At 68.0% G+C, this 55115-nt stretch carries 56 protein-coding genes and 1 pseudogene (2 of these 57 cut by a window edge); 34 read left to right on the top strand and 23 right to left on the bottom strand.

The genetic code is table 11. The annotated features are described in order from the left end of the window. Positions 1-254, top strand: the end of a protein-coding gene (locus HZ321_RS12080) for a FadR/GntR family transcriptional regulator (RefSeq protein ID WP_181702590.1). It extends 508 nt beyond the left edge of the window; the window shows 254 of its 762 coding nt (coding positions 509-762); its start codon lies off the left edge, out of view; it ends in the stop codon at positions 252-254. Positions 255-288: 34 nt separating this feature from the next. Here HZ321_RS12080 and HZ321_RS12075 read toward each other — a convergent pair whose 3' ends face one another. Further along, complete coding sequence (locus tag HZ321_RS12075; RefSeq protein ID WP_181702589.1) at positions 289-765, bottom strand: YbaK/EbsC family protein; 477 nt, start codon at positions 763-765, stop codon at positions 289-291. Positions 766-903: 138 nt separating this feature from the next. Here HZ321_RS12075 and HZ321_RS12070 point away from each other — a divergent pair, with 138 nt between their 5' ends. Next, a complete protein-coding gene (locus tag HZ321_RS12070; RefSeq protein WP_181702588.1) occupies positions 904-1626 on the top strand; it encodes a hypothetical protein in 723 nt (240 codons plus the stop codon). 14 nt (positions 1627-1640) lie between these two features. Here the strand turns inward: HZ321_RS12070 and HZ321_RS12065 are convergent, their stop codons facing one another. After that, positions 1641-2540 carry a metallophosphoesterase family protein gene (locus HZ321_RS12065; RefSeq protein ID WP_181702587.1) on the bottom strand — a complete coding sequence of 300 codons (900 nt, stop codon included), beginning with the start codon at positions 2538-2540 and terminating at the stop codon, positions 1641-1643. 70 nt (positions 2541-2610) lie between these two features. After that, complete coding sequence (locus tag HZ321_RS21840) at positions 2611-2733, bottom strand: hypothetical protein (RefSeq protein WP_280514482.1); 123 nt, start codon at positions 2731-2733, stop codon at positions 2611-2613. A gap of 328 nt (positions 2734-3061) precedes the next feature. On the opposite strand from HZ321_RS21840, the gene HZ321_RS12060 reads away from it, so the two are divergent. From HZ321_RS12060 to HZ321_RS12050, 3 genes are all read left to right on the top strand, one after another. Continuing rightward, the gene (locus HZ321_RS12060) at positions 3062-3538 is read left to right on the top strand and encodes an NUDIX domain-containing protein (RefSeq protein WP_181702586.1); all 477 of its coding nucleotides are present in this window, start codon (positions 3062-3064) and stop codon (positions 3536-3538) included. 237 nt (positions 3539-3775) lie between these two features. Next, a complete protein-coding gene (gene cysS / locus HZ321_RS12055; protein ID WP_181702585.1) occupies positions 3776-5140 on the top strand; it encodes a cysteine--tRNA ligase in 1365 nt (454 codons plus the stop codon). Beyond that, positions 5137-5625, top strand: coding sequence for a GFA family protein (locus tag HZ321_RS12050; protein ID WP_181702584.1), 489 nt, complete (start codon positions 5137-5139; stop codon positions 5623-5625). Before cysS ends, HZ321_RS12050 begins: the two co-directional genes overlap by 4 nt. 73 nt (positions 5626-5698) lie before the next feature. On the opposite strand, the gene HZ321_RS12045 is transcribed toward HZ321_RS12050, so the two are convergent. Then, entirely contained in the window at positions 5699-6091 is a 393-nt protein-coding gene (locus tag HZ321_RS12045; protein ID WP_181702583.1) for a GFA family protein, read from the bottom strand. Positions 6092-6286: 195 nt separating this feature from the next. Between HZ321_RS12045 and HZ321_RS12040 the strand changes: the two genes are divergently transcribed. The 4 genes from HZ321_RS12040 to cimA all read left to right on the top strand — a co-directional run bounded on the left by HZ321_RS12040 (position 6287) and on the right by cimA (position 10741). Continuing rightward, positions 6287-6709: a YciI family protein gene (locus tag HZ321_RS12040; RefSeq protein ID WP_181702582.1), complete on the top strand. Its 423-nt coding sequence runs from the start codon at positions 6287-6289 to the stop codon at positions 6707-6709. Between the two features lie 56 nt (positions 6710-6765). Next, positions 6766-8028, top strand: a complete 1263-nt coding sequence (locus HZ321_RS12035; RefSeq protein WP_181702581.1) for an RNA polymerase sigma factor — start codon at positions 6766-6768, stop codon at positions 8026-8028. A 134-nt stretch (positions 8029-8162) separates the two neighbouring features. Next, positions 8163-9113, top strand: a complete 951-nt coding sequence (gene pip, locus HZ321_RS12030; RefSeq protein WP_206682774.1) for a prolyl aminopeptidase — start codon at positions 8163-8165, stop codon at positions 9111-9113. A gap of 26 nt (positions 9114-9139) precedes the next feature. Then, entirely contained in the window at positions 9140-10741 is a 1602-nt protein-coding gene (gene cimA, locus HZ321_RS12025; RefSeq protein WP_181702579.1) for a citramalate synthase, read from the top strand. A gap of 15 nt (positions 10742-10756) precedes the next feature. On the opposite strand, the gene HZ321_RS12020 is transcribed toward cimA, so the two are convergent. Beyond that, positions 10757-10930 carry a hypothetical protein gene (locus HZ321_RS12020; protein WP_181702578.1) on the bottom strand — a complete coding sequence of 58 codons (174 nt, stop codon included), beginning with the start codon at positions 10928-10930 and terminating at the stop codon, positions 10757-10759. A gap of 212 nt (positions 10931-11142) precedes the next feature. Here HZ321_RS12020 and HZ321_RS12015 point away from each other — a divergent pair, with 212 nt between their 5' ends. Beyond that, complete coding sequence (locus HZ321_RS12015) at positions 11143-11895, top strand: phosphatidylserine decarboxylase (RefSeq protein ID WP_181702577.1); 753 nt, start codon at positions 11143-11145, stop codon at positions 11893-11895. 20 nt (positions 11896-11915) lie between these two features. Next, entirely contained in the window at positions 11916-12806 is an 891-nt protein-coding gene (pssA, locus tag HZ321_RS12010; RefSeq protein WP_181702576.1) for a CDP-diacylglycerol--serine O-phosphatidyltransferase, read from the top strand. Here the strand turns inward: pssA and HZ321_RS12005 are convergent. Then, positions 12792-13058: a hypothetical protein gene (locus HZ321_RS12005; protein ID WP_181702575.1), complete on the bottom strand. Its 267-nt coding sequence runs from the start codon at positions 13056-13058 to the stop codon at positions 12792-12794. The genes pssA and HZ321_RS12005 overlap by 15 nt on opposite strands. 390 nt (positions 13059-13448) lie before the next feature. Here HZ321_RS12005 and HZ321_RS12000 point away from each other — a divergent pair, with 390 nt between their 5' ends. Both HZ321_RS12000 and HZ321_RS11995 read left to right on the top strand, forming a co-directional pair. Further along, positions 13449-13745, top strand: a complete 297-nt coding sequence (locus HZ321_RS12000; RefSeq protein ID WP_181702574.1) for a hypothetical protein — start codon at positions 13449-13451, stop codon at positions 13743-13745. Between the two features lie 307 nt (positions 13746-14052). Next, a complete protein-coding gene (locus HZ321_RS11995; protein ID WP_425305395.1) occupies positions 14053-14592 on the top strand; it encodes a GNAT family N-acetyltransferase in 540 nt (179 codons plus the stop codon). 93 nt (positions 14593-14685) lie between these two features. Here the strand turns inward: HZ321_RS11995 and HZ321_RS11990 are convergent, their stop codons facing one another. The 4 genes from HZ321_RS11990 to HZ321_RS11975 are packed head-to-tail and all read right to left on the bottom strand — an operon-like array spanning position 14686 to position 21553. After that, on the bottom strand, positions 14686-16761 hold the full coding sequence (locus tag HZ321_RS11990) for a hypothetical protein (protein ID WP_181702573.1): 2076 nt from the start codon (positions 16759-16761) through the stop codon (positions 14686-14688). Positions 16762-16776: 15 nt separating this feature from the next. Continuing rightward, complete coding sequence (locus tag HZ321_RS11985) at positions 16777-19611, bottom strand: DUF4159 domain-containing protein (protein ID WP_181702572.1); 2835 nt, start codon at positions 19609-19611, stop codon at positions 16777-16779. Then, positions 19608-20537 carry a DUF58 domain-containing protein gene (locus HZ321_RS11980; RefSeq protein ID WP_181702571.1) on the bottom strand — a complete coding sequence of 310 codons (930 nt, stop codon included), beginning with the start codon at positions 20535-20537 and terminating at the stop codon, positions 19608-19610. The genes HZ321_RS11985 and HZ321_RS11980 overlap by 4 nt, the downstream gene beginning before the upstream one ends. Before the next feature lie 5 nt (positions 20538-20542). After that, positions 20543-21553 (bottom strand): AAA family ATPase, encoded by a 1011-nt coding sequence (locus HZ321_RS11975; protein WP_181702570.1) that lies wholly within the window; start codon positions 21551-21553, stop codon positions 20543-20545. A gap of 193 nt (positions 21554-21746) precedes the next feature. Here HZ321_RS11975 and HZ321_RS11970 point away from each other — a divergent pair, with 193 nt between their 5' ends. Genes HZ321_RS11970 through HZ321_RS11960 form a run of 3 tightly spaced genes read left to right on the top strand, consistent with a single transcriptional unit; the run spans position 21747 to position 24162 of the window. Then, complete coding sequence (locus HZ321_RS11970) at positions 21747-22337, top strand: DUF1285 domain-containing protein (protein ID WP_181702569.1); 591 nt, start codon at positions 21747-21749, stop codon at positions 22335-22337. Next, positions 22334-22981 (top strand): CoA pyrophosphatase, encoded by a 648-nt coding sequence (locus HZ321_RS11965; protein WP_181702568.1) that lies wholly within the window; start codon positions 22334-22336, stop codon positions 22979-22981. The genes HZ321_RS11970 and HZ321_RS11965 overlap by 4 nt, the downstream gene beginning before the upstream one ends. Beyond that, entirely contained in the window at positions 22978-24162 is a 1185-nt protein-coding gene (locus HZ321_RS11960; RefSeq protein WP_181702567.1) for a CCA tRNA nucleotidyltransferase, read from the top strand. The genes HZ321_RS11965 and HZ321_RS11960 overlap by 4 nt, the downstream gene beginning before the upstream one ends. A 13-nt stretch (positions 24163-24175) precedes the next feature. Here HZ321_RS11960 and hemF read toward each other — a convergent pair whose 3' ends face one another. Together hemF and HZ321_RS11950 are read right to left on the bottom strand one after the other, a co-directional pair. Then, the gene (gene hemF / locus HZ321_RS11955; RefSeq protein ID WP_181702566.1) at positions 24176-25090 is read right to left on the bottom strand and encodes an oxygen-dependent coproporphyrinogen oxidase; all 915 of its coding nucleotides are present in this window, start codon (positions 25088-25090) and stop codon (positions 24176-24178) included. Between the two features lie 29 nt (positions 25091-25119). Beyond that, a complete protein-coding gene (locus HZ321_RS11950; protein ID WP_181702565.1) occupies positions 25120-25611 on the bottom strand; it encodes a tRNA (cytidine(34)-2'-O)-methyltransferase in 492 nt (163 codons plus the stop codon). Positions 25612-26067: 456 nt separating this feature from the next. Here HZ321_RS11950 and HZ321_RS11945 point away from each other — a divergent pair, with 456 nt between their 5' ends. Further along, complete coding sequence (locus HZ321_RS11945) at positions 26068-27924, top strand: ABC transporter ATP-binding protein (protein WP_181702564.1); 1857 nt, start codon at positions 26068-26070, stop codon at positions 27922-27924. 19 nt (positions 27925-27943) lie between these two features. Here HZ321_RS11945 and HZ321_RS11940 read toward each other — a convergent pair whose 3' ends face one another. Then, positions 27944-28930, bottom strand: a complete 987-nt coding sequence (locus HZ321_RS11940) for an MBL fold metallo-hydrolase (protein ID WP_181702563.1) — start codon at positions 28928-28930, stop codon at positions 27944-27946. 203 nt (positions 28931-29133) lie between these two features. Here HZ321_RS11940 and HZ321_RS11935 point away from each other — a divergent pair, with 203 nt between their 5' ends. The 4 genes from HZ321_RS11935 (at position 29134) to HZ321_RS11920 (ending at position 34218) form a co-directional block, all read left to right on the top strand. Continuing rightward, entirely contained in the window at positions 29134-31050 is a 1917-nt protein-coding gene (locus tag HZ321_RS11935; protein WP_181702562.1) for an ABC transporter ATP-binding protein, read from the top strand. A gap of 384 nt (positions 31051-31434) precedes the next feature. Further along, entirely contained in the window at positions 31435-31998 is a 564-nt protein-coding gene (gene petA / locus HZ321_RS11930; protein WP_280514481.1) for a ubiquinol-cytochrome c reductase iron-sulfur subunit, read from the top strand. A gap of 26 nt (positions 31999-32024) precedes the next feature. Next, complete coding sequence (locus HZ321_RS11925; RefSeq protein ID WP_181702560.1) at positions 32025-33317, top strand: cytochrome b; 1293 nt, start codon at positions 32025-32027, stop codon at positions 33315-33317. A gap of 25 nt (positions 33318-33342) precedes the next feature. After that, positions 33343-34218, top strand: coding sequence for a cytochrome c1 (locus tag HZ321_RS11920; protein ID WP_181702559.1), 876 nt, complete (start codon positions 33343-33345; stop codon positions 34216-34218). A gap of 102 nt (positions 34219-34320) precedes the next feature. Here the strand turns inward: HZ321_RS11920 and HZ321_RS11915 are convergent, their stop codons facing one another. Beyond that, positions 34321-34668: a hypothetical protein gene (locus HZ321_RS11915; protein WP_181702558.1), complete on the bottom strand. Its 348-nt coding sequence runs from the start codon at positions 34666-34668 to the stop codon at positions 34321-34323. 579 nt (positions 34669-35247) lie between these two features. On the opposite strand from HZ321_RS11915, the gene HZ321_RS11910 reads away from it, so the two are divergent. Beyond that, the gene (locus HZ321_RS11910) at positions 35248-35775 is read left to right on the top strand and encodes an adenine phosphoribosyltransferase (RefSeq protein ID WP_181702557.1); all 528 of its coding nucleotides are present in this window, start codon (positions 35248-35250) and stop codon (positions 35773-35775) included. A 22-nt stretch (positions 35776-35797) separates the two neighbouring features. Here HZ321_RS11910 and HZ321_RS11905 read toward each other — a convergent pair whose 3' ends face one another. The 7 genes from HZ321_RS11905 to HZ321_RS11875 all read right to left on the bottom strand — a co-directional run bounded on the left by HZ321_RS11905 (position 35798) and on the right by HZ321_RS11875 (position 41167). After that, entirely contained in the window at positions 35798-36268 is a 471-nt protein-coding gene (locus HZ321_RS11905) for a hypothetical protein (protein ID WP_181702556.1), read from the bottom strand. Positions 36269-36352: 84 nt separating this feature from the next. Beyond that, positions 36353-37405, bottom strand: a complete 1053-nt coding sequence (gene epmA / locus HZ321_RS11900) for an EF-P lysine aminoacylase EpmA (RefSeq protein ID WP_181702555.1) — start codon at positions 37403-37405, stop codon at positions 36353-36355. Positions 37406-37769: 364 nt separating this feature from the next. Then, on the bottom strand, positions 37770-38231 hold the full coding sequence (locus HZ321_RS11895; RefSeq protein WP_181702554.1) for a c-type cytochrome: 462 nt from the start codon (positions 38229-38231) through the stop codon (positions 37770-37772). A gap of 80 nt (positions 38232-38311) precedes the next feature. Beyond that, a complete protein-coding gene (locus tag HZ321_RS11890; RefSeq protein ID WP_342343842.1) occupies positions 38312-38860 on the bottom strand; it encodes a methylamine dehydrogenase light chain in 549 nt (182 codons plus the stop codon). A gap of 21 nt (positions 38861-38881) precedes the next feature. After that, positions 38882-39484: a methylamine dehydrogenase accessory protein MauD gene (gene mauD / locus HZ321_RS11885; protein WP_181702553.1), complete on the bottom strand. Its 603-nt coding sequence runs from the start codon at positions 39482-39484 to the stop codon at positions 38882-38884. 19 nt (positions 39485-39503) lie between these two features. Continuing rightward, complete coding sequence (locus tag HZ321_RS11880; protein ID WP_181702552.1) at positions 39504-40037, bottom strand: MauE/DoxX family redox-associated membrane protein; 534 nt, start codon at positions 40035-40037, stop codon at positions 39504-39506. Next, the gene (locus HZ321_RS11875; protein WP_181702551.1) at positions 40034-41167 is read right to left on the bottom strand and encodes an amine dehydrogenase large subunit; all 1134 of its coding nucleotides are present in this window, start codon (positions 41165-41167) and stop codon (positions 40034-40036) included. The genes HZ321_RS11880 and HZ321_RS11875 overlap by 4 nt, the downstream gene beginning before the upstream one ends. Positions 41168-41492: 325 nt before the next feature. Between HZ321_RS11875 and HZ321_RS11870 the strand changes: the two genes are divergently transcribed. Further along, positions 41493-42287 carry a helix-turn-helix domain-containing protein gene (locus HZ321_RS11870; RefSeq protein WP_181702550.1) on the top strand — a complete coding sequence of 265 codons (795 nt, stop codon included), beginning with the start codon at positions 41493-41495 and terminating at the stop codon, positions 42285-42287. A 333-nt stretch (positions 42288-42620) separates the two neighbouring features. Then, entirely contained in the window at positions 42621-43190 is a 570-nt protein-coding gene (efp, locus tag HZ321_RS11865) for an elongation factor P (protein WP_181702549.1), read from the top strand. Between the two features lie 65 nt (positions 43191-43255). Here efp and HZ321_RS11860 read toward each other — a convergent pair whose 3' ends face one another. Both HZ321_RS11860 and HZ321_RS11855 read right to left on the bottom strand, forming a co-directional pair. Beyond that, a complete protein-coding gene (locus HZ321_RS11860) occupies positions 43256-43696 on the bottom strand; it encodes a MaoC family dehydratase (RefSeq protein WP_181702548.1) in 441 nt (146 codons plus the stop codon). 4 nt (positions 43697-43700) lie between these two features. Further along, positions 43701-44168, bottom strand: coding sequence for a MaoC family dehydratase (locus HZ321_RS11855; RefSeq protein ID WP_206682773.1), 468 nt, complete (start codon positions 44166-44168; stop codon positions 43701-43703). A gap of 534 nt (positions 44169-44702) precedes the next feature. Between HZ321_RS11855 and mraZ the strand changes: the two genes are divergently transcribed. The 10 genes and pseudogenes from mraZ to murG form a co-directional block, all read left to right on the top strand. After that, complete coding sequence (mraZ, locus tag HZ321_RS11850) at positions 44703-45167, top strand: division/cell wall cluster transcriptional repressor MraZ (protein WP_181702547.1); 465 nt, start codon at positions 44703-44705, stop codon at positions 45165-45167. Continuing rightward, complete coding sequence (gene rsmH / locus HZ321_RS11845; protein WP_181702546.1) at positions 45164-46165, top strand: 16S rRNA (cytosine(1402)-N(4))-methyltransferase RsmH; 1002 nt, start codon at positions 45164-45166, stop codon at positions 46163-46165. Before mraZ ends, rsmH begins: the two co-directional genes overlap by 4 nt. Before the next feature lie 3 nt (positions 46166-46168). Continuing rightward, on the top strand, positions 46169-46564 hold the full coding sequence (ftsL, locus tag HZ321_RS11840; RefSeq protein WP_181702545.1) for a cell division protein FtsL: 396 nt from the start codon (positions 46169-46171) through the stop codon (positions 46562-46564). A 14-nt stretch (positions 46565-46578) separates the two neighbouring features. Next, positions 46579-48318 carry a peptidoglycan D,D-transpeptidase FtsI family protein gene (locus tag HZ321_RS11835; RefSeq protein ID WP_181702544.1) on the top strand — a complete coding sequence of 580 codons (1740 nt, stop codon included), beginning with the start codon at positions 46579-46581 and terminating at the stop codon, positions 48316-48318. A 154-nt stretch (positions 48319-48472) separates the two neighbouring features. Continuing rightward, positions 48473-49918, top strand: a pseudogene (locus HZ321_RS22025) (UDP-N-acetylmuramoyl-L-alanyl-D-glutamate--2,6-diaminopimelate ligase); the annotation flags it as partial. Beyond that, positions 49898-51349 (top strand): UDP-N-acetylmuramoylalanyl-D-glutamyl-2,6-diaminopimelate--D-alanyl-D-alanine ligase, encoded by a 1452-nt coding sequence (locus HZ321_RS22020; RefSeq protein WP_425305394.1) that lies wholly within the window; start codon positions 49898-49900, stop codon positions 51347-51349. The pseudogene HZ321_RS22025 and the gene HZ321_RS22020, both read left to right, overlap by 21 nt. 44 nt (positions 51350-51393) lie before the next feature. Beyond that, entirely contained in the window at positions 51394-52476 is a 1083-nt protein-coding gene (mraY, locus tag HZ321_RS11825) for a phospho-N-acetylmuramoyl-pentapeptide-transferase (RefSeq protein WP_181702542.1), read from the top strand. 11 nt (positions 52477-52487) lie between these two features. After that, positions 52488-53900 (top strand): UDP-N-acetylmuramoyl-L-alanine--D-glutamate ligase, encoded by a 1413-nt coding sequence (gene murD / locus HZ321_RS11820; RefSeq protein WP_181702541.1) that lies wholly within the window; start codon positions 52488-52490, stop codon positions 53898-53900. Next, a complete protein-coding gene (gene ftsW / locus HZ321_RS11815) occupies positions 53900-55057 on the top strand; it encodes a putative lipid II flippase FtsW (RefSeq protein ID WP_181702540.1) in 1158 nt (385 codons plus the stop codon). The genes murD and ftsW overlap by 1 nt, the downstream gene beginning before the upstream one ends. Positions 55058-55066: 9 nt before the next feature. Next, positions 55067-55115, top strand: partial view of an undecaprenyldiphospho-muramoylpentapeptide beta-N-acetylglucosaminyltransferase gene (murG, locus tag HZ321_RS11810; protein ID WP_181702539.1) — the start only. 1070 nt of this gene lie beyond the right edge of the window; the window shows 49 of its 1119 coding nt (coding positions 1-49); its start codon is at positions 55067-55069; the stop codon falls past the right edge of the window.

The following is a 55115-nucleotide window of genomic DNA, read 5'->3' as shown; positions in this document are numbered from 1 at the left end:
CGCTGCTCCGCTCGTTCGGGACGCTGATCGAGTCCGTCCTCAAGGTCACGCTGAAGATCGAGGCGCAGCGGATCGAATCCGTGCCCGGCGTGCTGATGCCGACGAGCCGGATGGAGATGGTGGCGCGGCACACGCCGATCTTCGAGGCCGTCCGCGACAGGGAGCCGGATGCGGCCCGCGCCGCGGTGACGGCCGCCGTGGTGTCGGCCCGCAACGACCTCGCCGAGGTGGTCGCGCGGCAGGACAAGCGCTGACCTCATCCAGCCCTCAGGCCTCGGCCCACCGGTTTCAGCGCACCGGGCCGGTCCGCGCGTTGAGCGCGGTCGCCAGTTGCATCGGCGCCACCTCGAACACCGCATGCGGCGTGCCGGCGGCGGCCCAGACCGTCGGGTGGGCGAGCAGGTCCTCGTCCATGTAGACCTCCATGCGGCTGGCGTGGCCGAAGGGCGGGATGCCGCCGATCGCAAAGCCGGTCAGCGCTCGCACCTCGCCGGCATCGGGGCGGATCAGGCCTTCGCCGAGCCGGGAGGTCATCGCCGGCTCATCGACGCGGTTGCGGCCGGATACCAGCAGCAGCCAGGGACTTCCTGTGGTCGCGCCGCGGTAGACCAGCGACTTGACGATCCGGTCCACGGTGGTGCCGCAGGCGCGGGCGGCATCCTCGGCCGTGCGGGTGCTCTCCGCCATCGTGCGGATCTCGATGGCGAGGCCGAGGTCAGAGGCGGCGGCCTGGACCCGGCGAGCACTTTCCGCGAGATAACCCATCTTCCGTCTCCCCCTCGCCCCATGGTTTCGGTTAATCTATCGTAAATTCATGTGCGGGTGTTGGCCGCGCTGGTCGTCCGACCGGAAATCGGCGCCGTTTTCCGGCGTCTGGCCGCACCCATTGTCGAGGGCGTCGATATGACCGAGTCGCGTAACGATCAGACGAATCCCAAGGTGCGCCGCCTGTCCGACGCCGTCCGCCGTGTGCGGATCGCCGAATCGGAGCGGATGGACGCGGTGAGCGACCTGCAGGACGCCGAGCGCGCCCGGCTCGCGGCTCTCGCCGAAGCTCTGGAACCGGTGTTCAAGGACATTCCGCTCGACGACGATTTCTTCATCTGCGAGATCGGCGGGGGCATGCAGCCGCGGCTGTGGGTCGACCCGACCAGCCACGTGGTGATCGGGCGCGACCGGCGGACCTACCGCTTCCTGAAGGACACCCGGCTCGGCCGGGTCGTGATCCGCGAGACGCCCGACCCGGAGGCGATGGCCGACGCGGTGACGGAGTATGTCGCGGAAAAGACGGTGGAGCGCGAGCAGATCCAGGAGGGCGAGCTGCTGGTGGCCCGGCTGCGGACGGTGATCGCCGGCAGCGGCGGCAGCCAGCCCGCCGCCGAAACGGCAACGGCGTCGCCTGCCACGGCGCCGGCGCCGGCCCAGGCGCTCGCGCCGGTCGGGGCGGCCGCTTCGCAGCGCGGCTACGGCGGCACCGTCCCCAACTTCCCGCCGACGGAGGATGATCACCCCCAGGGCCGGAGCCGCGGGTCGACCTTGTTCTGGATGTTGGTGGCCTTCATCCTTGGCATGCCGGCGGGGGCTTTCGCCATCCTCGCATACGCCTGGTTCCACGCCGCGCCATAAAGGGGCGAACCGCCTCAGGCTGGGAGCGTCCAGACGATCTCCTCGGTTTCTTCGAACGAGCCGCCCGGATGGAGCGCCTGACGCGCGCGCATCATCAGCTGCCAACCGCGGTTCGTGCGGTCGATCTCGAAGACGTTGAACCCCGCGCCGGGCAGGTGGCCGCCCGGCTCCTGGCTGGCGGACGGCACGCCGATCACAGGCACGGCGCCGTGCGGGCCGTCCAGTTCCAGGCGCGTGGCGAGATGCGTATGTCCGTGCAGCACGAGTTCGGCGCCCTCGGCGCGCACGGCGGCGCGCACGCGGCTGCCGCCGATCAGGCGCTTGTGCCAGTCGGTCGAGCCGCGGATCGGGGGATGGTGGATCAGCACCACGCGGAACAGGCCCTCGTGGCGGAGCGCGCGGAGCTTGTCGGCGAGCAACGTCGCCTGGCGCACCGAGACGTGGCCGGTCGCCATGAAGGGCGCGGAGGCGCGCGCGGTGGAGACACCGATGATCGCCAGGTCGCCGCGACGGCGCACGAAGGGCCAGCTCGGCGCCCCGGGATCGTGGTCGCCCTGCATGTAGGCGCGCCAGGCTTCGGTTGCCTTGGCGACGGCGCCCGGCACATAGGCGTCGTGGTTGCCGGGCACCACGCTGACGTCGGCGCCGGGCCCGATCGTCTCAAGGAAGCGGCGGGCGGGTTCCAGCTCGGCGGGCAGGGCGATGTTGACGAGGTCGCCCGTTACGGCGACATGGTCCGGTTCCTCGGCGCGCACCGCCTCGACGAGGCGCGACAGCAAGTCGCCCCGCATCGCGATGGCGCGATTGCGGTGCCAATTGATGTAGCCAAGGATGCGCTTCGACGCGAGGTCGGAGACGGAGGCTTGCGGCAGCGGGCCGAGATGCGGATCGGAGAGGTGGACGAGGCGGACCATGTGGTTTTGAGGCCTAGCCCCAAGCGGTCACGCCGACAACCCCTTCTTCACCCGATCCGCCAAAGCCTGATCAGCGGGACGCGCGCGAAAGCGCCAGCAGCGTCGCGGTGATGCGGGGGTTCGTCACGTCCACGGCGGGCATCCAGGTGAAACGGGGGCCGCGAGCGCCGAGACGGCGGAACAGGGAAAACATGATTGCCTTCTTTGGTCGGTTGGTCTGACGCGATACGACAGGCATCGCGCAACGTCCTTATACACGCGTGTAACAAGCTGAGCCATGAGCGCCCGCGCCGTCCTGCCATGCGCCTAACGCATGCGCATGTTGATGAAAGATTCAGCAGTTGGTGGGCCGGCTTGGTGGGCAGCAGCCGCGTCTGCGCTCAACGGGCCTCCGGGCGCGACCCGAACGACACGGCCAGCCTTCGTCGTGAACCGGCTGTGCGGGCACGGCTTCTCAATCCCCCGTTGATCGGCGATCCTCGTCACCCGCGTCCGTTTCTCCGTCCGTCGAGCGCCTTTCCATGAATGCCATCCTTGCGCGCGCCAAACCGCATCTGCGCCGTGTGCAATCGCTCGTCCTGCGCGTCACCAAGGGGGTGACGTTCGGCGTGCGCGGCTTCGTCACGGACGGGGAGGGCGGCATTCTCCTGGTGCGGCATTCCTACGTGCCGGGGTGGCACATCCCCGGCGGGGCGGTCGATCCCGGCGAGACCGCGATAGAGGCCGTGGCGCGCGAGCTTTCCGAAGAGGCGGCTATCGCGCCGGAGGGCGAGATGCACCTGCTCGGCCTCTACTTCAACCGCGGCATGGCCAACCGCGACCACGTCGCGGTCTATCATGTGCCTCTGTGGCGGCGGCTCGGGACTTTCCAGCCCAACCGTGAGATCCTGGAGAGCCGTTTCTTTGCGATGACGGACCTGCCGTCCGGCACCGCCGAGGGCACGCTGCGCAGGATCGCCGAGTTTCGCGGAGAAAGTGCGCCGGGGCCCTACTGGTAGAGGAAGGGACGGCCTTCCCCTTGACGAATTTCCAACTCTGCCGCACTACACTTTTCCCATGACGAAGGGACCGCACACCGCCCTGGCCGGCTTCGGCAGCTGCACTTCCTGTGGCTGAACGTGTTCGCCTGGCCGCGGCCGTCCCCGTCCTTCTCCCGCACCCGAGACACGGATGAACACGGACCGCCGGCCGCTTGCTGGTGGGTGTCGCGCGATTGCGGAACAAGGGGATAGACCGTGGGCCTGAAGCTCTACAACACGTTGACCAAGGCGAAGGAAGACTTCGCCCCGCTCGATCCGGCCCGCGTCCGGATGTACGTCTGCGGCCCCACCGTCTACGACTACGCGCACATCGGCAACGCCCGCCCGGTGATCGTCTTCGACGTGCTCTATCGCCTGCTCCGGCACCTCTACGGAGCGGATCGCGTCACCTATGTCCGCAACATCACCGACGTGGACGACAAGATCAACGCGCGGGCGGTTCGGGACTATCCCGGCGTGCCGCCGGTGGAGGCGATCCGCGAACTCACCGAAAGCACCTACGCGCAGTTCCAGAAGGACGTTGCCGACCTTGGCAACTTGGCGCCGACTGTGACGCCGCGCGCCACCGAACACATCGCGGAGATGATCGCCATCATCGAGCGGCTGATCGCCGGCGGCTTCGCCTACGCCGCGGAAGGCCACGTGCTCTTCCACGTGCCGGCCGATGCCGACTACGGCAAGCTCGCTCGCCGCTCGCTCGACGACATGATCGCCGGTGCGCGCGTCGACGTGGCGCCCTACAAGCGCGACGCGATGGACTTCGTGCTCTGGAAGCCCTCCACGCCCGACGAGCCGGGCTGGGAGAGCCCGTGGGGGCGGGGTCGTCCGGGCTGGCATATCGAGTGCTCGGCCATGGCCTGGAAGCACCTCGGCGAAACCTTCGACATCCACGGCGGCGGCATCGACCTCGTGTTCCCGCACCACGAGAACGAGATCGCGCAATCCTGCAGCGCGTTCCACACGCCGATCATGGCCAAGGTCTGGATGCACAACGGCTTCCTGCAGGTGGAAGGCGAGAAGATGTCGAAGAGCCTCGGCAACTTCGTGACGATCCGCGAGCTGCTGAACGACTGGCCGGGGGAGGTGCTCCGCTTCACCATGCTGAGGACGCACTACCGCCAGCCGATCGACTGGACGGTGCGAGGGATGGAGGAGAGCTGGCGCACGCTCGACGACTTCTTCGCCATTGCGGCCGACGCAGAACCGTCGGGGCTCGGGGCGGGCGTGTTGGAGGCCCTTGAGGACGATCTCAATACGCCGCGGGCAATCGCCGAGCTGCATGGCCTGCGCCAGGATCCGGCCGCGCTGTCGGCCTCGCTGCAGCTGCTGGGCTTCCTCGGCGAGAGCGCTCAGTCCTGGGCGTCCCGCCGTCCGGCGGCCGACGTGGACGCGGCCGCCGTGGATGCCCTCATCACCGCCCGCCTCGCCGCCCGCAAGGCCAAGGACTTCGCTGCGTCGGACCGGATCCGGGACGAACTCGCCGCGATGGGCGTTCTTCTCAAGGACGGCAAGGACCCGGCCACCGGCGAGCCGATCACCACCTGGGAGGTGAAGCGATGAACGCAAGCGATGCCCGCCTGTCCGGCGGCTGCCAGTGCGGGGCGGTGCGGTTTTCCTGCGCGGCGCCGACGCGCATCTCGATCTGCCACTGCCGCATGTGTCAGAAGGCCACCGGCGGGGTCTATGGCGCCTTCGCCAGCGTCGACACGACGGCGCTGTCCTGGACGCGCGGGGCGCGGAAGATCTTCCACTCCTCCAACGTCGCCCAACGTGGCTTCTGCGCCGACTGCGGCACGCCGCTCACCTGGGAGGGCGACGGCGAAGTCGCCATCTCCATCGCGGCCTTTGACCGTCCCGCCGACCTGAAGCCGCAGGTCCAACTGGAGTTTCACGAGCGCATCCCCTGGGTGCACGACCTCGGCGCGCTGCCCGCCCGCAACAACGCCGACTACCCGGCCGTCGACGCCTTCATGGCCTCCGTCGTCTCGCTGCAGCACCCGGACCACGATACGGACGCCTGGCCGCCGGAGGAACGGGCGGGGTAGGGCGTCCATCTGCACGTTGCCGCGTCCCGATGATCGGAACGGCTCGTGAGGCGGTGACGCTCGCTACTCCGTCCTAATCCTCGAAACGGCCCGCGGATTCGCGGTCCCGCTCGTAGTGGTGCCTCAGCGGGAACGGCGGCAGCCAGGATTCGCGGCGGATGGTCCAGCTTTCGTAGGTCGGCGTCAGCTGGTCCGGTGCGTCCAGCGCGCCGAGGCTCACCTCCACCTCGTCGCCGGTGCGGGCGAAGACCGACGAGCCGCAGACGGGACAGAAGTGCCGCCCCTTGTAATCGCGCGTCTCGCCCTCGATGGTCACTGCGTCGGCGGGAAAGATGGCGGTGGCCTGGAACAGCGCGCCGTGGTGCTTGCGGCAGTCCAGGCAGTGGCAGAGGCCGACCCGGTAGGGCGACCCCGTCGCCGCGATCCGCACCCCGCCGCACAGGCACCCGCCGGTGAGCCGATGCATGGTCCACCTCCTCCTCGAAGTTCGGCGACACTGGCGCCGGACCGACCAATCCAACCGCCCGGACGGCGAGAAGGTGCCGGCCGGTGGAGCGTTTTTTTCGCATGCTCGTTCCATTGCTGTCGATCCTGCGCTTCCCCGTTCGTCGTCAGGGCAGGGATGGCGGTATGGTCGTCCTGCCAGAGAGGAGACGAGACGATGCGTGTGATGGTTCTGGTGAAGGCGACGGCGGACAGCGAACAGGGCGTCATGCCGTCGGCCGAACTCATGGAAGCGATGGGCAAGTTCAACGAGGAGCTCGTCAACGCCGGCGTCATGCTGGCCGGCGACGGGCTGCACCCCTCGTCGAAGGGCAAGCGGGTGGCGTTCGACGGGACGAGCCGGACGGTGATCGACGGGCCCTTTGCGGAAACGCGGGAGCTAGTCGCCGGCTACTGGTTGTGGGAGGTCCGCGACATGGCCGAGGCAGTGGAGTGGGCCAAGCGCTGCCCGAACCCGATGCCCGGGCCGAGCGAGCTGGAGATCCGGCCGCTCTACGAGATGGCCGATTTCGCCGAGGTGATGTCGCCGGAGGCCGCGGAGATCTTCCAGCGTACCGAGGACAAGATGGCCGGCCGCTGAGCGGATCGGCTGCTGCCGCAAACTGGCACCATCTGGGGAGATGCTCCGACCTCATCATGGATGCGAGCGAGACCCACAGGGCTGTCGAGGCGATTTTCCGGATCGAACGGACCAGGCTGATCGCGGGCCTTGTCCGGCTTGTCCGGGACGTCGGCCGCGCCGAGGAGCTGGCGCAGGACACGCTTGTCGCGGCGCTTTCCGAGTGGCCACGCTCGGGGGTGCCGCGCAATCCCGGCGCATGGCTGATGGCGGTCGCCAAGCGGCGTGCGATCGACGGGATCCGTCGGAGCCGGATGCTGGATCGCAAGCACGCCGAGATCCTCAAGGCCCTCGAAGCGGAGGGCGAGGCGACGGTGGGGCCCGGCGACATCGAGGCGGCCATGGACGACGTGGGCGACGAGATCCTCAGCCTGATCTTCACGGCCTGCCATCCCGTGCTGGCCACGGAGGGGCGGGTCGCGTTGACGTTGCGGCTGATCGGCGGGTTGACGACCGAGGAGATCGCCCGCGCGTTCCTGGCCACTCCCCCGGCGATCGCGCAGCGGATCGTCCGGGCCAAGCGCACACTCGGGGCGGCGGGGTTGACCTTCGAGGTGCCAAGCGGGCCGGAACGGCGGCAGCGGCTCGCCTCGGTGCTGGAGGTCATCTACCTGATCTTCAACGAAGGCTACGCGGCGACCGCCGGCGAGGCCCTGATCCGGCCGGCGCTCTGCACCGAGGCGCGGCGGCTCGGGCGCATTCTCGCAGGCGTCGCGCCGGACGAGCCGGAGGTGTTCGGCCTGATCGCGCTGATGGAGATCCAGGCGTCGCGGCTGCCGGCGCGGACGGGGCCGGACGGTGCGTCGATCCCGCTCGACGAGCAGAACCGCGCCCGCTGGAACCGGCTGCTGATCCGGCGTGGCCTGGCCGCGCTGGAGCGCGCCGAGGCCTTGGGCGGCGCGGACGGACCCTATGCGCTGCAGGCGGCTCTGGCGGCCTGCCACGCCCGCGCCCCGCGGCCGGAGGATACCGACTGGCCGCGGATCGCCGGGCTCTACGACCGGCTCCGTCGGGTGATGCCGTCGCCGATCGTCGACCTCAATCGTGCGGTCGCCCATTGTATGGCGTTCGGGCCGGAAGCGGGGTTGCGGCTGGTGGACGAGATCGCCGACGCGGCAGCCCTCAGAAGCTATGCGCTGCTGCCGGCGGCCAAGGGCGACTTCCTCTTCCGCGCCGGGCGTTTCGCCGAGGCGCGGATCCACTTCGAGCGGGCGGCCAGCCTGACCCGCAACGGGCCGGAGCGGGCCTTCCTGCTCAAGCGGGCGGCCGGCTGCCGGTGAGCCGCGCGGGCCGGGCAAACGGCGGTGGTTCACGGATGGCGGACGCCGCGGATATCGTTTATGGAACGATCGACTTTCACGAGCGCCGTCCGCGACAGGGAACCGGCGCCCGCCCCCTGAAGGGATCGTGCATCTTGACCGAACGCCGCGGCTTCTACCCGCCCATCGAGCCCTATGCCACCGGCATGCTCGACGTGGGTGACGGACACACGATCTATTGGGAGCGCGTCGGCACGCCCGGCGCCAAGCCGGCGGTGTTCCTGCACGGCGGCCCAGGCGGCGGCTGCTCGCCGACGCAGCGGCGGGTGTTCGATCCGAAGCGCTACGACGTCCTCCTGTTCGACCAGCGCGGCTGCGGCCGGTCGCGCCCGCATGCGGAGCTGGAAGCCAACACCACCTGGCACCTCGTGGCCGACATGGAGAAGCTCCGGGCAATGATGGGCGTGGACACCTGGCTGGTGTTCGGCGGGTCGTGGGGCTCGACGCTGGCGCTCGCCTACGCGGAGACTCATCCGGAGCGGGTGTCGGAGCTTATTCTGCGCGGCATCTTCACGCTGCGCCGTTCGGAGCTCGACTGGTACTACCAGGTCGGCGCCTCGCTGCTCTTCCCCGACAAGTGGGACCGCTTCATCAGCCTGATTCCTGAGGACGAGCGGGGCGACCTCGTCGCCGCCTACCGCCGCCGGCTCACCTCGCCCGACCGCGCGGTCCGCGTGGAGGCCGCCAAGGCGTGGTCGATCTGGGAGGGCGAAACGATCACGCTGAAGCCCGACCGCGGGCTCTCCGCCGCCTTTTCCGACGGCGACTTCGCGCTCGCCTTCGCGCGCATCGAGAACCACTACTTCGTCCACGCCGGCTGGATGGAAGAGGGGCAACTGATCCGCGACGCCCACAAGCTGAAAGGCATTCCGGGCGTCATCGTCCAGGGCCGCTACGACATCGCCACCCCGGTGAAGACCGCCTGGGACCTGCATAAGGCCTGGCCGGAGGCGGCGTTCCACATCGTCGACGACGCCGGCCACGCCTTCAGCGAGCCGGGCATTCTGGACCAGCTGATCCGCGCCACCGACGCCTTCGCCCAGTAAGCGCCCAACCCAGACCCGAGCCTGCCATGTCCACCCCGGACCGCCTCTATCTCTACGACACCACCCTGCGCGACGGCGCCCAGACGCCGGGCATCGACTTTTCCGTGGAGGACAAGATCGCGGTGGCGCGGATGCTGGACGACCTGGGGATCGACTACCTGGAGGGTGGATACCCCGGCGCGAACCCGACCGACGACGCCTTCTTCGGGGAGAAGCGCACCCGCCGCGCGGTGTTCACCGCCTTCGGCATGACCAAGCGGCCGGGCGTCTCGGCCTCCAACGACCCAGGGCTCGCCGCGCTGATCGCCGCCAAGGCCGACGCGGTCACCTTCGTCGCCAAGACGTGGGACTACCACGTGGAGGTCGCGCTGAAGACCACGCCGGAGGAGAACCTCTCCTCCATCCGCCAGTCGGTCGCCGCCGCTCGCGAAGCCGGGCGCGAGGTGATGGTCGACTGCGAGCACTTCTTCGACGGCTACAAGGCCAATCCGGCCTATGCACTCTCCTGCGCGGAGGCGGCCTTTGCCGCCGGCGCGCGCTGGATCGTGCTTTGCGACACCAACGGCGGCACGCTGCCGAACGAGGTGGAGGCGATCGTCGGGGCGGTATCGGCCGTGGTTCCGGGCTCCAACCTCGGCATCCACGCGCACGACGACACGGGGCAGGCGGTCGCCAACTCGCTCGCCGCTGTGCGGGCGGGGGCGCGACAGATCCAGGGCACGCTCAACGGCATCGGCGAGCGCTGCGGCAACGCCAACCTCACCACGCTGATTCCGACCCTGAAACTGAAGCCGGAGTTCGCGGGGCTTTCCACGGGGATCTCCGACGAGGCGCTGCGCACGCTGACCAGCGTCAGCCGCGCCTTCGACGAACTCCTCAACCGCGCGCCGTCGCGGCACGCGCCCTATGTGGGTTCGTCGGCCTTCGCCACAAAGGCGGGGATCCACGCCTCGGCGATCATGAAGGATCCGCGCACCTACGAGCACGTCCCGCCGGAGAGCGTCGGCAACCACCGTCGCGTGCTCGTGTCCGACCAGGCTGGCCGCTCGAACCTCGTCGCCGAACTGGAGCGGCTGGGCGTCCCCTTCGACAAGGCCGACCGGCGGCTCGACAGCCTGCTTTCGGACGTCAAGGATCGGGAGGCCAAGGGCTACGCCTACGAGGCGGCGGACGCCTCGTTCGAGCTGCTCGCCCGCCGGCACCTCGGCACGGTCCCCACCTACTTCGAGGTGAAGAGCTACCGGACCATCGTGGAGCGCCGCTACAACGCGCGCGGCGAGGTCATCACCGTGTCCGAAGCGGTGGTGAAGCTGAAGATCGACGGCGAGGTGCTGATGTCGGTGGCCGAAGGCAACGGCCCGGTCAACGCGCTGGACCAGGCGCTGCGCAAGGATCTCGGCAAGTACCAGTCGGAGATCGGCAGCCTGGAGCTCACCGACTACAAGGTGCGCATCCTCAACGGCGGCACCGGCGCGGTCACGCGCGTGCTGATCGAGAGCATGGATCGCGCCACCAACCGGCGCTGGTCGACGATCGGCGTCAGCGAAAACATCGTCGACGCGTCGTTCCAGGCGTTGGTGGATTCGATCACCTACAAGCTGCTGAGGAATGGCCACGCGGGCGAGTGACCGCCCGCCCTGTCCTCAGGCGAGCTTGTCGACCACCCGGCCCATGCCTTCCGGCTTGGGGCGCGCATCCTCGCGCGGCTTGGCTTCGACGGCCTCGGCCTTCTCCTGGCGCGCCTTCTGGTCGGCGATGTTGGGCTCTTTGGGGCGAACGTCATTCACGCTCGGGGCGGTCTGCGCGGATACTTGCATTCCAGTCCTCCATCGGCCGGTGCGCGTTCTCGTGCGATCCGACCACCTGTCTTCCGGAAATCACGATAGCGCCGCAGAAGCCTCGCAGATCATGAAGATCGCTGGCGAATCCGCCGGTCCGGGCGGCTTTCGCAAGGCAGCGTTGAGGCTCGGTCACGAACTTCGGATAAATTGGAGACGATCGCCTCGGTGCTTCCCCCCATTCGCGATCCATGCGAAAGGGGAGGGATCCTCTTCGCCCTCAGGACGTTGAACGGGAGCCCATGTCCATCGTCGCCTCGATCAGGAACGCCATCCCGCCGATCCACCCGGAAGGTCACAAGTTCATCGCGATCTTCGCGGTGGCCACCTTCGTGATCGGCTGGTTCATCGATCCGCTGTTCTGGATCGGTCTTGCTCTGACGATCTGGTGTGCCCTCTTCTTCCGCGATCCGGTTCGCGTCACGCCCGTTCTGCCGGGGCTGGTGATCAGTCCGGCCGATGGGCGGGTATCCTCCATCGGCATGGCCGTACCCCCGCCGGACCTCGGCATCGGGTCCGAGCCGCGGTTGCGGATCTGCGTGTTCATGAACGTGTTCGACGTCCACGTGAACCGCGCGCCCGTCACCGGCCGGGTGTCGCGGATGGCCTACCGCGCCGGCAAGTTCCTCAACGCCGAACTAGACAAGGCGAGCGAGGACAACGAGCGCAACGGCCTGGTGTTCGAACTCGCCGACGGCCGTACGGTCGGCGTAGTCCAGATCGCCGGGCTGATCGCGCGCCGCATCGTCCCGTTCGTGCGGGAGGGCGAAACGCTGGTGGTCGGTGACCGCTTCGGCCTGATCCGCTTCGGCAGCCGTGTGGACGTCTATTTGCCCGCCGGCAGCGTCGCCCGGGTGGGCGTCGGCAGCCGCAGCGTCGCGGGCGAAACGGTTATTGCGGATCTTTCCGGCGAGGGCGCCGTTCCCGTCGTACGCATCGCCTGACGACCGGAGCCGACGGACCCATGCCAACCTTGTTTCCCTCGATCGACCCTGACGACCGCACCCCGGGCCGCAAGACACGGCGGATCAAGGCGATCCCAGTCCGTGTGATCATCCCCAACATGATCACCTTGCTGGCGCTCTGCTCCGGTCTCACCGCCATCCGCATGACGATCGAAGGGCGGTGGGAGGTCGCGGTCTATGCGGTTCTCGTCGCCGCCGTGCTCGACGGTCTGGACGGCCGCATCGCGCGCTTCCTGAAGTCCACCTCCAAGTTCGGCGCCGAGCTCGACAGCCTCAGTGACTTCGTCAGTTTCGGCGTCGCCCCTGCGATCCTGCTGTTCGGCTGGATCCTGCATGGCGTGAAGTCGTTCGGCTGGCTCGCCGCGCTGGTGTTCGCCATCGCCGCCGCGCTCCGGCTCGCCCGCTTCAACGTGGCATCGACGGAGGAGAAGCCGGACTGGCAGGCGAACTTCTTCACCGGGGTCCCGGCCCCCGCCGGCGCGCTCGCCGTGCTGTTGCCGATCTACCTGGACTTTTCCGGTATCGACGTGCCGCCCGTCACCGCGCCGGTGGTGATCGGCTATGTCATCCTGGTGGCGCTCTTGATGGTCAGCCGCATTCCGACCTTCTCCGGCAAGAAGCTCGGCAAGGTGCGGCGCGACCTGGTTCTGCCGCTGCTGGTCGGCCTCGTCGTCGTGGTCGGGCTGATCGTCAGCTTCCCCTTCGAGATGCTGTCGGCGATCACCATCGCCTACCTTGCAGCCATCCCGTTCGGATGGCGGCACTGGAACAGGCTCGCGCGGGCGCATGGCGCACGCGACGAGGAGGTTGGTTTCGACGGAGAAGATCTGATCCCGTCGGACAGTCCGGACGGGGATGCGGATCAGCGGGACCGTTCAGAACTGCGGTGAGTTCATCTCGCCGGCGACGCGGGCCCGGTCGGCCAGCGGAACGTCGGGGAAGGCGGAACGCAGCATCCGGAGGGCTTCGTTGCCCGACGTCGGACGGCCGCTGCGGAGATGATCGCGCATCTGCGTCATCAACGAGAGGTCCGAGGCGAAATCGTGTCGGGCCGCGGGATTGTCGATCAGGCGTGGATCTGCCCGCAGGGACTCGGTGGACAGCGGGCGGTCGGTCGTCGGCTTACGGAACGGCTTCACCATCCTCACCTCCTCTTCCCGCGATGGATCCCGGCGAATCCATCGTCACGCCATCATGGTTAACAAGTCATAAACGCGATTGGTTTCCAAGCCGCGTCAAGGCCCACTTAGGGTTTATTCCTGATGGCATAGTACAACGCTGAACTTTCAATTGTGTTCACGTCGGCCGCACGACAAGTTCGCGGCCTCCTTCCCCCGCCGCCGTCATGGTGCGCTTGCGCGGACCATGTCGGGGAGGGAAGGGGCCCCGTTGCCACCCGGAACAATGGCTGGACACAGGGCGCGGCTTGGCCTGTCGAGACAAGAACCGGATCCGCCGTTCCTTCGTAGGAACAATTGAATCGGATCGGACGTTGCAGCAACAGTGGCCCCGCCCGACCCTGGAAGGCACCGATGCGCCAGCCCTTGCTTCGTCTCCTCGCTCTCAACGGTCTGGCCGGCGCGACGGCCGGCGTCGTGGTCGTGACCGGTCTGCTCGGCTTCGACGTGGGCGGGATCGGGCGTCTGGTCGCTGCCAGCGACAATCCTGCCCTGCCGATCGGCATGATGACCTTCGGCTTCATCATCACGCTCGCCAGTGTCGCCATGGGAACCGCCATCATGCGGATCGGCTCCGACGACGACGACCAGCCGGCAGGCGGCAGAGGCGTGCCAATCCCCATCCCGGTCCGCGTGGACCCACGGCGCTGAGGGTTTGGCTGCGCACATGTCCGCCCCGGACGCGGGCGGTTCTGCGTATTTCCGTTCCAGCTTCTTCCATGCCGCCTCCCTTGTCGGTGCTGCTGTCCCGTGATAAACGCACTGGCCTCCTGAGGGGATAACTTTTCATGTCGGTCAGAGCGGACCTGCGACGACGAATTCGGCCGAGCGGCTTCGACCCGCTCCGTGCCCTCGCGTCCGCTCGCCTGCGCTGACCCATCGGCAGCCGGCAGGTTCCGAGGCGGAGACGCGGGCTTTATCCACGCTTCTCTTCGCTGAACAGGCCGCCATGACTGCGATGATGTCCGTCGACACTCTTCACGCCCCCGCTTCGCCGCTCCTCTTGGACGGCGTCCACTTCCGCTCCGAAAATCCCGCCGACACCGACCGGATCGAGGCGATCCACGAGGTCACGTTCGGTCCGGGGCGATTCGCCCGCACCGCCTTCCGCCTTCGGGAGGGAACGCCGCACGATCCCCTGCTCAGCCTGGTCGCCGAGGCCGGGGGGGAGCTGGTCGGCTCGGTTCGGCTGACGCCGATCCTGATCGGGGAAACGCCGGCGCTGCTGCTCGGGCCGCTGGCCGTGCGGCCGGAGCTCAAGAACCTGGGGGTCGGCAAGGCGCTGATGCGCCGGTCGATGGAGGCTGCGCGGCAGCACGGCCACCGGCTTGTCCTCCTGGTCGGCGACCTGCCGTACTATTGGCCGTTTGGCTTCAGGGTGGCTAAGGCTGGTGCGATCGAGATGCCCGGTCCGGTGGATCCGACCCGGCTGCTCGTCGCCGAGCTGATCGCGGGGGCGTCGGACGGGGTGGGCGGCGCTGCACGCGCGGCTCGCTGACCAGCGGGGTTCGGCGGCTACGTAGCCCCGGTTCCGCTCGAAAAACGCGACTACATCAACACGAAAAAGCGCACGACGAAGCGGGGGAGGGGATCAGTGCCCCTCTCGCCACCAGGTTGCACCCAGCGCGGCCAGGAACAGGGCGAGTCCAAGGAAGCCGGCGAGCAGCCGGGTGCGCTCGATTCCGGTCACCTCGTAGGCGTCGGAGACGTCGAGACCGAGCCAGCCCGGCCCGCCAAAGCTGCTCCCGCCGCGTCCTGGAACGATGCGCGGGATGGTCACGGCCTCGTCCGCCGCCTCCTTCAGGCGCTGCACCGTTCCTCCCGTCGCGTCGGCGATCGGTTGCAGGACCTCGGTGGTGGAAAGCAGCGAGCGGTACTCCTTCGGATCGGTCGGTCCGACATGCGCCAGCGCGGTCAGCGTGCCGTCGGTCGCCCGGTAAAGGCCGAGCGGGGCGTCGTCGATGCGGCTGCGGAACAGGCCGTTCTCGGCGCGATCGAGCGTCAACTGGCGGCTTTCTCCCGTTGGGAGCGTCACGGTGACGGGCTCGACGGCTTCCTCGAGGGTCTGGCGCTCGACGATCAGGTCGCCGTTCTCGGCCTGCATGCGGAGCGCCTCCTCCTCCAGGTCGGGCTCCTTCATCAGCCAATGCGCCAACCGGCGGAGCAGCGGAACGTGCGGGCCGCCGCCTTCGAAATTGCGGGCCCACAACCAGACCTGATCGCTGAGTAGCATCGCGACGCGGCCCTCGCCCTCCCGCGACAGCACCAGGAGGGGCTTCTCGTCCGGCCCGTTCATCACCGTTTCGCCGCGCTCGGCGACGGCGTCGATCAGGCGGAACCAGCGGGACCAGGCCGGAGGGGAGGCCTCGGCGCCGGGCAGATCGCGGGTCACCGGATGACGCTCGCCCAGGTTGCTGACAGCAGCCTTGAAGGGCACTTCCAGCGTCTCGCCGGTCGGCCGGGCCGGCAAGGTCGGCGCCAGCGGGGTATCGTATACGCTATCCCCGTCGTCAGGATCGGGACCAGCGGCGATCAGAACAGCGCCGCCATCTGCAACATAGCGGGCGATATTGTCGAAGTAGATCAGCGGAAGGACGCCGCGGCGCTGGTATCGATCGAAAATGATGAGGTCGAATTCATCGATCTTGGTGGCGAACAACTCGCGGGTAGGGAATGCGATCAGCGACAGTTCATTGATCGGTGTGCCGTCCTGCTTTTCCGGCGGGCGGAGAATGGTGAAGTGGACGAGGTCCACCGAGGCGTCCGACTTCAACAGGTTGCGCCAGGTCCGCTCTCCGGCATGGGGTTCGCCGGAGACGAGTAGCACCCGGAGGTTCTCGCGGATTCCCTCGATGACGGCGACGGTCCGGTTGTTCACCGGGGAGAGTTCGCCGTCGATGACCGGGGTCTCGATCTCGAAGATGTTCTGTCCGCCGTGGGCGATCTGGACGTCGATCGAGACTTCCTGGCCGGGGAGCACATCCAGGCGGACCATCTCTTCGCCGTCGCGCTTGACCACAACCTCGACCGTCACGCCCTGGGGCGCCTTGCCCTGGTCGTCCACCTTGAAGCGGACCACCTGGGTGCTGTCGACAAGGCCGAACTTCGGCGCCGAGACGACCTGAACGCGGCGGTCCATCTCGTCCTCGTGGCCGGTGATCAGGGCGTGAACCGGGGCGGAAAAGCCGAGTTTGCCCTTGTCGGCGGGCACGTCGTGCACTTCGCCGTCGGTCACCGCGATGACGCCCGCGATGCGGTCGGGCGGGACGTCGGAGAGGGCGCGGGACACGTCGGCAAACAACTGGGTGCCATCTCCGGTTGTCTCGCGGGCACTTTCCACGACGCGGACGTCGATGTTCGGGAGTTTGGAGAGGCGCTCGGTCAGTCCCGCCACGGCGGCGCTGGTGTCGTCGGTTCGGGTTTCGACACTCTGGGACGCGGAGCGGTCGGCGACCACCGCGACAACGCTCTCCAGCGGCGCGCGCTGTTCGCGGACCAGCGAGGGATCGGCGAGCGCGCCGAGAAGCGCCAGGAACACCAGGCCGCGCAGGATCGTGCCGCGGATCCGCCGGGTCGCGCCGAAACCCACCAGGGCCAGGGCGACGACCGCCGCGGCGACGATCAGCCACCAGGGGACGAACGGGTCGAAGGCGAGGGACCAGGCCAAACGGCGACGCTCCGGTTACTGCCCCAGACGCTCCAGAAGCGCAGGAACATGGACCTGATCGGCCTTGTAGTTGCCGGTCAGGCTGTACATGACGATGTTGACGCCGGCCCGGAGGGCGAACTCGCGCTGGCGCGGCTCGCCGGGGACGACGGGATAGAGGAACTGGCCGGCGTCGTCGGCCGCCCAGGCGCCGGCGAAGTCGTTGCCGGTGATCAGGATCGGGGACACGCCGTCGCCGGTGCGGACCGGGCGAACGTCGCCGCCGCCTTCGGCCGCGGCCTCCTCCTCGGCGGAGGTGCTCGCCTCCACCCAGAGCGGGCTGCCGACGTAGCGGCCGGGGAAATCAGCCATCAGGTAGAAGGCCTTGGTCAGCACGTGATCGGCCGGGACCGGCTCCAGGGCGGGCACGTCGAGGGTCGCCAGCATCTCGCGTAGGCGCTCGGATGCTGGGGTCGAGCCGCCGTCGAAGTTGGAGAACTGGTCGCGGGTGTCGAAGAGCACCGTTCCGCCGGACTTCATGAAGGCGTCGATGCGGTCCATCGCGGCGCGGCTCGGCGCGGCGACGGCGGGATCGACCGGCCAGTAGATCAACGGGAAGAAGGCGAGTTCGTCCTTCTCGGGGTCGAGTCCGACGGGCTCGCCACCCTCCAGCGCCGTACGGGCGGCGAGGAAGCGGGTGAGCGCCCAGAGGCCGGCGCGACTGGCTTCGTCGATCTCGGCGTTGCCGGTTGTGATGTAGGCCAGGCGCGGAACGCTCACCTCGTCGATGATCTTCTGGTCCTCGGCGGAGAGCTGAGTCTGGGCACGGGCGTCGCCCGGTGCGAGCGACAGGACGGCTGCGAGGAAGATGGCGGTGGTGGTGCCGGCGGCGCGCCAACCAGTGAAGAGCCGGATCCCGCCGACAAGAGCGAGCACGGCGATGGCGTCGACAATCAGCAGCAGGAAAGCCATCGAGAACAGCCAGGGTTCGAGCGCGACGCCGCGGTCGGTGGACAGCGGCACGCGGGTCGCCTCAGGGCCGAGGGCGGCGAGGTCGAGGCGGGCGAAGGGGGTGTCGGGTCGCATCAGGTTCACCGCGCGGAACGCATCCTCGGTTCCGTAGAGGCCGGGCGGGGTGTCCCGGCTGGCGGTCACGTTGGCGACCCCGGCGGCGGGGATGCCGCGGACGTCGTTCGGGGGGCTCGTCAGGCGGCCCTGGCCGTCGAGGATCAACAACGGTGCGAGCAGCGCCTGGGTGGCGACCGCACGGTCGGCCGTCGCCGTGCCGGTGGCCTGGCCGAGCGCCACGACGCGCCTCAGCATCTCGACGAACGCGCCTGAGATCGGAAGGTTCGACCAGGTGGTGTCGGCGGTGACGTGGAAGAGGACCAGCCAGCCGGCGCCGACCTTCTTGGCGGTGACCAGCGGCGTGCCGTCGGCAAGGGTCGCCCAGGTGCTGGCGTCGAGGTCGGGCGAGGGCTCGGCGAGCACCTGACGCTCGACCGACACGTCGCCCGGCACTGCGACGTCGGAGAAGGGGCCGGCGTCGGAGAAGTCGGCGAGCGACTGAGGCTCCTCCCAGGAGAGCGCGCCGCCGAGGGTGCGGCCACCGCGGCGAAGCGGCACCGGCACAAGGTCGTCCTCGCCGGCGGCGAGCCGCGGTCCGGCGAAGCGGATCAGCACGCCGCCACCCTCGATGAAGCTGGAGACCGTCTCGGCGGTTTCGCCGGTGAGGGTGCCGACGTCGGCCATCACGATCGCGGCGATGCCGTCGTTCACGTAGCCCTCGACGGCGGCGTCGATGCCGGAGGAGCGGGGCTCGCGGATATCGGCGAAGGGCGACAGCGCCCGGGTGAGATAGTAGGTCGGCGACAGGAGCGGCTGGGCGCGGTCGGCGTTGGCGCCGGAGATAAGGCCGACGGTGCGGCGGCGCCAGCGGTCGTCGAGCAACTGCACCGCACCGGCTGTCCGCGCACCGACGACCTCGATGCGGGCGATCTCGTTGCGGAGTTCCAGCGGCAGCTTGAAGCTGGCGCTCGCTTCCGTCGCGTCGGCTTCGAAGGCGTAGGGCTGTTCGTCAAGCAATGTGCCTCGGCGGTCGACGGCGCGGATCGTTCCCGTGGCAGTGGTAGCGGCGTCGATCCGGCGTATCGTAGCCTTGATCGCCTCGCCGTCATGGGCGACGGCGGTGACCACGGGCGGCGGCACGGAGCCCGCCCCGGCGACGGTCACGGCGGCGCCCGGGGCCAGGTCGCGCAGCGTTGCGGCAAAGGCGGCGCCCGTGCCGTCGTCGACCGGTTCGGCGATCCAGACGACGTCGCCGGGCGCCGCGGCTTCGGCGGCGCGGGCAAGCGGCTGGGTCAGGAGGCCATGGTCTGGAGACCAGGCGCGCGGTTCCAGGGCGGCGAGACGGTCGCCCGCTTCCTCCGGCCGGACCGCGGTGATGTCGCGGCTGATGCCCTCGGCCGTGCCGACCACGACGACTGGCCGTCCGGCGGCCGAGGCGTTGTCGATGACGGACTGGGCGGTGGACCGGCGGGCCTCCCAATCGGGAGCGGCGGAGTAGCCGTTGTCGATCAGAAGCCAGACGGGGCCTGTGCCGGTGAGACGGTCGGCCACCGGGCGGAAGGTCGGGCCGGCCAGCGCGAAAATGACGAGGGCCGCCAGGAGAAGGCGGATCAGCGTGAGCCACCAAGGGGTTCGCGCAGGGGTCTCCTCCTCCACGCGAACCTGCGACAGGAGCCGCAGCGGCGGGAAGGTGACGAGGCTCGGGCGCGGTGGGGTGACCCGCAGCACCCACCAGAGGATGGGAAGCGCCACAAGACCGACGAGCACCCAGGGCGCAGCGAAGGCGAAGGGAAGGCCCATCATGCCGCGCCTCCCGCCACGCCGGTGTGGACGGCGCCGGCTGACAAGCGAGCGTGCAACGCGAGCAACACGTCGGCCGGCGGTCGGTCGGTGTGGTGGATCAGGAAGCTCCAGCCGGGGCGCCGGGTCGCGTCGCGCAGCGCCTCACGGTGGCGGCCGAGCGCTTCCAGATAGCCCTTCTTCCAGGCTTCCGCCCGACCTGCGGTGATGCGACCTCCGGTTTCGGGATCGATGAATTCGGTGCGGCCGGTGAAGGGGAAGGTCTCCTCGATGGGGTCGAGCACCTGGACGAGGTGGACGCGCGCGCCGGATCCGGAGAGGTGGGACAGCTCCAGGGCGATCTCGTCGGCCGGGTCGAGAAAATCGCCGAACACGACCACCTCATGAAAGCGGCGGACAGCGCCGACGGACGGGCGAGCTGTGTCGTCTTCCAGATGCGAAAGCGTCATGGCAAGGCGTTCGGCCGCGCTGCGGCTGGCGATCGGCCGGCCGTGACCGAGCAGGCCGATTCGCTCGCCGGAGCGGGCCAGCAGTTCGGCCAGCGCGACCATCAGCACGATGGCGCGGTCGCGTTTGAATGTGGAGGCCAGATCGGACTTGAAGCGCATCGACGCGGAGAGGTCCGACCAGAGCCACACCGTATGGGCGTTCTCCAGTTCCTGCTCGCGGACGTAGAGGTGGCCTTCCTCGCGGGCGGAGCGTCGCCAGTCGATCCGGCGGGCGGGTTCGCCGAACTGGAAAGGGCGAAACTGCCAGAAGTCCTCGCCGAAGCCGGCGCGACGCCGTCCGTGCCAACCCGTCGCGACGGTGTTGGCGACCTGGCGGGCCTCCACCATCAGATCCGGCAGCGATGCGGCGAGCGAACGGGCGCTCGCCGTCATGGCCGGCGTCAGCACAGGGGCAGTCGCGGTCTGGTCGACGCCCGCCATGCGCGTCATCCGATCCGGCCGGTGAGGTCGGCGATGACGTCGCGGACGCCGACGCCGTCGGCACGGGCGGCGAAGGTCAGCGCCATGCGGTGCTGAAGGACCGGTTCGGCCAGCGCCTTCACGTCGTCGATGGACGGCGCGAGCCGGCCCTGCGCCAGCGCGCGGGCACGCACGGTCAGCATCAGCGCCTGGCTGGCACGGGGGCCGGGACCCCAGGCGATGGCGTTAGAGTGGCGGCCGATGCCGCTGTCCGGCCGGGCGGAGCGGACGAGGTCGAGGATGGCTTCGACCACGGATTCGCCGACAGGCACACGGCGGACCAGCTTCTGGAGGGCGATGATCTCGGCCGGCTCGAGCACGCGCTCGGCCCGCGCCTCCTCGGCGCCGGTGGTTTCCAGGAGGATGCGGCGCTCGGACTGGCGGTCCGGGTAGAGCACGTCGATCTGCAGCAGGAAGCGGTCGAGCTGGGCTTCGGGCAGCGGGTAGGTGCCTTCCTGCTCCAGGGGGTTCTGCGTGGCGAGCACGTGGAAGGGTTCGGGCAGATCGTGGCGCTGGCCGGCAACCGTGACGTGGCGCTCCTGCATGGCCTGGAGTAGCGCCGACTGGGTGCGCGGCGAGGCGCGGTTGATCTCGTCGGCCATCAGCAGCTGGGCGAACACCGGACCGCGGACGAAGCGGAAGGCGCGAGAACCGTCAGCGGCCTGCTCGAGCACCTCGGAGCCGAGGATGTCGGACGGCATCAGGTCGGGCGTGAACTGGATGCGGCGCTCGCTGAGGCCGAGCACGGTGCCCATGGTCTCGACCAGCTTGGTCTTGGCGAGGCCGGGAACGCCGACGAGGAGGCCATGACCGCCGGCGAGCACGGTGATGAGCGCCCGCTCCACCACGCTCTCCTGGCCGAAGATGACCCGGGCGATGGCGTCGCGCGCGGCGACGATCCGGGCGACAGCGGCCTCGGCGTCGGCGACGATCTGGTCCGGGTCGGCAGCGGTTCCCGCGATCCGTGGTGCACTCATGGTCCGGTAGTCTCCTGTCGCAGGCCGTCGGTCGAGTTTGACATCTCTTAAAGGCCGACGCATCCCATGCCATATGGAAACATGGACACGGGATCGGTTTCGTCCACGGGAAAGACTTCAGAAGGCGAAAAAGTGACGAATGCCAGAACCATCGGTCACGTCGTCGTGAAGGCGGGTTGCGGGAAGCGGAAGCATGGGCGCGGCTGAAAACCAACCTTTCGGCGGCGACATGGCAGGGTTGGCCGCGCTGATCGGCCGGGCCGCGCCGGATGGTCGCAAGCCGCCGGTTGAGCGGTGGAACCCGCCGTTCTGCGGCGACATCGACATGGCGATCGACCGGGCCGGGCAGTGGCACTACATGGGCACGCCGATCGGGCGGGAGGCACTCGTGCGGCTGTTCGCGAGCGTTCTGAAGCGCGATGCGGATGCCTATTTCCTGGTGACGCCGGTGGAGAAGGTGGGCATCCGCGTCGCCGACGTGCCGTTCCTGGCGGTGGAGATGCACGCGGCCGGGGATGGCGACGGGCGGACGCTGACGCTTCGCACCAACGTCGGTGACGTGGTGGAGGCCGGGCCGGAGCATCGGCTGCGGTTCGTCATCGAGGAGGGCTCGGGCGGGCTGGTGCCCTACGTCCATGTCCGGGCGGGGCTGGAGGCGCGGTTCACGCGGGCGCTGGCGCAGGAGGCGGCGGAGCTGGTCGAGGAAGGCCCGGACGGCCGCCTGGGCATCCGGGCTGGCGGGGTGTTCCACCCGCTTCCGAAGGGAGCGATGGGCGAGGCATGAGCGACGTGGCGACACCGGTGTTCTCAACGGCCGACCTCGATGCCCGGCGGGAGCGGCTGCACCCGCTGGACACGACGCGCCTGGTGCCGAGGCTGCATGCCGGCGACCATGTGACGGACCCGTCGCTGACGGAGTTCCTGAAGGACATGACGCTGCGCGACGCGGCGGTGCTGATCGGCATCGTGGGCGGGGCGGAGGGCGCTTCGATGATCCTGACGCTGCGGACCGCCCACCTGAAGGCGCATGCCGGCCAGATCGCGCTGCCGGGCGGCAAAATCGATCCGGAGGACGCCGATCCGGTGGCGGCGGCGCTGCGCGAGGCGGAGGAGGAGATCGGGCTCGACCGGCGTCTGGTGCGGCCGTTGGGCCTGCTCGACCCCTACATCTCCAACACCGGCTACCGGATCTTCCCGGTGGTGGCCGTGGTGGAGGAGGACGCCCCGCTGACGCCCAATCCGGAGGAGGTGGCGGACGTCTTCCAGGTGCCGCTGGCGTTCCTGATGACGCCGGAGAACCATCTGCTGGAGACGCGCCCGTTCCGCGGCGTGGAACGGCGCTATTATGCGATGCCCTACCAGGAGCGGCGGATCTGGGGCGTGACGGCCGGGATCCTGAGGCTCTTCTATGAACAGGTGTACCGTTGAGCGATCTGCCCGCCTCCCTCGCCGGCGCCGCTTTTCTCGCCGACCCGGCGCTCGCGGCGGTGGTGCGGGCGATCGAGGCCGGCGGGCACCGGGTGCGGGCGGTGGGCGGAGCGGTGCGGAATACCCTGCTTGGCGAACCGGTCGCCGACGTCGACCTCTGCACCGACGCCCGGCCAGAGCGGGTGGTCGAGCTCGCGGCAGCGGCGGGGCTGAAGCCGGTGCCGACGGGCATCGAGCACGGCACGGTGACGGTGATCGCTCGGTCGAAGCCGTTCGAGGTGACGACGCTGCGCTCCGACGTGGAGACCGACGGGCGGCGGGCGGTGGTCGCCTACACCGACGACTGGGCGGAGGACGCCCGCCGCCGGGACTTCACCATGAACGCGGTCGCCTGCGACCTCGACGGGACGCTGCACGATCCGGTCGGCGGGCTGCCCGACATCGCGGCGCGGCGGGTGCGCTTCATCGGCGTGCCGGACGAGCGGATCCGCGAGGACTACCTCAGGATCCTCAGGTTCTTCAGGTTCTTCGCGACCTACGGCCACGGGCGGCCGGACCCGGAGGGGCTGGAGGCCTGCATGCGGTTGCAGGCCGGGCTCGACCGGCTGTCGCGCGAGCGGATCGGCCAGGAGATGCGCAAGCTGGTCATTGCCAAGGGAGCACCCGACACGACGGCCGTGATGGCGAATGCCGGCATCCTGGAGCATGCGCTCGGCGGCCAGGGATGGCCGGATCGCCTGAAGCGGGCGTTCGACCTGGCGAAGGCCAGCGGCGTGGAGCTGGTACCACCGCTGGCGCTCGCCGTGCTCGGTGCAGAGATGGCGGATGACGCCGTGCGATTGGCGGAGCGGATGCGGCTCTCAAACGCGGAACGCGACCTGATCGCCGACGTCGTGAATTGGGGCGCGCGACTTTGGGCGGATCCGGTTACGCAAGCGGTGAAGGAGGCGGTCTACCGGGCGGGGAATACGGTCGTCGTCGGCGCGCTTATCCATTCGGCGGCCCGTTCCGGTGCCGCCCTGCCGGCCACGTTCGGTATTGCAAAGGACTGGGCTGCTCCCCGGTTCCCGATCACGGGCGCGGATCTGGTGGCGCAGGGCATGGAGCCCGGACCGGAACTCGGGAAACGGCTTAGGTCATTGGAGGAGGCGTGGATCCGCGGGGGCTTTGAAGCGGGCTGAGTGGGCGCGAGCCTCACGGCCACTTGGCCACCGGGGGCATGGAGGAGAGGATGCTTTCGATATTGCCGCCGGTCTTCAGGCCGAAGATGGTGCCGCGGTCGTAGAGGAGGTTGAACTCGACATAGCGGCCGCGGCGGACGAGCTGTTCCTCGCGGTCGGCGTCGGTCCAGGGCGTTTCCATGTTGGCGCGGACGAGCCGGGGGTAGACGTCGAGGAAGGCGAGGCCGACGTCGCGGGTGAAGGCGAAGTCGGCGTCCCAGCTTCCGGAATGCAGGTAGTCGTAGAAGATGCCGCCGATGCCGCGCATCTCGTTGCGGTGCTTCAGGAAGAAGTACTCGTCGCACCAGGCCTTGTAGCGGCCGTAGTCGACATGGGCGTGGGAGTCGCAGGCAGACTGCATCGCCGTGTGGAAGGCGATGGTGTCGGGGTCCTCCTGCGTGCGTCGGCGGTCGAGTACCGGCGTCAGGTCGGCGCCGCCGCCGAACCACTGGCGGGTGGTCACCACCATGCGGGTGTTCATGTGGACGGCGGGCACGTTGGGATTTTGCAGGTGGGCGATCAGGGATATGCCGCCGGCCCAGAAGCGGGGATCTTCGGAGGCGCCCGGGATCTGATTGCGGAACTCCGGCGCGAACTCGCCGTGGACGGTGGAGACGTGGACGCCGACCTTCTCGAAGACGCGGCCGTGCATCAGGGACATCTCGCCGCCGCCGCCGTGGGCGCCGGTGTGGTCGGTGCGGCTCCAGGCCTTGCGCTGGAAGCGCCCGGCCGGACGATCGGAGAGGGGGCCGGACAGGTCGTCCTCGACTGCTTCGAAGGCGGCGCAGATCCGGTTGCGCAACTCTGTGAACCACGCAGCCGCAGCGACTTTCTTGTCTTCAATCCCCTCCGGGATGGTGGCGTTCGCGAGGCTCTCCCTGGGGTCCATCGGGTCGTTCTCCTTGGGTTGCGGCCGGTTTACGACGGTTCGCCAGCGCTGTCACCGGCCCGTGCCGGGAAGGCGCCGGTCTGCCGCAGGGCCTCGCCCAGGATCATCGCGCCGGCCAGCGCGACGTTGACGGATCGCAAACCCGGCCGCATCGGGATGGTGATGCGCGCGTCGGCGCGCTCGTGGACCGCGTCAGGGACGCCCGCGGATTCGCGGCCGAGGAGGATCACGTCGGCCGAGCCGAAGGCGTGCTCCGCATAGGGCAGGGCGCCCTTCGTGGTGGCCAGCACGATGTGGCGGCGCTCCGCTTCCGCCCACGTCAGGAAGGCGGTCCAACCGATGTGGCGGACCAGTGTCGCCTGCTCAAGGTAGTCCATGCCGGCACGGCGGAGCGCGCGGTCGGACAGGTCGAAACCGGGCGGACCGATGACGTGGACCGGGACTCCGAGGCAGGCGCCAAGGCGCAGCAGCGTGCCCGTGTTCTGGGCGATATCGGGTTGGTAGAGGGCGAGTGCGATCATGCCGCCGCGTTCTAGGACGGGTCCGCCACCGCGGAAAGCGAAAACGGGAAACCGCCCGGCGATTGAGGGAGCGCCGGGCGGTTCCCGCCGCCGAGGGGTGTGGGTCTAGGGAGAACCGGGCCTCGGGGGTAGCGCGACGCGAAAAGTCCCTGCGGAGACGCGCGAGGCCTTACACGCGGTGACGCACACCAAGCTATGGTGGGGGAAAAGCGGGCGCGTCACCAACTTTGGGGACGCGGACCGATTTGTTTCGGTGCACGGAAAAAACAGTCCGGGGTCCAGGTCCGTCACGAGAAAGTCGCACACGGGGAGTTCAGGTGCTCCCGTCGATCCGCTGCGCTAGGCTTCAATCATCTCGTACGGCGAGTCGGCAGAGGTGGCCGTTGATTGCGGCCGCGGTCCGACATGGCGTTTTCGCCGACGCCGCATGGCATCCCAACAGGATCGTTTTGTCCCATGTTCCGCTTCTTTGAAGGCCTGATCGACCCGTTCCGCGACCATACGGCCGGCCAGCCGCCGGTCGGCCTTCTGGCGTTCTACTGGCACCATCTGCGGCAGGTCTGGAAGCCGTTCGCGGTGCTCCTGGCGGTCGGGCTGGTGGTGGCGCTGATCGAGGTGTCGATCTTCCGCTACATCGGCGCGATCGTCGACATTCTGGGCGCGACGACGCCGGAACGGCTGTGGGCGGACCACGGGGCCACATTCCTCTGGATGGGCTTCGTAATCGTGATCGCGCGGCCGATTTTCACGGCGCTGCACGACCTGCTCGTTCATCAGGCGATCGCGCCGGGTTTCACCAACCTGATCCGCTGGCAGAACCACCGATACGTGCTCAGGCAGTCGATCGGGTTCTTCAACAACGACTTCGCCGGCCGCGTCGCCAACAAGATCGTGCAGACCGGTCCGGCGTTGCGCGAGTCGCTGGTGCAGGGGGCGGACGCGGTCTGGTTCGTGATGCTCTACACGGGATCGGCGCTCTACCTGTTCGCCGAGGCGGACCTCCGGCTCGCCGCGCCGCTGGTGGTCTGGATCGGCGCCTACCTTCTGGTGCTTCGCTGGTTCATCCCCCGCGTGAAGCAGAAGTCGGAGTCGATCTCCGAGGCACGCTCGCTGCTGACCGGGCGCATCGTCGACAGCTACACGAACATCCATACCGTGAAGCTGTTCGCCCATACCGACCGCGAGGACGACTTCGCGCGGCAGGCGCTGGTCGACCACACCAAGGAGTTCTTCGACCAGCAGCGGCTGATCACGCGGATGACGATGACGATCTCGGCGCTGAACAGCGTGCTGGTGTTCATCACCGGCGCGACGGCGATCTGGCTGTGGTCGCTCGGCTCGATCTCGACGGGCTCCATCGCGCTGGTAGGCGGTCTCGTGGTGCGCATCATCAACATGTCCGGCTGGATCATGTGGGAGGTGACCGGCATCTTCGAGAACATCGGCACCGTGCAGGACGGCATCACGACGATCGCGACGCCGCACACCGTGGTCGACAAGCCGGTGGCCAAGCCGCTCGCGGTCGGCGGCGGACGGGTGCGGTTCGATGACGTGCACTTCCACTACGGCAAGACGCGCGGGGCGCTCGACGGGGTAACGATCGACATCGCCCCGGGGGAGAAGATCGGGCTGGTCGGACCGTCGGGGGCGGGCAAGTCGACGCTGGTCAACGTGTTCCTGCGGCTCTACGACCTGGAGGGCGGGCGGATCCTGATCGACGGGCAGGACATCGCCGCGGTGACGCAGGACAGTCTCCGCGCGGCGATCGGGGTGGTGACGCAGGACACCTCGCTGCTGCACCGCTCGATCCGCGACAACATCAAGTACGGCCGGCCGGACGCGACCGACGAGGAGATGGTCCGGGCGGCCACGCTCGCCAAGGCGCACGAGTTCATCCCCGGGCTTTCCGACAATCGTGGCCGGTCGGGCTACGACGCGCACGTGGGCGAGCGGGGCGTGAAGCTCTCCGGCGGGCAGCGGCAGCGGATCGCGATTGCACGGGTGCTTCTGAAGAACGCGCCGATCCTGGTGCTGGACGAGGCGACGAGCGCGCTCGACAGCGAGATCGAGGCGGCGATCCAGGAGAGCCTGGAAACGCTGATGGAAGGCAAAACGGTGATCGCCATCGCGCACCGGCTGTCGACCATCGCGCGGATGGACCGGCTGATCGTGATGGACAAGGGCCGGATCGTGGAGACAGGCACGCACGCCGAGCTGGTCGCCCGCGGCGGCCTCTACGCCAGCCTCTGGGCGCGGCAGACCGGCGGCTTCATCACAGACGACCTGGAAGAGGAGAGCGCGGCGGCGGAGTGAGCCGCCGCCGCGCCTTCCGTCAGAGGTCGAACTGGTAGCTCGCCGGGACGTAGCGGAAGCCCTCGCCCATCGGCTCCACGAAGCCGACCGCGGGGAAGGGCATGTGGTAGCCGACGAAGGGGACCTTGTCGGCGGCGAGCATGCCGAACACCGACTTGCGGGTGGCCGCCGCGGCGGCCTTGTCGGCATCGAAGCGGACTTCCCAGTCGGGTTTCTGCAGCGATGCGACGTAGTGGTTGGCGGTGTCGGCGGTCAGCACGAGGCGGCGCCCGTCGCTTTCCAGATTGAAGATCATGTGTCCCGGGGTATGTCCGTGGGCAGCCATTGCCGTGATGCCGGAGACCACGCTGGCGCCGTCGTCGATGAAAGTCATCTTCTCGGCGAGGGGCACCACCTTGGCCTCCACCGCTTTCGCAGATTCGGCAGCCGGGGTGGACGGGGCCGTCTTTGTCCAGAAATCGTATTCCTTGGATCCGGTGACATAACGCGCGTTGGCGAAGGCGGGCTTGTCGCCTTCCATCAGGCCGCCGATGTGGTCGCCGTGGAGGTGGGTCAGGACGACGATGTCGATCTGGTCGGGTGCATAGCCGGCCGCGGCGAGCCGGTCGGCGAGGCGTCCCATGGCCGGGCGGGCGCCGGCTCCGAGGCCGGTGTCGAACAGCACGACCTCGCGCCCGGTGTTGACCAGCACGGGCGTGAAGCTGTTCACCATCTGGTTGGGCGGCAGGAAGTTCGCGGTCATCAGGGCTGCGACGTCCTCCGGCGACTGGTTCGCGCCAAAGGTGGGGTGGGGGCCGTCGCCGGGACGCAGGCCGTCCAGCAGGGTGACGACCTCGAAGCTGCCGAGCTTGAAGCGGTAGAAGGACGGCTTCTCCGGACCGACCTGGGGAGCCGCGGCCCGGGCCGGCGGGGCGAAGGACACGGCGCCGGCGGCACCGAGGGCCAGGGCGGAAACGCCTCCGACGATGAGATCGCGCCGATCGATGCGGTTCGATGGGGTCTGCATTGGTGTTGTCTCCTCCAGGACGACGCGAACGATCGCGCCATTTGCATGCAAGGCGACCTTACGGAGAGTGGTGGCCGCCGGCTCATCAACCTCCGCTCACGTTTTCGGGAGACGGCGACGCAAATGGCTGGCAAGACGGGACAATCGCACCCGATTTGCCGTTCTCCCCTTGCCGAAATCGCTGCCATCCCCACACTCGCGCCATGAGCTCACGTCCCGCCAGCCTGATCGACCGCCTGTTCCGCTGGTTCGAAGATCGCATCGACCCTCTGAAGCCGACGGCCGGCGAGCACCCGCTGACCCCGCCAACGAGCGTGTGGCGCGTAGTCCGCTCGTTCTTCGCCGAGACCGGGTGGGCGGTGGTTCTGATGATCGCGCTGACGTCGGCGACGACCGCGGTGGAGATCGCCATCCCGTGGATGATCGGGCGCCTGGTGGACCTCGTCTCGCAGGCGCCGAATCCGGCGTTCCTGCAAGCTCATGCCTGGGATATCGCGCTGTTCGCGCTCCTCCTGGTGGTGATCCGCCCGAGCGTGACGGTGATCGCCTCGCTGGTGCGCAACCAGACCCTGCTGCGGAACGTCGGCGTGCTGGTGCGCTGGCGGACGCACGAATACGTGTCGCGGGCCGACATCTCGTTCTTCCAGAACGATTTCGTCGGGCGGATCGCGACCAAGGTGGGGCAGACCGGGCAGGCGATCCGCAGCCTGGTGCGGCAGCTGGCGGACCAGCTGCTCTACGCGATCCTGTTCCTGATCGGCACCATCGTGTTCCTGCTGCTTCACCATCCGCTGTTCGCGCTGCCGGTGGTGATTTGGATCGGCGCGTTCGTGGGGATTCTCTGGGTCTACCTGCCGCGAAGCCGCGCGGCGGCGCGGCGGGTGTCGGAGACGTCGTCCATCTTCACCGGGCGGATCGTCGACGGCTACTCCAACTACATGACCGTCCGGCTGTTCACCGGGATCGGGCGGGAGGACAGCCATGTGCGCGAGGCACTCGCCTCGGGCGTGGAGGCGAGCACCGTCCAGCAGCGGTACCTGACATCGCTGGCGGTGATCCTGTCGTTCATGAACGGACTGCTGGTCGCTTCAGGGGCGGCGATCGGCGTTCATCTCTGGCAGGCGGGGCTCGCCAGCGGCGGCGACATCGCGGCCGTGCTGGCGCTGCTGGTCCAGATCCATGGGCTGTCGCGCGCAGCGGTGTTCAACCTCGGCGACGTCTACGATTCGATCGGGACGCTGGAGGATTCCGTCCGGTCGCTCGCCCGGCCGAAGGTGGTGATCGATCAGCCGGACGCGGCGCCGCTGCGGGTGTCGCGCGGGGCCGTGGCGTTCCGGGATCTCCACTTCGACTACGGTCGGTTGCTGGAGGACGGCAGCCGCAGGCCGGCTGTCGACGGGGTGACGATCGACATCGCCCCGGGGGAGAAGATCGGCTTGGTCGGGCCGTCGGGGGCGGGCAAGTCGACGCTGGTCAACGTGTTCCTGAGGCTCTACGACCTGGAGGGCGGGCGGATCCTGATCGACGGGCAGGACATCGCCGCGGTGACGCAGGACAGCCTTCGGGCCGCCATCGGGGTGGTGACGCAGGACACCTCGCTGCTGCACCGCTCGATCCGGGACAACATCAAGTACGGCCGGCCGGACGCGACCGACGAGGAGATGGTCCGGGCGGCCACGCTCGCCAAGGCGCACGAGTTCATCCCCGGGCTTTCCGACAATCGTGGCCGGTCGGGCTACGACGCGCACGTGGGCGAGCGGGGCGTGAAGCTCTCCGGCGGGCAGCGGCAGCGGATCGCGATTGCACGGGTGCTTCTGAAGAACGCGCCGATCCTGGTGCTGGACGAGGCGACGAGCGCGCTCGACAGCGAGATCGAGGCGGCGATCCAGGAGAGCCTGGAAACGCTGATGGAAGGCAAGACGGTGATTGCCATCGCGCACCGGCTGTCGACCATCGCGCGGATGGACCGGCTGATCGTGATGGACAAAGGCCGGATCGTGGAGACAGGCACGCACGCCGAGCTGGTCGCCCGCGGTGGTCTCTACGCCAGCCTCTGGGCGCGGCAGACCGGCGGCTTCATCACCGACGACCTGGAAGAGGAGAGCGCGGCGGCGGAGTAGGCGGCACGGGGCGGCGCCGACCCGCTCTGTTCACGAAAAGTGCACTGTGGGCCCTGTCGATGAGCCGATAGGGATGCTTCATGGTGCGTTGCGACAAAACGTCGTCGGACATCTCGTCAGGCCCCGGTCTCGCCCCAACTGGACATTCCATGGCGTTGGTGCAAAAACATCGCCGACCGACGGACCTGGGCGGCGCCCCCAAAGCGATTCCGACCTTCTTCGTCGACTGAACTGGACCCTTCACGGCCCCGCCTCGTCCGCTTCTCCTTCCAAAGCCGGGATAGCGCGAGAGGGGTGGTTTGTTGCATGGGAACAGCGACAATTCAGTCCACCGGCAGCACCGCGGGGGGTGCGGCGCGGGGAGACGTTGGAAAGGAACCTGCCTTGGCTTCGACCCACACTTCGGACGAACCCACCCGCCGCGACTTCCTGATGCTGACCACCGGCGCGATGGGTGCCGTGGGCGCGGCAGCGGCGCTGTGGCCGTTCATCGACCAGATGAACCCGGATGCCTCCACGCGCGCGCTCGCCTCGGTCGAGGTGGACGTCGGCGCGATCGAACCGGGGCAGGCGATCACCGTGCCGTGGCGCGGCAAGCCGGTGTTCATCCGCAACCGCACGCCGGAGGAGATCGAAGCCGCCAAGCAGGTGCCGGTCGCCGAGCTTCGCGATCCGGTCGCGCGCAACGACAACGGCGCCGCCGACGCGGTGGCCAGCGACGAGAACCGCGCCGCGCCCGGCAAGGAGAACTTCCTGATCCTCGTCGGCGTCTGCACGCACCTCGGCTGCATTCCGCTCGGCCAGCAGGGCGACTTCGGCGGCTGGTTCTGCCCGTGCCACGGCTCGCACTACGACACGTCCGGCCGCATCCGCAAGGGGCCGGCCCCGGAGAACCTCCTGGTTCCCGTCTACACCTTCGTTTCCGATACCCGGCTGCGCATCGGCTGATCCCGACGCTTCGCGAGGAGATACTCATGTCCGGTCATTCGACCTACGAGCCCCGCACGGGCGTGGAGAAGTGGATCGACACGCGGATGCCGATCGTGCGCCTGCTGCACGATACGGGCGTGTCCTACCCGACGCCGCGCAACCTGAACTACTTCTGGACGTTCGGCGGCATTCTCACGTTCATGCTGGTGGTGCAGATCCTCACCGGCGTGGTGCTGGCGATGCACTATGCAGCCGATTCAAAACTGGCGTTCGAGTCCGTCGAAGCGATCATGCGCGACGTGAACTGGGGCTGGCTGCTGCGCTACCTGCACGCCAACGGCGCGTCGATGTTCTTCATCGCCGTCTACATCCACATCTTCCGCGGCCTCTACTACGGCTCCTACAAGGCCCCGCGGGAGCTGTTGTGGATCCTCGGCGTGATCATCCTGCTCCTGATGATGGCGACCGCCTTCATGGGCTACGTGCTGCCGTGGGGACAGATGTCCTTCTGGGGCGCGACGGTCATCACCAACTTCTTCACCGCCATCCCGGTGATCGGCCAGCCGATCCAGACACTCTTGATCGGCGGCTTCGCGGTCGATGACGCCACGCTCAACCGCTTCTTCTCGCTGCATTATCTCCTGCCGTTCATGATCTTCGGCGTGGTGATCCTGCACATCTGGGCCTTGCACGTCACCGGGCAGAACAACCCCACGGGCGTCGATGTGAAGAGCACCAAGGACACGGTTCCCTTCACGCCCTTCGCGACGATGAAGGACGGCCTGGCGCTGGTCTGGTTCCTGGTGTTCTACCTCTGGTTCGTGTTCTACCAGCCGAACTTCCTCGGCCACCCCGACAACTACCAGGTCGCCAACCCGCTGGTGACCCCGGCGCACATCGTTCCGGAATGGTACTTCCTGCCGTTCTACGCGATCCTGCGGGCGATCACCTTCGACATCGGGCCGATCAACTCCAAGCTCGGCGGCGTCATCGCCATGTTCGGGTCGATCGCCATTCTGGTGTTCCTGCCCTGGCTCGACACCTCGAAGGTCCGCTCGGCCCGCTACCGGCCGCTCTACAAGATCTTCTTCTGGGTCTTCGCGGTGGTGTGCGTGTTCCTGGGCTGGCTTGGCTCGCGTCCGGCGGAAGGCACCTATGTAGCGATGGCGCAGGCCGCTACGGCCTACTACTTCGCACACTTCCTGATCGTCCTGCCGCTGCTCGGCTTCCTGGAGACGCCCAAGCCGCTGCCGGTTTCGATCCTGGACGATGTCCTCGCCAAGAACGGCGGGCACGGCCATCCGGCCGGTGCCACCGCCGCCCCGGACAAGCACTGATCCGCCCGACGGAAGGAACCCGATCATGACACATCAGATGTTCCGTTGGGCTGCCGCCGCCGTGGTCGGCCTCGGTATCGGTCTCGGCAGCTTTGCCGCGGCTGCCGCCGAGGAGGAGCACGCCGGCGCCCCGACGCACTTCCCGATCCACAAGCCCGCCTATGTGAACTGGAGCTTCGCGGGCATCTTCGGCACCTACGATCGCGCCCAGCTCCAGCGCGGCTACAAGGTGTACAAGGAGGTCTGCGCCTCCTGTCACTCGATGAACCTCGTCAAGTTCCGCAACCTCGCCGAAGAGGGCGGACCGGGCTTTACCGAGGAACAGGCGAAGGCACTGGCGGCCGAGTACACGATCATCGACGGGTTCGACGACTCCGGCGAGCCGGTGGAGCGCCCGCGCGAGCCGAAGGACCCGTTCCCTGCGCCGTTCCCGAACGACAACGCCGCCCGCGCGGCCAACGGCGGCGCGCTCCCGCCGGACTTCTCGCTGATCGCCAAGGCGCGCGCGGTGGAGCGCGGCTTCCCGTGGTTCGTCCTCGACGTGTTCTGGCCCTATCAGGAGCAGGGGCCGGACTACATCCACGCGCTGCTGACCGGATACCAGGAACCGCCGGAAGGAACCGTGGTGCCGGAGGGGCAGTACTACAACCCCTACTTCATCGCGGGCCAGTCGCTGGCGATGGCGCCGCCGCTGTCGGATGATGTCGTGGAATACACCGACGGAACGCCGCAGACGGTGGATCAGTATGCCAAGGACGTCTCGGCCTTCCTGATGTGGGCCGCCGAGCCGCACCTGGAGGCACGCAAGAAGCTCGGCTTCCATGCGCTGATCTATCTGGTGGTGTTCGGGGCGCTGCTGGGCCTTGCCAAGCGGAAGGTCTGGTCGAACGAGCCCCATTGAGGCCTGTCGACGTCACATGCAAACTAGAAAGGGCCCCGAACCGGGGCCCTTTTTCATGTTCCGATCTGCCGGAAGGATCTTCCGCACCAGAGGCCGGACGGTTCACCAGCTGCTGCTGTCGCCGCCGCCGCCACCACCGCCGGACGATCCACCGCCCGACCCGCTGCTCTCACGATCGGCCCAGATCAGCTTGGACCGACTGGCGGCGACGGTCGCCGGTTTGGCGGGCGGCGCACGACGCGTTGCGACCGCGGGGGGCGGCGCGACTTCCTCGACCGCGACCGGGAGGCTGTCGTCCGGAACGATGTAGGCCATCTTGGGAGGATCGATCCTGAGGGTGCGCAGGCCGTTCGGAGTGGCTGTGCGGACCGCGACGACCCCGCCGAAAGCGCTTGTCGATGCACTGGCGCAGTTGCCGAAGCAGACGGCTTCCCGGTCCGATACGGGCACGGTGACCTGCTTTCCTGCGCGTACAAACGTAATGCTCTGCGCGCCCAGAATCTTTTCTGCTCCCCCGGGTACGACGCACCCTGACTGTATAATAGTGGCAATGGTCGCAAGTGCCGTCAGTAGGCGAATTTTTGCCATAGCCCCTCTCCGATGCCGGAATTTCAAGTCCCTCCAATGTTTTCAGTGAATGCCTAAGTTGTGTCAACCTGAGTTTTACACGACGCATACCGGGGTAACGTGAAGTGTAGGCGGCTGTTCTGGCGCTGGGGATTGAACCGGATCTTGTCAGGCGACTGCCTGGCGGAGAGGGAAGCCTTCGTCGAGCCCGACCTACCGGATTTCGGGAGAGCAACATCCGGGGGGAAGCAATCCAACGGGCGTTGCGGACCGCGCGCGCCGCCCTTGCCTCTGCCACTCCACTCCCGTTCAAGGCGCGTCGGCAAAGGGCTCCCCGCTTTTTCCAGGTCGCCTTCGCGCGGGTTCTGCGCTACGCCGATAACAACCTGGCGATCGTTGCGCAGCCCACCGAGCCGGGCTGCGAACGGCGATCGCGCCGGACCTCGCGGAGTTCCAGATCCCATGAACCTTGCCGATACGATCCGATCGATCCCCGATTATCCGAAGCCGGGAATCGTGTTTCGGGACATCACGACGCTCCTCGGCAACGCGCGGGCGTTCCGGCGGGCGGTGGACGAACTGGTTCAGCCGTGGGCCGGCGGAAAAATCGATAAGGTGGCGGGCATCGAGGCGCGCGGGTTCATCCTGGGCGGGGCGGTCGCACACCAGCTGTCGGCCGGCTTCGTACCGATCCGCAAGAAGGGCAAGCTGCCGCACGAGACCGTCTCGATCGTCTACAGCCTGGAATACGGCGTGGACGAGATGGAGATGCACAGGGACGCCATCCTACCCGGCGAACGCGTCATCCTTGTGGATGACCTCATCGCGACCGGCGGCACGGCGGTCGCCGCCGTGACGCTGATCCGGAGCCTCGGTGCGGTGGTTGAAGCCGCATGCTTCATCGTGGACCTGCCCGACCTTGGCGGGGCGGACAGGCTGAGGGGCATGGAGGTGCCTGTGCGAACCCTGATCGAGTTCGAGGGGCACTGAAGAGAGCCGCCTCGAAACGGGGTCAGCCGTCGGATAGGCTGTTGGCGACGCGCGCGGTGAGGGGATCGTAGATCGGCTTGTCGGCGGCGGGGTAGATGATCTCCAGCGTGTGCGCAACCGAACCGTCGGGGGCCATCAACAGCTTGACGTAATAGACCTCGTCACCCTTGAAGCCCGACAGCACGAACCAGCTACGGCCTTTCTTGCGATAGGTTATGCGGGTGCCGTCCACGTCGTCGAGCGCGGTGCTGTAGAGTTCGTCGATCCCCAAACCGTCGGCGTTGTGTCCCGCGAAGACGCGGATGGAGGCGCGGCCGTCAGCGCTGACAAAGCTCTGTCCGTCGCCGTTGTCGGACTGCTCGCGGGGCTGGAAGACGTCCTCTGGAATATCGATCCGTGTGCCGAAGCGGTCGTTGACGTAGGTCCGCCACTCCGCCGCCGACGCGGGCAGGGCGACCGAGATCAGGGCGAGGGCGAGGATGATCCTGCGCATGGCGGCATGTCTCCTGCGTTGGCCGATTCCAACACGAACCCGGATCGCGCGCCAGGGATCCCGACGCGGCGATCACATCGGCGATCACACGACGGGGGCCCAGACGACGTCCTCGATCGAACGGGCTCCACTGGCCAGCAGCACCAGCCGCTCGAAGCCGAGGGCGATGCCGCTGGCGGCCGGCATCTGGGCGAGCGCGGTGAGGAAGTCTTCGTCGATCGGGTAGCGCTCGCCGTAGATCGCCTGCTTGATCGCCATCTCCTCCTCGAAGCGGCGGCGCTGCTCGACGGGATCGGTGAGTTCGCCGAAGGCGTTGGCGAGTTCGACGCCGCAGGCGTAGAGCTCGAAACGCTCGGCGACCCGCGGGTCGCGTGCGACCGGACGCGAAAGCGCGGCCTCGCAGACCGGGTATTCGCAGAGGATTGTGGCGCGCGCCGTGCCGAGGTTCGGCTCGACTGACTGGACGAGGATGCGGGAGTAGATGTCGGTCCAGCTGTCGTCGGCCACCACGCGGTAGCCGGCGGCGGAGGCCTGCGCGGCTAGGGCATCGCGGTCCGGGGCGGCGGGGTCGTCGGTCAGGGTGTCGAGCAGGCGGACGCCGGCGTGGCGCTCGAAGGCGGCGGCGACGGAAAGCCGCTCCGGCTCGGCCACGGGATCGCAGGTCTTTCCGCGCCAGCGGAAGGCGTCGATGCCGGTGGTGGCTGCGGCGAGACGGAGGAGGGCGGCACAGTCCTCCATCAGCCGCTCGTAGGGTTCTTCAGCGCGATACCACTCCAGCAACGTGAATTCGGGCTGGTGCAGCGGGCCGCCCTCGCGGTTGCGGAAGACCCGGGCGAAGTCGAAGATGCGGGTCTCACCGGCCGCCAGCAGCTTCTTGGCGGTGAATTCCGGGGAGGTGTGGAGATAGCGCCGGCGGACGTTGCCGTCGGGCCCGACCAGGTCGGTGGCGAAGGCATGCAGGTGAGCCTCGTTGCCCGGCGAGACCTGGAGCGCGGGACACTCGACCTCCGTGAACCCTTCCGCCTCGAACCAGGAGCGCAGCGCGGTCTTGATGCGGCCGCGGGCCGTCAGGAACGGGCGGCGCGCCAGATGGCGTTCGCGCGACCACCAGGGCGACGCGGGAGACTGGATGGCCATGGATGGTCTTCTCTGCCGCACGGACTTGTCAGGATGGGCGCCAAACAGGGTCGGTCTGCCGGGCCACAGTTCCTTCGTGGAAATGTAGCACGTCATCTCCGCAGCATCCCGCCAGGGACGACCGCTCCCATGCGCGCCTGCGAACCCGTTACACTACCGGACCAGGTTATCGCCAGCGAGATCCGCGCGGCGAGCGTCGGCTCAGCCTAAGGTGCCGGCCAGGCTTCACGGCTGCCGGCATGGACGACGGTTCCGCTGCGGGACTCCTTCAAGGCGCCGATCTTCGGAACCGTCGTGCCATCAAGGTCATCGAAGCGACTTGCCGATCGGTTCGGACTCGGTCGTCGCGTCCGACCCTTGCTTGTCAGGGCCAGGGATAGTCTGCGACCGTGATGCCCCGTTCCTTGAGGCGCGCCGCCACGTCCCTGCGGAGCGCGACCACGTCGGTCACCGGCCGGCTCTGGCGCGAGGCCACTTCGGCTTCGTCGAAGGGCTCGGCATCCGGTGGGAGGGACGAGCCGGCGAAGGTCTTCATCACATAATTGAGGACGGCGGCCGTCTGGGCAGGGGTGAGATTGGCGTTCCTGACGCCGGGCACCTTGACGACATAGGTTCGCCCCTCGTCATCGCCGGCGAACGCCCCGATGCTGTCGCGAAGGGCCGGGATCCCGCCCTTCTCCGATCCTGCTCCGTCCAGGCCATGGCAGCCGGAGCATCGGAGCACGTAGTTGGTGCGGGCCGAGAACCCGGTCTTTGTCCAGTCGGGCTGGCCGGCCGAAGCCGGCAGCCCTCCGCAGAGGATCGCGGCGATGGTCACTCCCGCCATACCCCGTCCGGACCGCATGCGCCCCGCGATCGCGTATCGAAGGCCACGGACCATGTTCTCCTCCCGCGCTTCGCGTGCCGTCACTCCGCGAGGCCGACCAGAACCGCAACGGTGCAGTGATAGCCCACGGAGGTGTTGGCCATGCACCAGTTGATGTCGTTGAAGACAGCCATCCGATAGCCCGGACGCTCACCTTCGTTGAAGTTGCAGAAGCTGGCGTTGCTGCAGATCGACTTGCCGCAGCAGTCGTTGTAGCTGACCAGGTAGTCGCGACCGTCGTCCGGATTGCGGCAGGTGCCGACCCATGTGACGGACGAGCCCTGACTGCCGGGCGGGCAGGCGTTGATGGCGCCGCCGCACTGGGTGCAGAGCGTGCCGTCCAGGGCGCAGTAACGCCAGTAGTCGCAGGCGAGCGGGTCGGACCCGGTCGCAACGCCTCCACCGCCGGAGTTGGCGAAGCTCTTGTCGAAAGGCAGCATCGGCAGGAAGACGCCGCCGAGGATCATGGTCCCGGCCTTGGCCAGGAAACTGCGCCGGCCACTGGTCTGGGCGACCCGGCGGGCGCCGGTCTCGGTCATGCGGTCAAGCCGGGCGAGAAGGGCATCGAGAAAGCCGATCACAGCGGTCACTCCTCTCACGGGGTGGTCTTGTCAGTGCGAAACGGCCGGTGCGCCGTCGAGAAAGTCCTGGATGGAGGCAACCCCCATCTCCTTGGCGTTGAAGAGGCTCTCCAACTGCTCCCTGTTGTTCACAAGGCCCTTCGCCCGGATGGTGCCGGCGGAGTCGAGCAGCACGGCGTAGGGCAGGCGGGAGACCCGGTAGGCGATACCCAGTTCGGTGGAGAGCACGTAGGGATAGGCGCTCAGTCGGGCCGTCTCGATGAAGCGCTCGTGCTTGTCCCGTTCGCCATCGGAAGCAAGAACGATGTCGAGCCAGGCCTTCTCGGCCTGTCGGACCGACGCGATGACCGGCAGAAGCTTCTTGCAGACCGGGCATGTCGGCGACAGGAAGAACACCAGTGTGGACCGTTCGGGCCGGGGTCCGATCAGGACTTCAGGCCCACCGGTCAGGCTGGGAAGCCGATAGACCGGGGACGCGTCGCCCACCTTCGGGCCGGTGTCGTTGACGAGCGCGCCCATCGGAGACACGCGTTCGAACAGAACGCCGACCTGTCTTGCGAGTGCGAACAACGCCACGATCAGGCCGATCACGACCACCCAAAGCACGGCGACAACGAAAACCAGAGCGTTCATCTGGAAACCTCATGAAAACTCAGGCGCGCGAGGCGGCGTGCGCCGCGTTGCCGAGGATCTGTTCGACCAGGATGTATCCGACGAAGACCGCGAACCCGGCGGCCAGCACGGCGATGGTTTCGCCGAGCGAGAGAGCCGAGGAATGGCCAAGGGTTCCCAGCGCGGCGATCGCGGCCAGGATGGCGTTGCGCAAAACGAGCGCCCAGCTCACAGGCTGGACAGCGCCACCGCATCCGCACTCCACCCAACGACGCCCTGAACGCACCGCGCTCGCGATCGCAGCTCCGTAGCCGAGCAGGAGCAGGGCGGCGAGCGCCGCCCCGATGCTCCAGGTCGGCGGATAGAGCAGCAGCGCGACCACGCCTGCCTCGGCGACCAGGACCATCGTGGATGCCGGTGTCACGAACCGCTCCGGTATTACGCCGTAGTCGGCCAGGAAGCCCGTGAACGCCGTGAAGTCCGTGAGCTTGTGGACCAAGGCGCGAGCGAAAAGCAGGGCCGCAAACACCACCGCCGTTCCGGCCGAAAGGGACACAAGGTCGCCGCCGTTCATGGCGTCGCCGCCAGCAGGAAGGGATAGCCGGTCAGCCCGGCCTCGCCGGTTTGGGTAAGGGACAGCCCGCTGGAAACATCGATGTCGAAGCGGACCACCTTCATCTCCAGCGAGATGCCGAACAAAGCCGGTTTCGCGCCGCTGGACACGGTGAAGGACCAGAATCCGGCAAACGGTGTGCGGCCAACCACCTTCTTGGTTGCCACGTCGACCGCCCAGAGCTCTTCGGCAGGGTTCTTGTGGCTTCCTTCGTAGGACTTGGAGTGCATCAGCACGAACAGCAGTTTCAGGTCCGGACTGTAGGCGACCATCTGGTAGCCACCGGGAGCCCAACCGCCCTCGACGCCGTCCACCATGCTGAACACGCCACTCGACTTCGGAACGCCGTCGGCGTCGGAGACGAGCGAGACATCGCCTTTGAAGGAGATGAAGGCGTAGTCGCCGCCGACCCGCATTCCGGTGGTGAACAACGCGTCCACGTCCGGATCGAAAATGGCCGGCGTGGTGGCCACCTCGACGAACTTGCCGTCCTTCGGGGCGTAGCTCATCAGGCTGCCGTCGCCGCACATCGTCATGAAGCCCGCACCAGTCGCCGCGGGGTAGATGCCCCAGCAGCCGGGCGTCGGAAGTTCCTCAAGCACGGTGCCGGCGGAGAGATCGACGATCGTGATCGAGGAGGCGGGGGTCGCGTTCTGAACGAAGACGTATTTTCCGTCGGCGCTGTGCTGCAGGAGATTGACGTAGGACAGTGCCATCGCGGCCTTGGGCGGCAGGATGACCTCGCTCTTCGGGGTCAATGTCGCGACGTCGTAGATCTGGAGTACATGCTCCATGGCGCCGTAGGCATACCGCTTCATGAACGTGGATTGGGCGAAAGCCGTCTTCCCGGTGGGTTCGACAAGCATCTGGCCGAACGCACCGGACGTCATCGTGCCCTTCATGGACAGGGTATCCGCACCGAACACGACGATGGTGCCGGGCCCGTCCAAGCTCTCCTGGTACACGAACAGGTTCGGACCAGGGTCGATCGCCTGCTTGACGATGAATTCCTCTTCAGGAAGCGGGTCCTGCGCCCAGGCAGGAGTGGCGAAAGCCGCGAATAGCGCAATGCCAACGATGGGTCTGATCATCTCCGGGATGCCTCCCCTCTCAAGGTCCGTCGATTGACATTATCGGACGGCCGATCGGGCGAACTATCCAGTTTGGTATGTTTCTCTGCTCAAATGTTAGGCTTGATCGCGATGTGGGCAGAGTCCTAACCTTTTGCTCTACGTCCACGGGAAATGAGGGAGGCCGTCCATGAATGCGAAGTCGTTCGGCCTCAAATCGGTGGACTACGGCGACGCCTGTCTGCAGGAACGCGGACTGGTCGGTTGGGATCAGCACTACTGCCAGCTGACGCCGGGACCCTACCGCGGTCGGACGGTGTCTTTCGAACTTCCTGGCGTGGCGATCATGCGGGAGGAGATCAGTGTCGCGGTCCATGAGCGGACTTCGCCACCGGCGGGACAGGTCGTGTTCGTCCAGTCGGTCGCCGAGAGCTGCAAGTGGTCGCTCAACGCAGCGCCGGTCGCGCCGTCGTCGTTGTCCATCATCCGCAACTCGGAGGAACAAACCGTCGGGTTCACGACTGCCAGCGACATCCTGATCGTTTCCATCGACGAGAAGCTCCTGGACGACGGTGACGCACCCCGCATGACGAGCACGACCGCGCAAAAGAGCGACACGTTCGCCTTTTGCGCATCATGGATCCTGTCCGTTCTCGCTCAGGTCGGTTCCATGGACGGCGTGGCCGTCACCGAACTTGCCATGGTACTCCCGGGAATGATCACGGACCGGCTGCAGTATGTGCAGGGGCAGCTCCGTCAAGGGTCGTGTCTCGCGGATGCCCCTCGCAACGGGGATCTGGAGCTTTTCAGAAAGGCACGGGATATCGCGGATGCCGAGCAGGTCGGCGACCTGACGATCGCGACCCTTGCGGCGCGTCTCGGCGTGCCGGCCAGCATCCTGAGGGACGCCTTCGTCCGTGTGGTGGGCGTGGGGCCGGCAAACTGGTTGCGCAGTCGGCGCCTGGGCGGGGCCCGACGCGACCTGCTCGACGCGGCTCGGACGGGCGCAACGGTGACCGACATCGCGACGAAGTGGGGGTTCTGGCATCTTGGCCGGTTCGCTTCGAACTACGCCGAATACTTTGGCGAGTACCCATCCCGGACAGTTCGGACCGCGCAGGACGCGGTCCGACCGGACTGACGCGTCGGTCAGATCCGGTTAGCCGCACGCGCCGTTCCGAGCGGTGGAGCCTCAGCCGAGGAGCCTGCGTCCCTGGGCCAGTGATCAGGCGCGGTGGAACGCGAGGGCGGTCGAACGCCGCTTTCCGACCGTGGCGAGCACGCCGGAGCCTCCGTCGGACGGGTCTCGTTCACAACACCTCTTCCTTTTCCGCCGCGAAAATGTCAGGAGAGACGCCATCCAGCGCCGGTCCTCCCGGTCCGCATGTCTTTCGCGAATGACGAGCCCTTCGCTTCCGATGCATGCCGCCCGGGGGCAAAGCCTCCTATTCACGTCCGGGACACCGATACACTCATGGTCAAGGTCATCGCCAGCCAGATCCGCAAGGGCAACGTCGTCGAACTCGACGACAAGCTGCACGTCGTGCTCTCCGCGGAGAACTTCCATCCGGGCAAGGGTACGCCGACGACCCAGATCGACATGCGCCGGATCGCCGATGGCGTGAAGGTCTCGGTGCGCTACAAGACCACCGAGCAGGTGGAGCGCGCCTTCCTGGACGAGCGGCCCTACACCTTCCTCTACGAGGACGAGGAGGGCTTCGCGTTCATGAACATGGAGAGCTACGAGCAGATCTCCGTGTCCAAGGACGTGGTGGGCGACCGCGCGCCGTTCCTGGCCGAGAATATGGAATGCCACATCGCGGTCTACAACGACCTGCCGGTTTCGATCGAACTGCCGGCCCGCGTGGTGCTGGAGATCGTGGAAACCGAGCCGGTGGTGAAGGGCCAGACGGCGGCGTCGTCCTACAAGCCGGCGATGCTGTCGAACGGCGTGAAGACGATGGTGCCGCCCTTCGTGACGGCCGGCACCCGTGTGGTGGTGATGACCGAAGACGCGTCCTACGTGGAACGCGCCAAGGACTGAGCTCCGTCCGTAGCCGATCCTATCCAGGCCTCCGCGCGTGCGGGGGCCTTTTTCTTTGCATGCCGTCAGCCCGCCACGGGGACGAGCACCGGGCCGATCATCCGATAGACCACGTCGCCGGCCTGGTTGGTGCCGATGGCCTCGTTGTGGATGATCGCCCAGCCCGGCCGGCTCGCCAGCAGGCGCTTGGAGCGGACGGTGTTGGTGTAGCTGATGGTGTCGCCGGGGTAGACCGGCTTCAGCCAGCGGATCTCGTCGATGCCGGGCGAGATGCCCGCGAGGGTGTCGTGGGTGCGGGCGTGGTCCACGGTCAGGCGCATCCAGGCGGCGGCGGTATGCCAACCGGAGGCGATCAGGCCGCCGTAGTGACTGGCCTCAGCCTCCGCCTCGTCGGTGTGGAAGGGCTGCGGGTCGTAGGCGCGAGCAAACTCCAGGATGGCCTCGCGGGTGAAGGTGTGGGTGCCGATGGCGACGGGCTGATCGATCGGGATGTCGTCGAAGCGCATGGGATCAACTCCCGATGATCAGGGTGGCACTCATGGTGAGAACGGTGACGCCGTTCTGGTTCTCCATCACGAAGTCGGTCTCCACGTAGCCGCGGTCGCCGCGCGATGAGGGTCGAACCTCGCGCACCACGTAGCGAGCCGCGAGGCGGTCGCCGACCAGGACAGGCTTGACCCACCTGAGATCGCGGACGTGGCCGGAGCCCATCGACCTGGCGCCGGCGAGCAGAGTGTCGGCCAGCAGCCGCATCAGCAGGCTCGCGGTGTGCCAGCCTGAGGCGGCGTGTCCCTTCAGCGGCGAGGCGAGGCCGGCGGCCTCGTCGAGGTGGAAGGGCTGAGGATCCCAGGCCGAGGCGAAGGCGACGACTTCGTCCCGGGTCAGTTCCACCGTGCCGAGCGGACCGGTTTCGCCAGGCTGGAAGGTGGAGAAGCCGCGCCGGGCCATGGGTGGCTCCGGACTGTCGGGCGTCGGCATGAATCATTCCTTACGTCAACGTCAGGTCGGAGTCCCCTAGCACGGGGATGACGGCGGAAGCCATTGTCGGAAAGGCGATCGGGGCCGCTGACACCGACCTTGGGGCTGCATTGGGACAGCATGGGACAGTCCGCTCAAGGTCCAGCATTGAGGCCGAAATGCAACAGTCACAGCGCAAAGTTGGATGCCGGAAATCCGCGGAAATCGGCACTTCAAAACACCGTGTGAACCCTTTGTTAATATTGATCAAGTTTTAATGACTACCGACCGCGCCGGGGGTCGGGCGCTGCAGCGATCGCGTTGACGCCCATATGCTCCCATGCTATCCCAAGACATCCCGATCCCAATGTCCAGACGGTCGGTCAACCGATCCGCGGGGAAGCTGGCGCCTGTCGCCGGAACGAGCCCTTGCGCGTCCGGTCCAGGGCTCCGGGAGGCGGCGCGTCCGTTCGGGCGTGCCGGATAAGACGTCGTTTCAGTCCATGAATTCGTTCGTGCGGCCGGTGTTCGTTTCCAAAGGCCCAGAGGGAACCGATGAGCGGGTTCGTTTCCCGATACACCAATCGGATCGATCGGAAGGGGCGGGTCTCCGTTCCGGCCGCGTTCCGTCAGGTGCTGACGCGGGACGGGTTCGACGGGCTCTACTGCTACCCCTCGCTGGACATGAAGGCCGTGGACGCCGGCGGCAACGGGCTGCTCGCCGAGATCGAGCGGCGGCTTGGCAAGTTCGATCCTTTCACCGAGGAGCACGACTATCTCTCGACGGCCTTCTACGGGCTCTCCGAACGGCTTTCGATGGATGCGGAAGGGCGGATCGGCCTGACTTCCACGCTCCTCGACTTCGCGGGGATCACCGAGGAGGTGACTTTCGTGGGGCAGGGCTACAAGTTCCAGATCTGGGAGCCCGGCCGCTACGCGGAGCACGAGGCGGAAGCGCGCCGACGGGCACTTGCGCTACGCCGGCCGACGCCGCGCGCCGAAGCGGAGGGCGCAACGTGACCGACGCGGCGCCGCATCTCCCGGTTCTCCTCGACGAAGTTGTCCAGGCACTCGGCCCGATCGAAGGGGGTGTGTTCATCGATGGCACGTTCGGCGCGGGCGGGTACACGCGGGCGCTGCTCGCGGCCGGCGCGTCGATGGTCCTCGGGATCGACAGGGATCCGACGGCGGTCGCCCGCGGCAAGGTGCTGGAGGCGGAGGCCGGCGGGCGGTTCCGGATCGCGCACGGCGCCTTCTCCGAGCTCGACCGGCATGCCGAAGAGGCCGGCCTGACGCATGTGGACGGCGTGGTGCTCGACATCGGGGTCTCGTCGATGCAGATCGACGAGGCGGAGCGCGGTTTCTCGTTCCGCTATGACGGGCCGCTGGACATGCGGATGAGCCTGGACGGCCCCTCGGCGGCCGACGTGATCAACACGCTGGACGGGCGGGACATCGCGCGGATCCTCGCAGTCTACGGCGAGGAGCGGCAGGCCGGGCGGATCGCCAAGGCGATCGTGGCCGCCCGAGCCTCCGCACCGATCACGCGGACGAAGGAGCTGGTGGCGATCATCGAGAGGGTGCTCGGCGCCAAGCGCTTCGGTGAAGCGCATCCGGCGACGCGGTCGTTCCAGGCGATCCGCATCCACGTGAACCATGAGCTCGACGAACTGGGCGAGGCGCTGGAAGCGGCCGAGCGGCTGCTGCCGGCGGGCGGGCGCCTGGTGGTCGTCACCTTCCACTCGCTGGAGGACCGGATCGTCAAACGCTTCATCCAGGAGCGCAGCCGGACGGTCGCACAGGGTTCACGACACCTGCCGGAGGCGACCCTGCCACCGGCGACCTTCAGCCTGATCCACAAGGGCGGCGTGGAGCCGACGGAGGCCGAGTGCCAGCGCAATCCGCGCGCCCGGTCGGCCAAGCTGCGGGCGGCTGCGCGGACTGCCGCAGCGGCGCGCCCGATCGATCCGAGGGCGCTCGGCATTCCCGCTTTCCAGCCCACGACGCGAGGAGCGTGACCGATGACCCGCTTCGTGAACGCCCTTCTCGTGTTCCTGATGGTCCTGTCGGCTGCCGCCGTCTACGACATGAAGTACGAGGCAGAGCTTGCGTCGGAGAAGCTGGCCCGCGTGCAGCGGCAGATCGCGCAGGAGCAGGAACGGATCAGCTTCCTGAAGGCGGAGTGGAGCGTGCTGACCCAGCCCGCCCGGCTGGAGGAACTCGTCGACCGCCACACCGACATCCTGCAGCTGACGCCGATCACCGCCAACCACATCGGAACGCTTGCCGACATCCCCGCCAAGCCGGTGGAGGTGCCGCCCGTCGATGTGCCGATCGACGTCGCGCCACACGACAAGCCGGCGCAGTCGGCAGCCGTGGAAGATCCCGCCATCACCGACGACGCCGACATCCGCTGAAGGACTTTTCCGCCATGGCCGCCGCCTTCCGCTTCCCCTTCGCCCGGTTCCGGTCCCGTCCGGAGACCCAGGCCACGCGCGCGCCGATCGCGGCGCCGCACGTGCGGCGGAAGGGGGCGGGGGACACGACACGGGTGCGGCTCTACATCACGATGGCGGCGTTCGTGGCCGTCTATGGCACGATCGCCGGACGACTGGTGCAGTACGGGCTGATGGAGCCGGCCGATGCCGTGGCGCTCGGGTCAGCGCAGAGCGCGATCGCGGCTTCCCGGCCCGACATCATCGACCGCAACGGCATCATTCTCGCCACCGACGTGAAGACGGCCTCGCTCTATGCCGAGCCGCGCCGGATCGTCGATCCGGACGAGGCGACCGAACTGCTGGCCACCGTGTTCCCCGACCTCGGCACCGACCAGGTCCGCCAGAAGCTGGCCTCCGATGCCGGCTTCGTCTGGCTGAAGCGCGAGATCACCCCGGCCCAGCAGGACGCGGTGCATCGGCTCGGACTGCCCGGCGTGGGCTTCCTGTCGGAGAGCCGCCGCTTCTATCCGTCCGGGCGGTCGGTCGGCTACGTCGTCGGCCACGTCAACATCGACAACCAGGGCATCGCCGGGATCGAGAAGTACCTCGACGACCAGTGGCTGGGCGATCTCCACCGGCTCGGCTTCGCGATGACGCCGAACCTGGAGCCGGTGCGGCTCTCGCTCGACCTCAGGGTCCAGCACGTGCTCTACGACGAGCTGTCGGCGGCGATGGAGAAGTACACGGCGCTGGCCGCCGCCGGCGTGGTGATGAACGCCAAGACCGGCGAAGTGCTGGCGATGACCTCGCTGCCGGACTACGACCCGAACAATCCGGCGGAAGCGCTCGATCCCACCCGGATGAACCGCGCCTCGGCGGCGGTCTACGAAATGGGCTCGACCTTCAAGCTGTTCGCGACCGCGATGGCGCTCGACAGCGGCAAGGTGAAGATCACCGACAGCTTCGACGCGACGGTGCCGCTCAGGGTGGGCGGGTTCACCGTCAACGACTTCCATGCCAAGCGTCGCGTCCTCACCGTGCCGGAGGTGTTCATCTATTCCTCCAATATCGGCACCGGGCGCGAGGCGCTGAAGGTGGGTGGCGCCGGGCAGCAGGAATTCCTGAAGCGTATGGGGCTGATGGACCGGGTGCCGACCGAACTGCCGGAAGTGGCGGCGCCGATCCTGCCGAAGCGGTGGTCTGATCTCACCACGGTCACCGTCTCGTTCGGGCACGGCATCTCGGTTTCGCCGCTGGCGACCGCCATGGCAGCTTCGGCGGTGATGAACGGCGGCATGCTGCTGCCGCCGACCTTCTTCCCCCGCAGCAACGACGAGGCGACGCTGAAGGGCAAGCGGGTGCTCAGCGCGCAGACCAGCCAGGACATGCGCTACCTGATGCGCCTCAATGCGATCAAGGGCTCGGGCACCCGCGCCAACATCGCGGGCTACCGTGTCGGCGGCAAGACCGGCACGGCGGAGAAGGTGGTCAACGGCCGCTACTCCGCCAGCAAGCGCTTCAACGCCTTCATCGCCAGCTTTCCGATCGAGGATCCCCAGTATCTGGTGCTCGTGGTGATCGACGAACCGAACCCCGAGAAGGAGGGCATGGCTGCCACCGCGGGTCTCAATGCCGCGCCGACGGCCGGCAACCTGATCAGCCGGATCGCGCCGATGCTCGGTGTGCTGCCCCGGTTCGACGATGTGGACCTGCCGCTGATGGTCTCCTACTGACCGGGCGGCCCGCCAGGCCGCCCGCCGTACCCGTTGCGTTGTTGCGTCAGTTCCCAGCCCGGCCGTCCGAGCCGTCCTCATTTCGATCACGAAGCGGGGGCAGCGTTGGGCCAAGCCGAATCGTCGCCTGCGCAGGACCGGACATCACATCCCCATGAAGCTCGCCGATCTCGTTCCCGATATCTTCACCCCGGACGCCGAGGTGCGCCGGATGGTGATCACCGGGGTCACCGCCGACAGCCGATCGGTGCAGCCCGGCGCCCTCTTCGCGGCGCTGCCGGGTACCAAGGTGAAAGGTACCAGCTTCATCCCGGCGGCGGTGCAGGCCGGCGCCTCGATCATCCTGATGGGCGAGGAAGAGGAGGTGCCGGAGGGCGTCGGCATCCCCGTGCTGCGCGATCCCGATCCGCAGCGCCGCTTCGCCAAGCTGGTGTCGCGCTTCTACGCGCCGCAGCCGAAAACGGTGGTGGCCGTCACCGGCACCAACGGCAAGACGTCGGTCGCCGCCTTCGTGCGCCAGATCTGGGAAGCGGAGGGTCTGTCGGCGGCCTCGGTCGGCACCATCGGGGTAGTGGTGAAGGGCGAGACGCTCTACGGCAACCTGACCACGCCCGACCCGGTGACCATGCACCGCACGCTGCACGACCTCGCCAAGGGCGGCATCGACCATGTCGCCGTCGAGGCATCGTCGCACGGTCTGGTGCAGCGGCGGCTCGACGGGCTGAAGATCGCGGCGGGGGCCTTCACCAATCTGTCGCGCGATCATCTCGACTACCACGGCACGATGGAGAACTACCTGTCTGCCAAGCTCCGCCTGTTCAACACGCTGCTGGAACCAGGCGCCGGGGCGGTGGTGAACATGGACGACCGGGCGGGCGAGTCCTTCGCCACGGCGGCGCGGATCTCCGGGCTGGACCTCGTCACCGTGGGCCGGGCCGGGCGGACGATCCGCCTCCTGGAGGTCGCCCGCGACGGCTACGCCCAGCGGGTGACAGTGGACGTGGGCAAGGGGCCGCTGTCGATCCGGGTGCCGCTGGTGGGCGCTTTCCAGGTTTCCAACGCGCTGGTGGCGGCGGGGCTCGCGGCGGCGACCGGGGTGCCACTGACGCGGGCGCTGGAGGCGATCTCCGCCATCAAGGGGGCGACGGGGCGGCTGGAGCTGGTGGCCTACGCGCCGTCGGGCGCGCCGATCTTCGTCGACTATGCGCACACGCCGGCCGCGCTGGAGACGGCACTGGAGACGCTCCGGCCCTATGTGGACGGGCGGCTGATCGTGGCCTTCGGCGCCGGTGGCGATCGCGACCGTGGCAAGCGGCCGGAGATGGGCGCGGCAGCCGAACGGCTCGCCGACGTCTCTATCGTGACGGACGACAACCCGCGGTCGGAGAACCCGGCGGAAATCCGCCGGCAGATCCTGGCGGCCACGCCGTCGGCGATCGAGATCGGCGACCGCGCCGAGGCGATCCGGCACGGCATCGCCATGCTGGGCGACGGCGACGTGTTCCTGGTCGCCGGCAAGGGGCACGAGACGGGTCAGATCGTCGGGGCGCAGGTGCTGCCCTTCTCAGACCATGAGGCGATCAAGGCGGCCCTGCCGGCCGGAACGGCCGCGGCCAACGCGCTCTGGCCGCGCGAGGAGTTCCTGGAGGCGCTCGGCGGGACGGTGATCGGGGCGGTGCCGGAGGCGATCAACGGGATCTCGATCGACAGCCGCACCGTGGAGCCGGGCGACGCGTTCTTCGCCATCAAGGGCGACCGTTTCGACGGACATGACTTCGTGGCCGAGGCGCTCCGGCGCGGAGCCGCGGTGGCCGTGGTCGCCGAGGATCGGGCGGACGCCTTCAAAGAGGCGGGCGCGCTGGTCGCCGTCGACGACGTGCTTGAGGGGCTTCGCCGACTGGGCGCCTTCGCCCGCAAGCGGACCGAGGCCAAGGTCATCGCGGTGACCGGTTCGGTGGGCAAGACTTCCACCAAGGAGGCGCTGCGCCACGCGCTGGCGGCGAGCGGGCTGGTCCACGCATCGGTCGCCTCGTTCAACAACCACTGGGGCGTGCCGCTGACGCTGTCGAGGATGCCGCGGCGGACCGCCTACGGCGTGTTCGAGATCGGCATGAACCACGCCGGCGAGATCACGCCGCTGACGACGCTGGTGCGGCCTGACGTGGCGATCGTCACCACGGTGGCGGCGGTCCATCTGGAGCACTTTCCCAACGTGGAAGGAATTGCGCGGGCGAAGGCGGAGATCTTCGAGGGCCTGGAGCCCGGCGGCACGGCCGTGATCCCGCGCGACAACGAGTGGTTCGAGCTGCTCCGCGACGCCGCGACCGCGCACGGGGCCGCCGTGGTGAGTTTCGGCGAACACCCGGAGGCAGATGCCAGGCTCCTCAAGGTGGCGCTCAACGATACCTGTTCGGCGGTGACGGCCACGGTGCTCGGCGAGGAGATCACCTACAAGATCGGTGCGCCCGGCCGGCATCTGGTCGCCAACTCGCTGGCGGTGCTGGCGGCGGCCAAGCTGGCCGGTGCCGACCTTTCGCGGGCCGGCTTGGCGCTGCAGCGGCTGGAGCAGCCGAAGGGGCGCGGCAAGCGCCATCGGCTGAAGACCCGCGGCGGCGGCGCGCTGCTGATCGACGAGAGCTACAACGCCAATCCGACGTCGGTGAAGGCGGCGGTGGCGCTGCTCGGCCAGTCCAGGACGGGCCAGGGCGGAAGGCGAGTCGCGGTGCTCGGCGACATGCTGGAACTGGGTCCGGAAGCCCCGCAGTTGCATGCCGGGCTCGTGGATGCCCTGAGCGAGGCCAAGGTCGACAAGGTGTTCCTGGCCGGGCCGCTGATGAAGAGCCTGTGGCAGGTCTTGCCGCGGCCGATGCGCGGGGCGTATGCGGAATCATCCGCGGCTCTCGAGCCGATTCTGATCGAGGACGTTCGCGGGGGCGACGCCATCATGATCAAGGGCTCGTTCGGTAGCCGGATGGGGCCGCTGGTGGAAGCCCTGATCAAGCGTTACGGCGTCGACGATCACGCGAACTGAGACGGCCGCCCCTTTTCGGGGACGCCGCAACGGGGCAGACAAGCATGCTGGTTTTCCTTGCCGAACTCGCCGGGCAGGTTTCGGTCTTCAACGTGTTCCGCTACATCACCTTCCGCACCGGCGCGTCGGTGATGACGGCGCTCCTGTTCGTGTTCCTGTTCGGACCGGCGATCATCGACAGCCTGCGGATCCGGCAAGGCAAGGGCCAGCCGATCCGGGCGGACGGACCGCAGAGCCACCTGTCCAAGAAGGGCACGCCGACGATGGGCGGGCTGATGATCCTGTCCGGGTTCATCGTCTCGACGCTGCTCTGGGCGGATCTGCGAAGCCCCTACGTCTGGTCGGTCGTGGGGATCACGATCGCCTTTGGCTCGATCGGATTCTACGACGACTACCTGAAGGTGACCAAGCAGAGCCACAACGGCTTCTCGGGCCGGGCGAGGCTCGGCATCGAATTCGTGGCGGCCGGCATCGCCTGCCTGATCATCGCCAAGGTGGGCGAAGCGCCGCTCTCAACTTCGCTCGCCTTTCCGTTCCTGAAGGACGTGATGGTGGACCTGTCCTGGTTCTTCATCCCGTTCGGTGCCTTCGTGATCGTGTCGGCGGGCAACGCGGTGAACCTCACAGATGGTCTGGACGGCCTCGCCATCGTGCCGGTGATGATCGCGGCGGCCAGCTTCGGGATGATCGCCTATCTCTCGGGCAACGCCGTCTTCGCCAACTACCTGCAGATCCATTTCGTGGTCGGCACCGGCGAGCTCGCGGTGCTGTGCGGCGCTGTGATCGGAGCTGGGCTCGGGTTCCTGTGGTTCAACGCGCCTCCGGCCGCGATCTTCATGGGCGACACCGGGTCGCTAGCGCTCGGCGGGCTGCTCGGCTCGGTGGCGGTCGCTACCAAGCACGAGATCGTACTGGTCATCATCGGCGGGCTGTTCGTCCTGGAGGCGCTGTCGGTGATCATCCAGGTGTTCTCGTTCAAGACCACCGGTAAGCGCGTCTTCAGGATGGCGCCCATCCACCACCACTTCGAGCATCTTGGCTGGACAGAGCCGCAGGTGGTGATCCGTTTCTGGATCATCGCCGTCGTGCTGGCACTGATCGGCCTGTCTTCGCTCAAGCTTCGCTGAGGAGGGACCCGGTGATCCCCATCACCTGCTTCAAGGGCAAGCGTGTCGCGGTCTTCGGGCTTGGCGGTTCCGGGCTCGTGACCGCGGAGGCCCTTTCGGCCGGCGGTGCTCAGGTGGTCGCCTGGGACGACAGCGAGGCAAGCCGTGCCGCGGCGGAGGCCAAGGGACTGCAGGTCGCCGACTGGCGCGACACGGAGTTCGGCGGCTTCTCCGCGCTGGTGCTCTCGCCCGGCGTACCGCTGACCCACCCGGAGCCGCACTGGTCGGTGAAGATCGCCAAGGCGGCGGGCGTCGAGGTGATCGGCGACATCGAACTGTTCGCGCGGGAACGGCGCGCCGTGTGCCCGAAGGCGCCGTTCGTCGCGATCACCGGCACCAACGGCAAGTCGACCACCACCGCGCTGATCGCGCACATCCTCAAGGCCGCGGGCCGGGACGTTCAGCTCGGCGGCAACATCGGACGTGCGGTGCTGTCGCTGGAGCCGTTCCAGACGGACCGGATCTACGTGGTGGAGTGCTCCTCGTTCCAGATCGACTTGGCGCCGACGATTGACCCGACAGTCGGCATCCACCTCAACATCTCGGAGGATCACCTCGACCGGCACGGCTCGATCGAGCAGTACGCGGCGGTCAAGGAGCGGCTGGTGCAGGGCGCCGGCGTTGCCGTGGTGGGCATCGACGACGCCTTCAGCCGGGCGATGGCCGAGCGGCGGGAAGCCAAGGGCCTTGAGACCAAGCGGATCTCCACGCACGACAGCGTGCCGCACGGGGTCTGGGCGATCGCGGGCAGGCTGACCGAGCCACACGGGCGGGCGCAGATGGTGGTGGCAGACATGTCGCGCCACCCGGTGCTGAAGGGCATCCACAACGCGCAGAACGCGGCGGCGGCGGTGGCAACGGTGCGCTCGCTGGGGCTCGGGCTCGACGAGGTTCGCGCCGGGCTGATGAGCTTCCCGGGCCTGGCGCACCGGATGGAGCCGATCGCCAGCCTCGGGCCGGTGCGGATCGTCAACGACAGCAAAGCGACCAACGCGGATGCGGCGGCGCGGGCGCTGGCCAGCTTCGACCGGATCTACTGGATCGCCGGCGGCAAGCCGAAGACGGGCGGAATCGAGAGCCTGAAGGCCTACTTCCCGAAGATCGCGAAGGCCTATCTGATCGGGGTGGCGGCGGAGAACTTCGCGGCGACGCTGGAAGGGGCCGAGGTGCCCTGCGTCATCTCCGGCACGCTCGACGAAGCCGTGCCCGCCGCACTCGCCGACGCGCTGGAGGGCGCGGAGGCCGTGGGCGAAGAGACCGTGGTGCTGCTCTCGCCGGCCTGCGCCAGCTTCGACCAGTTCAAGAACTTCGAGGCGCGGGGCGACCATTTCCGGGCGCTCGTGCTGGCCTTGCCTGATGTCGTGCCTTTCCAGGAGGTGAACTGATGGTCTCCCGTGCCGAACGCGGCGTGGTCGCCGACTGGTGGTTCACCGTCGACAAACTGCTGCTCGCCGCCTTCCTGACGCTGATCTTCGGCGGCGTGGTGCTGTCGCTGGCGGCCAGTCCGGCGGTCGCCGAGCGCATCGGCATCGAGGACAGCTACTACTTCGTCAAACGGCAGGCGGTGTTTGCGGTGCCGGCGATCCTGGTGATGATCGTCGTGTCGTTCCTGTCGCCCAAGCAGATCCGGCGGTTCGCCTTCGTCGCCTTCGCCGGCTGCGTGCTGCTTCTGGTCGCGACGCTGTTCATCGGTCCGGAGGTGAAGGGCGCCCGCCGGTGGATCACCATCGCGGGTGTCTCGGTCCAGCCATCGGAGTTCATCAAGCCGGTGTTCGCGGTGATCTGTGGTTTCCTCCTGGCGGAGTCGCAGCGGCGGCCGGAGATGCCCGGCCGGATCTTCGTGTTCCTGCTGATGTCGATCGTCGCGGCACTGCTGGTCGCCCAGCCGGACTTCGGCCAGACGATGCTGGTCGCCATGATGTGGGCGGCGCTGCTGTTCCTGTCCGGCATGTCGTGGCTGGTCATCGTGGGGCTGGGCGGCATCGGCGTGGGCGGCATCGTTGCGGCCTATACGATGGTGCCGCACGTGCGCGGCCGCATCGACCGGTTCCTCAACCCGGACAAGGGAGACAGCTATCAGGTCTCCACCGCGCAGGACGCCTTCGTGAACGGCGGCTGGTGGGGGCAGGGGCCGGGAGAGGGCACCTTCAAGCGCATCCTGCCGGACAGTCACACCGACTTCATCTTCGCGGTTCTCGGCGAGGAGTTCGGGCTGATCCTCTGCATCGTGCTGGTCTGCCTCTTCGCCTTCGCGGTGCTGCGCGGGTTCAGCCACGCGACGCGGGAGAACGACGGCTACGTGCGGCTCGCCACCGCGGGGCTGGTGATCCTGTTCGGGCTGCAGTCGTGCATCAACATGGCGGTGAACCTGCACCTGATGCCGGCCAAGGGCATGACGCTGCCGTTCATCTCCTACGGCGGCTCGTCGCTGGTGGCGGTGGCGCTCTCCATGGGCATGCTGCTGGCGCTGACCCGCCGCCGGCCCGAACAGACGCGCTACGTGACGCCGATCCAGTTCGAAGCCTTCGCGAGCCGGGCCTGAGGAGACTTCATGGGCGGCACGGTGCTGATCACGGCGGGCGGAACGGGCGGGCATCTCT

The organism is Chthonobacter albigriseus (assembly GCF_013839445.1).
Lineage (GTDB): Bacteria > Pseudomonadota > Alphaproteobacteria > Rhizobiales > Pleomorphomonadaceae > Chthonobacter > Chthonobacter albigriseus.
This window is presented reverse-complemented; position numbering and strand designations above follow the sequence as displayed.

Bases quoted from the DNA above. Each gene is read 5' to 3' on its own strand.
- HZ321_RS12075 (WP_181702589.1), bottom strand. From the start codon at position 765: ATGGGTTATCTCGCGGAAAGTGCTCGCCGGGTCCAGGCCGCCGCCTCT.
- HZ321_RS12070 (WP_181702588.1), top strand. From the start codon at position 904: ATGACCGAGTCGCGTAACGATCAGACGAATCCCAAGGTGCGCCGCCTG.
- HZ321_RS12065 (WP_181702587.1), bottom strand. From the start codon at position 2,540: ATGGTCCGCCTCGTCCACCTCTCCGATCCGCATCTCGGCCCGCTGCCG.
- HZ321_RS21840 (WP_280514482.1), bottom strand. From the start codon at position 2,733: ATGTTTTCCCTGTTCCGCCGTCTCGGCGCTCGCGGCCCCCGTTTCACC.
- HZ321_RS12060 (WP_181702586.1), top strand. From the start codon at position 3,062: ATGAATGCCATCCTTGCGCGCGCCAAACCGCATCTGCGCCGTGTGCAA.
- HZ321_RS12050 (WP_181702584.1), top strand. From the start codon at position 5,137: ATGAACGCAAGCGATGCCCGCCTGTCCGGCGGCTGCCAGTGCGGGGCG.
- HZ321_RS12045 (WP_181702583.1), bottom strand. From the start codon at position 6,091: ATGCATCGGCTCACCGGCGGGTGCCTGTGCGGCGGGGTGCGGATCGCG.
- HZ321_RS12040 (WP_181702582.1), top strand. From the start codon at position 6,287: ATGCGTGTGATGGTTCTGGTGAAGGCGACGGCGGACAGCGAACAGGGC.
- HZ321_RS12035 (WP_181702581.1), top strand. From the start codon at position 6,766: ATGGATGCGAGCGAGACCCACAGGGCTGTCGAGGCGATTTTCCGGATC.
- cimA (WP_181702579.1), top strand. From the start codon at position 9,140: ATGTCCACCCCGGACCGCCTCTATCTCTACGACACCACCCTGCGCGAC.
- HZ321_RS12020 (WP_181702578.1), bottom strand. From the start codon at position 10,930: ATGCAAGTATCCGCGCAGACCGCCCCGAGCGTGAATGACGTTCGCCCC.
- HZ321_RS12015 (WP_181702577.1), top strand. From the start codon at position 11,143: ATGCGAAAGGGGAGGGATCCTCTTCGCCCTCAGGACGTTGAACGGGAG.
- pssA (WP_181702576.1), top strand. From the start codon at position 11,916: ATGCCAACCTTGTTTCCCTCGATCGACCCTGACGACCGCACCCCGGGC.
- HZ321_RS12005 (WP_181702575.1), bottom strand. From the start codon at position 13,058: ATGGTGAAGCCGTTCCGTAAGCCGACGACCGACCGCCCGCTGTCCACC.
- HZ321_RS12000 (WP_181702574.1), top strand. From the start codon at position 13,449: ATGCGCCAGCCCTTGCTTCGTCTCCTCGCTCTCAACGGTCTGGCCGGC.
- HZ321_RS11995 (WP_425305395.1), top strand. From the start codon at position 14,053: ATGATGTCCGTCGACACTCTTCACGCCCCCGCTTCGCCGCTCCTCTTG.
- HZ321_RS11985 (WP_181702572.1), bottom strand. From the start codon at position 19,611: ATGATGGGCCTTCCCTTCGCCTTCGCTGCGCCCTGGGTGCTCGTCGGT.
- HZ321_RS11980 (WP_181702571.1), bottom strand. From the start codon at position 20,537: ATGGCGGGCGTCGACCAGACCGCGACTGCCCCTGTGCTGACGCCGGCC.
- HZ321_RS11975 (WP_181702570.1), bottom strand. From the start codon at position 21,553: ATGAGTGCACCACGGATCGCGGGAACCGCTGCCGACCCGGACCAGATC.
- HZ321_RS11970 (WP_181702569.1), top strand. From the start codon at position 21,747: ATGGGCGCGGCTGAAAACCAACCTTTCGGCGGCGACATGGCAGGGTTG.
- HZ321_RS11965 (WP_181702568.1), top strand. From the start codon at position 22,334: ATGAGCGACGTGGCGACACCGGTGTTCTCAACGGCCGACCTCGATGCC.
- hemF (WP_181702566.1), bottom strand. From the start codon at position 25,090: ATGGACCCCAGGGAGAGCCTCGCGAACGCCACCATCCCGGAGGGGATT.
- HZ321_RS11950 (WP_181702565.1), bottom strand. From the start codon at position 25,611: ATGATCGCACTCGCCCTCTACCAACCCGATATCGCCCAGAACACGGGC.
- HZ321_RS11945 (WP_181702564.1), top strand. From the start codon at position 26,068: ATGTTCCGCTTCTTTGAAGGCCTGATCGACCCGTTCCGCGACCATACG.
- HZ321_RS11940 (WP_181702563.1), bottom strand. From the start codon at position 28,930: ATGCAGACCCCATCGAACCGCATCGATCGGCGCGATCTCATCGTCGGA.
- HZ321_RS11935 (WP_181702562.1), top strand. From the start codon at position 29,134: ATGAGCTCACGTCCCGCCAGCCTGATCGACCGCCTGTTCCGCTGGTTC.
- HZ321_RS11925 (WP_181702560.1), top strand. From the start codon at position 32,025: ATGTCCGGTCATTCGACCTACGAGCCCCGCACGGGCGTGGAGAAGTGG.
- HZ321_RS11920 (WP_181702559.1), top strand. From the start codon at position 33,343: ATGACACATCAGATGTTCCGTTGGGCTGCCGCCGCCGTGGTCGGCCTC.
- HZ321_RS11910 (WP_181702557.1), top strand. From the start codon at position 35,248: ATGAACCTTGCCGATACGATCCGATCGATCCCCGATTATCCGAAGCCG.
- HZ321_RS11905 (WP_181702556.1), bottom strand. From the start codon at position 36,268: ATGCGCAGGATCATCCTCGCCCTCGCCCTGATCTCGGTCGCCCTGCCC.
- epmA (WP_181702555.1), bottom strand. From the start codon at position 37,405: ATGGCCATCCAGTCTCCCGCGTCGCCCTGGTGGTCGCGCGAACGCCAT.
- HZ321_RS11895 (WP_181702554.1), bottom strand. From the start codon at position 38,231: ATGGCGGGAGTGACCATCGCCGCGATCCTCTGCGGAGGGCTGCCGGCT.
- mauD (WP_181702553.1), bottom strand. From the start codon at position 39,484: ATGAACGCTCTGGTTTTCGTTGTCGCCGTGCTTTGGGTGGTCGTGATC.
- HZ321_RS11880 (WP_181702552.1), bottom strand. From the start codon at position 40,037: ATGAACGGCGGCGACCTTGTGTCCCTTTCGGCCGGAACGGCGGTGGTG.
- HZ321_RS11875 (WP_181702551.1), bottom strand. From the start codon at position 41,167: ATGATCAGACCCATCGTTGGCATTGCGCTATTCGCGGCTTTCGCCACT.
- HZ321_RS11870 (WP_181702550.1), top strand. From the start codon at position 41,493: ATGCGGGAGGAGATCAGTGTCGCGGTCCATGAGCGGACTTCGCCACCG.
- efp (WP_181702549.1), top strand. From the start codon at position 42,621: ATGGTCAAGGTCATCGCCAGCCAGATCCGCAAGGGCAACGTCGTCGAA.
- HZ321_RS11860 (WP_181702548.1), bottom strand. From the start codon at position 43,696: ATGCGCTTCGACGACATCCCGATCGATCAGCCCGTCGCCATCGGCACC.
- HZ321_RS11855 (WP_206682773.1), bottom strand. From the start codon at position 44,168: ATGCCGACGCCCGACAGTCCGGAGCCACCCATGGCCCGGCGCGGCTTC.
- mraZ (WP_181702547.1), top strand. From the start codon at position 44,703: ATGAGCGGGTTCGTTTCCCGATACACCAATCGGATCGATCGGAAGGGG.
- ftsL (WP_181702545.1), top strand. From the start codon at position 46,169: ATGACCCGCTTCGTGAACGCCCTTCTCGTGTTCCTGATGGTCCTGTCG.
- HZ321_RS11835 (WP_181702544.1), top strand. From the start codon at position 46,579: ATGGCCGCCGCCTTCCGCTTCCCCTTCGCCCGGTTCCGGTCCCGTCCG.
- mraY (WP_181702542.1), top strand. From the start codon at position 51,394: ATGCTGGTTTTCCTTGCCGAACTCGCCGGGCAGGTTTCGGTCTTCAAC.
- ftsW (WP_181702540.1), top strand. From the start codon at position 53,900: ATGGTCTCCCGTGCCGAACGCGGCGTGGTCGCCGACTGGTGGTTCACC.